General features: G+C 46.0%; 54 protein-coding genes (2 of these 54 only partly in view). 19 read left to right on the top strand and 35 right to left on the bottom strand.

All coding sequences use genetic code 11. The annotated features are described in order from the left end of the window. Both PK654_RS05225 and lrp read right to left on the bottom strand, forming a co-directional pair. Positions 1-2,740: the 5' portion of a DNA translocase FtsK gene (locus PK654_RS05225; protein WP_271698807.1), read on the bottom strand. Its footprint begins 47 nt before the window's first position; the window shows 2,740 of its 2,787 coding nt (coding positions 1-2,740); its start codon is at positions 2,738-2,740; its stop codon lies beyond the left edge, outside the window. Between the two features lie 156 nt (positions 2,741-2,896). Then, positions 2,897-3,391 carry a leucine-responsive transcriptional regulator Lrp gene (gene lrp / locus PK654_RS05220; protein ID WP_271698139.1) on the bottom strand — a complete coding sequence of 165 codons (495 nt, stop codon included), beginning with the start codon at positions 3,389-3,391 and terminating at the stop codon, positions 2,897-2,899. A 156-nt stretch (positions 3,392-3,547) separates the two neighbouring features. Between lrp and ald the strand changes: the two genes are divergently transcribed. Further along, the gene (ald, locus tag PK654_RS05215; RefSeq protein ID WP_271698138.1) at positions 3,548-4,672 is read left to right on the top strand and encodes an alanine dehydrogenase; all 1,125 of its coding nucleotides are present in this window, start codon (positions 3,548-3,550) and stop codon (positions 4,670-4,672) included. Positions 4,673-4,716: 44 nt separating this feature from the next. On the opposite strand, the gene PK654_RS05210 is transcribed toward ald, so the two are convergent. Both PK654_RS05210 and cysB read right to left on the bottom strand, forming a co-directional pair. Next, entirely contained in the window at positions 4,717-5,913 is a 1,197-nt protein-coding gene (locus tag PK654_RS05210) for a methyltransferase (protein WP_271698137.1), read from the bottom strand. 61 nt (positions 5,914-5,974) lie between these two features. Further along, positions 5,975-6,949 (bottom strand): HTH-type transcriptional regulator CysB, encoded by a 975-nt coding sequence (gene cysB, locus PK654_RS05205; protein WP_271698136.1) that lies wholly within the window; start codon positions 6,947-6,949, stop codon positions 5,975-5,977. A 386-nt stretch (positions 6,950-7,335) separates the two neighbouring features. Here cysB and PK654_RS05200 point away from each other — a divergent pair, with 386 nt between their 5' ends. Beyond that, complete coding sequence (locus PK654_RS05200; RefSeq protein ID WP_271698135.1) at positions 7,336-8,100, top strand: DNA repair protein; 765 nt, start codon at positions 7,336-7,338, stop codon at positions 8,098-8,100. A gap of 60 nt (positions 8,101-8,160) precedes the next feature. Continuing rightward, complete coding sequence (gene miaE / locus PK654_RS05195) at positions 8,161-8,931, top strand: tRNA isopentenyl-2-thiomethyl-A-37 hydroxylase MiaE (RefSeq protein ID WP_271698134.1); 771 nt, start codon at positions 8,161-8,163, stop codon at positions 8,929-8,931. Positions 8,932-8,995: 64 nt separating this feature from the next. Here the strand turns inward: miaE and pyrF are convergent, their stop codons facing one another. The 7 genes from pyrF to sohB all read right to left on the bottom strand — a co-directional run bounded on the left by pyrF (position 8,996) and on the right by sohB (position 15,486). Next, positions 8,996-9,694 (bottom strand): orotidine-5'-phosphate decarboxylase, encoded by a 699-nt coding sequence (gene pyrF / locus PK654_RS05190; protein WP_271698133.1) that lies wholly within the window; start codon positions 9,692-9,694, stop codon positions 8,996-8,998. Positions 9,695-9,767: 73 nt separating this feature from the next. Next, positions 9,768-10,937: a lipopolysaccharide assembly protein LapB gene (lapB, locus tag PK654_RS05185; protein WP_271698132.1), complete on the bottom strand. Its 1,170-nt coding sequence runs from the start codon at positions 10,935-10,937 to the stop codon at positions 9,768-9,770. 19 nt (positions 10,938-10,956) lie between these two features. Then, complete coding sequence (locus PK654_RS05180) at positions 10,957-11,232, bottom strand: LapA family protein (RefSeq protein WP_271698131.1); 276 nt, start codon at positions 11,230-11,232, stop codon at positions 10,957-10,959. Positions 11,233-11,373: 141 nt separating this feature from the next. Then, positions 11,374-11,655, bottom strand: coding sequence for an integration host factor subunit beta (gene ihfB / locus PK654_RS05175; RefSeq protein WP_271698130.1), 282 nt, complete (start codon positions 11,653-11,655; stop codon positions 11,374-11,376). Between the two features lie 72 nt (positions 11,656-11,727). Then, on the bottom strand, positions 11,728-13,398 hold the full coding sequence (rpsA, locus tag PK654_RS05170; protein ID WP_271698129.1) for a 30S ribosomal protein S1: 1,671 nt from the start codon (positions 13,396-13,398) through the stop codon (positions 11,728-11,730). A 98-nt stretch (positions 13,399-13,496) separates the two neighbouring features. Next, positions 13,497-14,177 (bottom strand): (d)CMP kinase, encoded by a 681-nt coding sequence (gene cmk / locus PK654_RS05165; protein WP_271698128.1) that lies wholly within the window; start codon positions 14,175-14,177, stop codon positions 13,497-13,499. 247 nt (positions 14,178-14,424) lie between these two features. Beyond that, positions 14,425-15,486 (bottom strand): protease SohB, encoded by a 1,062-nt coding sequence (gene sohB, locus PK654_RS05160; protein ID WP_271698127.1) that lies wholly within the window; start codon positions 15,484-15,486, stop codon positions 14,425-14,427. 91 nt (positions 15,487-15,577) lie between these two features. Between sohB and PK654_RS05155 the strand changes: the two genes are divergently transcribed. Continuing rightward, on the top strand, positions 15,578-16,318 hold the full coding sequence (locus tag PK654_RS05155; protein ID WP_271698126.1) for a YciK family oxidoreductase: 741 nt from the start codon (positions 15,578-15,580) through the stop codon (positions 16,316-16,318). Between the two features lie 69 nt (positions 16,319-16,387). On the opposite strand, the gene PK654_RS05150 is transcribed toward PK654_RS05155, so the two are convergent. Beyond that, positions 16,388-18,391: an NADPH-dependent 2,4-dienoyl-CoA reductase gene (locus PK654_RS05150; protein ID WP_271698125.1), complete on the bottom strand. Its 2,004-nt coding sequence runs from the start codon at positions 18,389-18,391 to the stop codon at positions 16,388-16,390. A gap of 182 nt (positions 18,392-18,573) precedes the next feature. On the opposite strand from PK654_RS05150, the gene sppA reads away from it, so the two are divergent. Then, on the top strand, positions 18,574-20,427 hold the full coding sequence (gene sppA, locus PK654_RS05145) for a signal peptide peptidase SppA (RefSeq protein ID WP_271698124.1): 1,854 nt from the start codon (positions 18,574-18,576) through the stop codon (positions 20,425-20,427). Between the two features lie 117 nt (positions 20,428-20,544). Then, positions 20,545-21,558: an asparaginase gene (gene ansA, locus PK654_RS05140; RefSeq protein WP_271698123.1), complete on the top strand. Its 1,014-nt coding sequence runs from the start codon at positions 20,545-20,547 to the stop codon at positions 21,556-21,558. A gap of 90 nt (positions 21,559-21,648) precedes the next feature. Here the strand turns inward: ansA and PK654_RS05135 are convergent, their stop codons facing one another. Next, positions 21,649-21,930 (bottom strand): YeaC family protein, encoded by a 282-nt coding sequence (locus tag PK654_RS05135; protein WP_271698122.1) that lies wholly within the window; start codon positions 21,928-21,930, stop codon positions 21,649-21,651. A 115-nt stretch (positions 21,931-22,045) separates the two neighbouring features. Here PK654_RS05135 and PK654_RS05130 point away from each other — a divergent pair, with 115 nt between their 5' ends. Then, positions 22,046-22,852 (top strand): DUF2989 domain-containing protein, encoded by an 807-nt coding sequence (locus PK654_RS05130; protein WP_271698121.1) that lies wholly within the window; start codon positions 22,046-22,048, stop codon positions 22,850-22,852. 160 nt (positions 22,853-23,012) lie between these two features. Here PK654_RS05130 and msrB read toward each other — a convergent pair whose 3' ends face one another. Further along, positions 23,013-23,420 (bottom strand): peptide-methionine (R)-S-oxide reductase MsrB, encoded by a 408-nt coding sequence (gene msrB, locus PK654_RS05125; RefSeq protein ID WP_271698120.1) that lies wholly within the window; start codon positions 23,418-23,420, stop codon positions 23,013-23,015. Positions 23,421-23,754: 334 nt separating this feature from the next. Here msrB and gap point away from each other — a divergent pair, with 334 nt between their 5' ends. From gap to PK654_RS05090, 7 genes are all read left to right on the top strand, one after another. Beyond that, positions 23,755-24,750 carry a type I glyceraldehyde-3-phosphate dehydrogenase gene (gene gap, locus PK654_RS05120; RefSeq protein ID WP_271698119.1) on the top strand — a complete coding sequence of 332 codons (996 nt, stop codon included), beginning with the start codon at positions 23,755-23,757 and terminating at the stop codon, positions 24,748-24,750. Between the two features lie 129 nt (positions 24,751-24,879). After that, positions 24,880-25,767: a D-hexose-6-phosphate mutarotase gene (locus PK654_RS05115; protein WP_271698118.1), complete on the top strand. Its 888-nt coding sequence runs from the start codon at positions 24,880-24,882 to the stop codon at positions 25,765-25,767. A 97-nt stretch (positions 25,768-25,864) separates the two neighbouring features. Then, on the top strand, positions 25,865-26,677 hold the full coding sequence (rlmA, locus tag PK654_RS05110) for a 23S rRNA (guanine(745)-N(1))-methyltransferase (RefSeq protein ID WP_271698117.1): 813 nt from the start codon (positions 25,865-25,867) through the stop codon (positions 26,675-26,677). Between the two features lie 135 nt (positions 26,678-26,812). Next, entirely contained in the window at positions 26,813-27,172 is a 360-nt protein-coding gene (locus PK654_RS05105; protein WP_443088724.1) for a hypothetical protein, read from the top strand. 152 nt (positions 27,173-27,324) lie between these two features. Continuing rightward, complete coding sequence (gene imuA / locus PK654_RS05100; protein WP_271698116.1) at positions 27,325-28,011, top strand: translesion DNA synthesis-associated protein ImuA; 687 nt, start codon at positions 27,325-27,327, stop codon at positions 28,009-28,011. After that, positions 28,008-29,447 carry a Y-family DNA polymerase gene (locus PK654_RS05095; RefSeq protein ID WP_271698115.1) on the top strand — a complete coding sequence of 480 codons (1,440 nt, stop codon included), beginning with the start codon at positions 28,008-28,010 and terminating at the stop codon, positions 29,445-29,447. Before imuA ends, PK654_RS05095 begins: the two co-directional genes overlap by 4 nt. Further along, on the top strand, positions 29,444-32,533 hold the full coding sequence (locus PK654_RS05090) for an error-prone DNA polymerase (protein WP_271698114.1): 3,090 nt from the start codon (positions 29,444-29,446) through the stop codon (positions 32,531-32,533). The genes PK654_RS05095 and PK654_RS05090 overlap by 4 nt, the downstream gene beginning before the upstream one ends. Before the next feature lie 87 nt (positions 32,534-32,620). Here PK654_RS05090 and PK654_RS05085 read toward each other — a convergent pair whose 3' ends face one another. Next, positions 32,621-33,568: a chemotaxis protein CheV gene (locus PK654_RS05085; protein ID WP_271698113.1), complete on the bottom strand. Its 948-nt coding sequence runs from the start codon at positions 33,566-33,568 to the stop codon at positions 32,621-32,623. A gap of 158 nt (positions 33,569-33,726) precedes the next feature. After that, positions 33,727-34,941, bottom strand: a complete 1,215-nt coding sequence (mlc, locus tag PK654_RS05080; RefSeq protein ID WP_271698112.1) for a sugar metabolism global transcriptional regulator Mlc — start codon at positions 34,939-34,941, stop codon at positions 33,727-33,729. A gap of 366 nt (positions 34,942-35,307) precedes the next feature. Here mlc and pyk point away from each other — a divergent pair, with 366 nt between their 5' ends. Then, positions 35,308-36,753, top strand: coding sequence for a pyruvate kinase (gene pyk / locus PK654_RS05075; protein ID WP_271698111.1), 1,446 nt, complete (start codon positions 35,308-35,310; stop codon positions 36,751-36,753). A gap of 60 nt (positions 36,754-36,813) precedes the next feature. On the opposite strand, the gene PK654_RS05070 is transcribed toward pyk, so the two are convergent. Together PK654_RS05070 and cydH are read right to left on the bottom strand one after the other, a co-directional pair. After that, the gene (locus PK654_RS05070; RefSeq protein WP_271698110.1) at positions 36,814-37,953 is read right to left on the bottom strand and encodes a patatin-like phospholipase family protein; all 1,140 of its coding nucleotides are present in this window, start codon (positions 37,951-37,953) and stop codon (positions 36,814-36,816) included. Positions 37,954-38,076: 123 nt separating this feature from the next. Then, positions 38,077-38,166, bottom strand: coding sequence for a cytochrome bd-I oxidase subunit CydH (cydH, locus tag PK654_RS05065; RefSeq protein ID WP_271698109.1), 90 nt, complete (start codon positions 38,164-38,166; stop codon positions 38,077-38,079). 688 nt (positions 38,167-38,854) lie between these two features. On the opposite strand from cydH, the gene PK654_RS05060 reads away from it, so the two are divergent. Next, the gene (locus PK654_RS05060; protein WP_271698108.1) at positions 38,855-40,339 is read left to right on the top strand and encodes a sodium-dependent transporter; all 1,485 of its coding nucleotides are present in this window, start codon (positions 38,855-38,857) and stop codon (positions 40,337-40,339) included. A gap of 3 nt (positions 40,340-40,342) precedes the next feature. Beyond that, a complete protein-coding gene (locus PK654_RS05055) occupies positions 40,343-40,435 on the top strand; it encodes a MetS family NSS transporter small subunit (protein WP_271698107.1) in 93 nt (30 codons plus the stop codon). Between the two features lie 133 nt (positions 40,436-40,568). On the opposite strand, the gene PK654_RS05050 is transcribed toward PK654_RS05055, so the two are convergent. Genes PK654_RS05050 through PK654_RS05040 form a run of 3 tightly spaced genes read right to left on the bottom strand, consistent with a single transcriptional unit; the run spans position 40,569 to position 44,056 of the window. Then, complete coding sequence (locus PK654_RS05050; RefSeq protein ID WP_271698106.1) at positions 40,569-41,813, bottom strand: ABC transporter substrate-binding protein; 1,245 nt, start codon at positions 41,811-41,813, stop codon at positions 40,569-40,571. A 37-nt stretch (positions 41,814-41,850) separates the two neighbouring features. Continuing rightward, the gene (locus PK654_RS05045; RefSeq protein ID WP_271698105.1) at positions 41,851-43,347 is read right to left on the bottom strand and encodes an ATP-binding protein; all 1,497 of its coding nucleotides are present in this window, start codon (positions 43,345-43,347) and stop codon (positions 41,851-41,853) included. Continuing rightward, entirely contained in the window at positions 43,337-44,056 is a 720-nt protein-coding gene (locus tag PK654_RS05040) for a response regulator (protein WP_271698104.1), read from the bottom strand. The genes PK654_RS05045 and PK654_RS05040 overlap by 11 nt, the downstream gene beginning before the upstream one ends. Before the next feature lie 410 nt (positions 44,057-44,466). On the opposite strand from PK654_RS05040, the gene ptsG reads away from it, so the two are divergent. After that, positions 44,467-45,855: a PTS glucose transporter subunit IIBC gene (ptsG, locus tag PK654_RS05035; protein ID WP_271698103.1), complete on the top strand. Its 1,389-nt coding sequence runs from the start codon at positions 44,467-44,469 to the stop codon at positions 45,853-45,855. A 234-nt stretch (positions 45,856-46,089) separates the two neighbouring features. On the opposite strand, the gene PK654_RS05030 is transcribed toward ptsG, so the two are convergent. The 13 genes from PK654_RS05030 to yceD form a co-directional block, all read right to left on the bottom strand. Beyond that, complete coding sequence (locus tag PK654_RS05030; RefSeq protein ID WP_271698102.1) at positions 46,090-46,860, bottom strand: TatD family hydrolase; 771 nt, start codon at positions 46,858-46,860, stop codon at positions 46,090-46,092. Continuing rightward, entirely contained in the window at positions 46,851-47,816 is a 966-nt protein-coding gene (gene holB, locus PK654_RS05025; RefSeq protein ID WP_271698101.1) for a DNA polymerase III subunit delta', read from the bottom strand. The genes PK654_RS05030 and holB overlap by 10 nt, the downstream gene beginning before the upstream one ends. A gap of 6 nt (positions 47,817-47,822) precedes the next feature. Continuing rightward, positions 47,823-48,458 carry a dTMP kinase gene (gene tmk / locus PK654_RS05020; protein ID WP_271698100.1) on the bottom strand — a complete coding sequence of 212 codons (636 nt, stop codon included), beginning with the start codon at positions 48,456-48,458 and terminating at the stop codon, positions 47,823-47,825. Next, complete coding sequence (gene mltG, locus PK654_RS05015; protein WP_271698099.1) at positions 48,458-49,471, bottom strand: endolytic transglycosylase MltG; 1,014 nt, start codon at positions 49,469-49,471, stop codon at positions 48,458-48,460. The genes tmk and mltG overlap by 1 nt, the downstream gene beginning before the upstream one ends. Continuing rightward, entirely contained in the window at positions 49,468-50,271 is an 804-nt protein-coding gene (pabC, locus tag PK654_RS05010; RefSeq protein ID WP_271698098.1) for an aminodeoxychorismate lyase, read from the bottom strand. Before pabC ends, mltG begins: the two co-directional genes overlap by 4 nt. Before the next feature lie 367 nt (positions 50,272-50,638). Further along, complete coding sequence (gene fabF, locus PK654_RS05005) at positions 50,639-51,886, bottom strand: beta-ketoacyl-ACP synthase II (RefSeq protein WP_271698097.1); 1,248 nt, start codon at positions 51,884-51,886, stop codon at positions 50,639-50,641. Positions 51,887-51,983: 97 nt separating this feature from the next. Continuing rightward, positions 51,984-52,217 (bottom strand): acyl carrier protein, encoded by a 234-nt coding sequence (gene acpP / locus PK654_RS05000; protein WP_004406112.1) that lies wholly within the window; start codon positions 52,215-52,217, stop codon positions 51,984-51,986. Between the two features lie 166 nt (positions 52,218-52,383). Next, positions 52,384-53,121, bottom strand: coding sequence for a 3-oxoacyl-ACP reductase FabG (gene fabG, locus PK654_RS04995; RefSeq protein ID WP_271697996.1), 738 nt, complete (start codon positions 53,119-53,121; stop codon positions 52,384-52,386). A 16-nt stretch (positions 53,122-53,137) separates the two neighbouring features. Beyond that, positions 53,138-54,061 carry an ACP S-malonyltransferase gene (gene fabD / locus PK654_RS04990; RefSeq protein ID WP_271697995.1) on the bottom strand — a complete coding sequence of 308 codons (924 nt, stop codon included), beginning with the start codon at positions 54,059-54,061 and terminating at the stop codon, positions 53,138-53,140. Positions 54,062-54,132: 71 nt separating this feature from the next. Next, entirely contained in the window at positions 54,133-55,089 is a 957-nt protein-coding gene (locus PK654_RS04985; protein WP_271697994.1) for a beta-ketoacyl-ACP synthase III, read from the bottom strand. Between the two features lie 5 nt (positions 55,090-55,094). Next, positions 55,095-56,120: a phosphate acyltransferase PlsX gene (gene plsX, locus PK654_RS04980; RefSeq protein ID WP_271697993.1), complete on the bottom strand. Its 1,026-nt coding sequence runs from the start codon at positions 56,118-56,120 to the stop codon at positions 55,095-55,097. A 9-nt stretch (positions 56,121-56,129) separates the two neighbouring features. Continuing rightward, positions 56,130-56,300, bottom strand: a complete 171-nt coding sequence (gene rpmF / locus PK654_RS04975; protein WP_271697992.1) for a 50S ribosomal protein L32 — start codon at positions 56,298-56,300, stop codon at positions 56,130-56,132. 33 nt (positions 56,301-56,333) lie between these two features. Further along, positions 56,334-56,858: a 23S rRNA accumulation protein YceD gene (yceD, locus tag PK654_RS04970; protein ID WP_271697991.1), complete on the bottom strand. Its 525-nt coding sequence runs from the start codon at positions 56,856-56,858 to the stop codon at positions 56,334-56,336. 152 nt (positions 56,859-57,010) lie between these two features. Here yceD and PK654_RS04965 point away from each other — a divergent pair, with 152 nt between their 5' ends. Further along, positions 57,011-57,592 carry a Maf family protein gene (locus PK654_RS04965; RefSeq protein WP_271697990.1) on the top strand — a complete coding sequence of 194 codons (582 nt, stop codon included), beginning with the start codon at positions 57,011-57,013 and terminating at the stop codon, positions 57,590-57,592. Positions 57,593-57,627: 35 nt separating this feature from the next. Here PK654_RS04965 and rluC read toward each other — a convergent pair whose 3' ends face one another. Beyond that, positions 57,628-57,671, bottom strand: the 3' end of a protein-coding gene (gene rluC, locus PK654_RS04960; protein ID WP_271697988.1) for a 23S rRNA pseudouridine(955/2504/2580) synthase RluC. Its footprint extends 901 nt past the window's final position; 44 of the gene's 945 nt are visible here — the last part of the coding sequence; its start codon lies off the right edge, out of view — the gene reads right to left on this strand; it ends in the stop codon at positions 57,628-57,630.

Raw genomic sequence — 57,671 nt, 5'->3', positions numbered from 1 at the left:
GCCCCGGGGCACTGACAATACCTTGTGCTTCCAGTTGTTCCACGATTCGCGCTGCACGGTTATATCCGATCTTAAACTTACGCTGAACACCAGAAACCGAACCGCGTCTGGTCTCGGTAACATGGGCAACCACCTGATCAAACAGTGGATCCATATCTTCATCGGCTTCCATGGACTCACCCGGAAGCAAGGTATCCGGAGACTGATCGCCACTGGTTATCTCTTCAATATAGTTCGGCTTACCACGTGCCTTCCAGTCATTAACCACGGAATGCACATCATCATCAGAAGCAAAAGCACCGTGAACCCTGATAGTGTGACTGGAGCCCGGCGGAAGATAGAGCATATCACCCATACCCAGCAGCGACTCAGCACCGCCCTGATCCAGAATGGTTCTGGAATCTGTCTTAGTTGAAACCGTAAAGGCAACACGGGTCGGGATATTGGCTTTAATCAGGCCGGTAATGACATCCACCGATGGTCTCTGAGTAGCAAGAATTAAGTGGATCCCTGCGGCACGCGCCTTCTGAGCCAAGCGGGCGATCAGTTCTTCAACTTTTTTACCCACCACCATCATCAGGTCAGCAAATTCATCTACCACGACAACAATATAAGGCAGTTTTTCCAGCAACGGCGGCTCGGCGTCCATACTGTCACCCGGTTGCCAGAGTGGATCATGGATAGGATGGCCGGCATCGGCTGCCATCTTAAGCTTTTCATTAAAACCTTTAACGTTACGAACCCCGAGAGCCGACATAAGTTTATATCTGCGCTCCATCTCCCCGACACACCAACGCAGTGCATTGGAAGCGTCTTTCATATCCGTTACCACTTCAGATAACAGATGCGGAATACCTTCGTAAATGGAAAGCTCCAGCATTTTAGGGTCGATCATAATAAAGCGGACATCTTCTGGTGTTGATTTATACAACATACTCAGAATCATGACGTTCACCCCGACCGACTTACCGGAGCCTGTGGTACCTGCCACCAGCACATGAGGCATCTTCGCCAGATCTGCAACAACCGCTTCGCCAGCGATATCCTGCCCCAGAACTACTGTGGTCGGTGAATTGGCCTGTATAAACTGCTCGCTGCTGACAACATCAGAGAGGTAAACCGTCTGTCTGCTCATATTTGGCAGTTCAAGACCAACATAAGGTTTACCCGGTATCACCTCTACCACACGTACTGCCATGGCAGAGAGTGAACGGGCTAAATCCATTGACAGGCTGGAGATACGGCTAACCTTAACACCCGGCGCTAAGTCCAGCTCAAAACGGGTAATCACCGGGCCGGGGAAAATATCTACCACTCTGGCGCTGATCTTATAATCGGCCAGTTTGGCCTCCACCAATCGGGCAATCTCTTCCAGCGCCTCACGGTCGATATGATTTTCTCGTTTCTCAGGATGATATAGCAGCTCCAAAGTCGGCATAGGTGAGGTAGGAACCGGTAAATCCTGCTCTTTCTTTATCAGGAACGGGTTTTCAGCCCCGGCCATATTGCTCTGCGCTTCCTGTACCATTTCCTGAAATGCAGTAACATCAGGATCTTGATCGCTTTCTGCTACAGCAACGGACTCTGGTGCGGTTTGCGGTTCAACATAAGCTTCCCCTTCAGGGCTTAACTCTTCGTGACTAACCTGATTATCGGTATCTAAGGCAGTCTGCTTATCAGAGCCATTATCCTGCTGTTCTAAAGTTACGCTATCAATATCACCAAGCTGCATATACGGCTCAGGCGAGATTGACTGGTCTTGTTCATCTTGTAGTCCGGTTAGCCGTTCTTGGCTCTGTGCTATGCGGCCGGAAGCCATATCGTCAGCACTGGCGGCCTGCTGCTCCAGCTCCTCTATGGTGGAAGAAAGCTGGCTTGTTCTGTCTGGTATATCAGTTTCTTCCGTCTCTGTCACACTATCTGCCGAACTGGCTGACACTGGCTGGCTCTGCTGAGGAGTATGAATGTTATAGCGGGAAGAAGCTGGCTGTTGTTTTTGCTCTTCTGTAGAGACGACTGGCAACGCTTCGTCATCAACAAGATCCGATGCGGATTCCGGTACAGCAAGGTTGGCCTGAAGTTTTTCCGCCGGCGTACCACGGACAGCGTTAACCAGCCAGGCTGCCAATGACAATGCACCGTTACCCAGCCATTCAACCACAGATAGCCATGAAATACCGGTTAATAAAGTTAAGCCGGCACACCAGAGGAACAGAAACACCAGTGTACTGCCAAGTACATTCAGCGACGGAAGAGCAAGGCTGGTGAGCACATCACCAATGACCCCTCCGGATGAGAAATACCATATGTCGTCAAAATTGATATCCGCCAGACCACAGCTGGTTAATATCACCACGGTCAGCCCGAGCAGGCGCGATCCCCACAGAACCAAATCGACGGCGTCATCTTCACTTCTTTTCTTAAACAGTGCCCATGTCATTACGCCGGCAATAACAGGAATGGAGAATGCCAGTGTTCCGAAAGTAAAAAACAGCGAATCTGCAAACAGAGCCCCTACCGTTCCGGCGGCATTTTTAACCTCACCACCCCACGAGGTCTGAGACCAAGAAGGATCAGCAGGATTAAAGCTGTACAGAGAGACCGCCAGAAAAATAGCGGTCAGCACACCAAGAATGAAGCAGCATTCCCTCAGGCGCTGAACGCCGTTCAGACGGGGCTTTTCATCCGGAGTACCGGTTTTGATGATGGTTTCTACTTTATTTTTGTTCTCTTTGAACATAAGAAATTCTGACATTATATAAACAGTCCGAGCGGCTAAAGCCGCTCGGTTTATAGTGAGATTTAATCACATCTGCTGCAAAAACCCAATGCAAAGAGAGCCTTAATTGAATACCTCTCTCAGGCTCAGGCACTAAGTCTTGACTTTCGTCGTCAATTATCGGGTTTTGATAACCAGATGGTTTGACTGCTTAACTTCTTCCATAACCACATAGGTACGTGTGTCGTTTACGCCGGGCAATCTGAGTAGAGTATCACCAAGAAGTTTTCGATACGCCCCCATATCCGATACACGAGTCTTCAGAAGATAGTCAAAATCACCAGAAACAAGATGACACTCCTGAATGTCGTCCAGCTTCTGAACCGCCTGATTAAACTGCTCAAATACATCCGGAGCACCACGGTTCAGAGTAATCTCTACAAATACCAACAGAGAAGCATCTAAGTACTGCGGGTTAAGCAGTGCTGTATAACCATTAATGTACCCCTGACGCTCTAAACGTCGAACCCTCTCCAAGCAAGGCGTAGGCGAAAGCCCTACTCGCTTAGACAGTTCAACATTAGAAATACGTCCGTCTTTCTGCAGCTCGTTTAAAATATTTCGATCTATGCGATCAAGTTCCTTGGACGGTTTTTTATAGTTGTCTGCCATTTTTTATTCCACCTTATTACTTCCTTGCAAAAAAATATACTACAACTTCTTAATATTCAGTATCAAATTTTAACATTTAGTCTATATACTAGAGTTATATTCGATAAAAATCCCTACACACTAGTCAATACAACCAATTATATTAAAGGAGTCAGGATGATCATTGGCGTACCAAAAGAAATCAAGAACCACGAATACCGCGTGGGCATGATACCAGCAAGTGTCAGAGAGCTCATCTCTCATGGTCACCAGGTCTATGTTGAAACAAATGCCGGTTCAGGCATTGGCTTCTCAGACGATGACTACCTTGCTGCAGGCGCATCCATTCTTCCTACTGCTGCCGACGTTTTCAGCAAAGCAGAGATGATTGTTAAGGTTAAAGAACCTCAAGCTGTCGAGCGTGCTATGTTACGCGAGGGGCAAATATTGTTCACCTATTTACATCTCGCACCAGATTTTCCACAGACCGAAGAGCTTATCAAGAGTAAAGCTGTCTGTATAGCATATGAGACTGTAACAGATTATATGGGTCATCTTCCACTATTAGCACCAATGTCTGAAGTTGCTGGCCGAATGTCTATTCAAGCAGGTGCACAAACTCTAGAGAAATCTCATGGTGGTCAGGGTCTGCTACTTGGCGGTGTACCGGGCGTTGAACCGGCAAAAGTTGTGGTTATCGGCGGCGGTGTTGTTGGTTCTAACGCAGCGAGAATGGCGGTTGGCCTGAGAGCTGATGTGACTATTCTTGACAGAAATATCGATACTCTGCGCTCACTGGACGAAGAGTTCCAGGGCCGTGCTAAAGTGGTTTACTCAACTAAAGATGCTCTTGATAAACATGTACTGGAAGCGGATCTGGTTATCGGTGCAGTACTGATTCCGGGGGCAGCAGCACCTAAACTGGTTACTAAAGAACATATTGCTAAGATGAAACCGGGCGCGGCAGTAGTGGATGTAGCTATCGATCAGGGCGGTTGTTTTGAAACTTCTCACGCCACGACTCACGCAGAACCAACTTATATTGTTGACGACGTTGTTCACTACTGCGTGGCTAATATGCCGGGTGCAGTTGCAAGAACATCAACTTACGCGCTGAACAACGCTACCCTGCCATACATTATTAAACTGGCTAACCAAGGCTACAGAGACGCACTTCTTGCTGATGAAGGCTTCCTTTCCGGTCTGAATGTTATTCACGGTAAAGTAACCTGCAAAGAGGTGGCTGAAAGCTTCGATCTGGAATACATCGAGCCTGAAAAAGCGATCGAAATGTTTAACTAATTCTGTTTAACAGGTTAGCAAAGGGCTGAATTTTCAGCCCTTTTTTATTGTTTGCAGCCATGAATAAGAATATTTCTTGGTGTTACCGCCCTCGGGCAGAACTCACCTATCTGTACCTGATACCCCTGTTGCTGCAAAAACAGCCCTTTATCCAGTGCCAGCCAGACCTCCAGCGGACGGCGAAACAACTGCTGAATCAGACTCAGGCGCTCCATAAACCAGAATCGCTCAAGCCCTTTTTCTTCCCAATAATCAAAATTAATCTCGTCAGGCAACCCGAATTGCTTCTGTTGCGCAGCCCATCGGCAAAGATAAACAAAACCATTAGACAGTTCTGACTTTTTGATACTTGGAATAGGCATATAACCTTCATGGTTCAGCTCTTCAGTTAGCATACTATCCAGCCCTAGCCTGAACACCATCTCCTGCTGACGGTGCCTGATAACCCGCTCTCCGCCGGTAACAGTCTCCTGTAAAGGTATTCTCAAAGCTTGTCTGGAGAGTTTCAGAGAGGAACTCTTTGCCGCCTCTGATAAAGGCAGATAATGAGAGTTTTCAGTAAGGTGATAACAACATGGCGAAATCGTAACAGCCCGGTTACCCGCTTCAGCTGCATTTTGAAGCAATTTTACATGTAGGTCGCCACAGGCATGCAGGGCAACAGCATGCTGCTGCGGATTAAACACAGCTCTGGCACTGTCACTCAATGCATCACCCTGTACAAAATGCATCTTCAGCTTGTTTTTATCTGCATCTGCCTGCCCGGACTGACAGAGACTCTCCTGCCACTCGAAACTTGTGACAGCTTGTTGCGACTGACTTGTCAGAATCCGCCCCAGATAGCCTTTTCCGGAGCACCACTCCAGCCATTCACTTCCTTTATGATTGGACAGGGCAAATGCGCCCATCGCTTGAATCTGAGATAGCTTTCTGCCGGGAATACCAGACGTCATACCGGCTGTTATGGTCAGTTCAAAGTGAGTAAGCGGCTCTATCTGACATAGGCTAAGCAGTTCAGTTGCATCAGGAAATACCGTCTGAATCGCTGTACTGAGTTTTTCATTATCACTTTTGTAAGCCTGAATCTGTTCTACAGACAGCCCTTTCAGCCATTGATACAGGGCACTATATTCTTGCTGCCATACGACATCAGGTTCTCTGCTTAAATGAAAAGGTTCCGCCATCCAGAGTGACGAATAACGATTCAGCAACTGATCAAGCCGCCAAAAATGGTTCAACATAATTACCCCCTACAACCTGCAGCGATTGTAGGGGGTATAAAAGAAGTTTTAAAGCGCTGAATTACCGGGTAGGAAGTACAATGTCCTTAAACATCTCTTCTATTTCAGCGTTGTTTCTTAAAGAGATAGCCTGTTCAACAACCGGGCGGGTAAGATGGGGAGCAAAGCGCTCCATAAAATCGAACATATAGCTACGCAGGAAAGTACCTCTTCTGAAACCGATACTAGTAGTGCTTGAACCAAAGATATGGCTGGCATCAATCACGACTAAATCCGAATCCTGCTGCTGGTCTACGGCCATGCTGGCAATAACACCGACGCCGATCCCCATACGGACATAGGTTTTAATCACATCGGCATCCGTGGCAGTAAACACAATTCTTGGTGTTAAACCTGCATCGTTAAAGGCGGTATCCAGTTCCGAGCGTCCGGTAAATCCGAATACGTAAGTCACTAATGGATATGAGGCTAAGTCTTCAATAGTCAGATGTTGCTTTTGCGCCAGCGGGTGATCTTTCATCACTACAATAGAACGGTTCCAGTGATAGCAAGGCAACATGATAGCGTCCTGATACAGATGCAGCGCTTCTGTGGCAATAGCGAAGTTTGCCGTTCCTTTAGCCACCGCTTCAGACATCTGAGTAGGTGTTCCCTGATGCATATGCAGGGAGACCTTAGGGAAACGTTCAGTAAAAGATTTAATCACCTCAGGAAGGGCGTAGCGGGCTTGCGTATGGGTTGTCGAGATATTCAGCGTCCCCATCTCAGGATGAGTATGCTCGGCAGCCACCGACTTAACCCCTTCTACCCGTGAAAGGATTTCCCGGGCAATGCGGATGATTTCCTCGCCGGCACCGGTCACCTGAGTAAGATGCTTACCACTACGTTCGAAAATCTGAATACCAAGCTCATCTTCCAACAGACGAACCTGCTTACTGATCCCCGGCTGAGAGGTGTATAAACTCTCGGCAGTCGCCGATACGTTCAGATTATGATTAACCACTTCAACAATGTACTTCAACTGCTGTAATTTCATCTTACTACCTGTAATCCTTCACCTGGAGGGACATTATCCGTAAATCACTGGGTAAAATTTATGGCTTCTCTGTAACAAATGAGAGCCGTGCCAGAGAAGTTACTATATATAATTAAACGTTATATTTAACAACTATAAGCAATAGTTATAACGCCTTATGGTAAAAAATGATAGTGAAAAGCGACTTCTCTCGGTATTTATTGAGAGAGTTGATCAACCTGATGCAGAGTAAAAGTTATATTTTTGTAAGCAACAGCTCATAATTTATCTCTGTGCATATTTTTTCTACAATATTAGAATCACATATAAGACAATAACTGTAGTCAGCTTTTAGAATCGTGTATGCTTAGCAGTAGCTTAGTTAATCTCAAGACAGAAAAAGATATATGAATATTGGTTTAATTATTGTTCTCGTTGCCGTACTACTGGTTCTCGTTATCGGATATAACGTGATGCTCCAGTATAATACAAAGCTTGAGATGTCGAGAAGACAGGAATCTTCCAGATATATAGCTATTATCGATGCTACCGAAGACCTGATTGGTAATGCCCACCATCTGCCATATAGTCAGGATCTATTGATCTGTCTGAACCAGAGAATTTTAGACTCTCTGGAAAGCATGCAGGAGCTGGATCCCAAGAGTAAACAACTTGCTCAACGTATTGAGAATATGAAAGCTCAAATTGCTCAGTTAAGAGAAAACTATTCCGGTGGCGAAAGCACAACCTTTAAGGTACCAAGCAGCGATAAGCAGGCCATTGTTATGCTTAAGCTGGTGAAGCGCCTGCGTGATACTATCCGCAGCGAACACAATAAAGGCCGCTTTAATACTCAGGCTTATGTGGCAGAAAATGCCCGTCTGGAAACTATTCAGATCCGGATTAATATAGAAAACGTTATTAAGCGAACCAAAGATGCTATGGTTCGTGGCCAGACAGGAACCGCCAGACAGTTGCTTAAGAAAGGTATCGACGCCTTAACTCCGAAAAATGATAGCTACTCAAATCAGGCACGTGAGAAGCTACAAATGATGCTGAGTGAACTTGAGTCTAATTCGAAGAGTAAAAGTGCTGAAGATCTGCTGGCTCAGGAAGAGAAAGAGCGCGACAGCGATATGGAAGCGCTATTTGGTGAAAAGAAAAAATGGTAGCCTGACTTACTGCTTTTTATTAAGGTCGCTTCTGCGGCCTTTTTTAATACTGAAAATAATATGAATAAAGACTCAACCATACAAAACTTACTAGAACCCATCCGGAACTTTCTGCAATGTGAAACGCCAGAGGAGTGGATTGAACAAGCGCGGAAAGCAGAAAACCTGAAAACCATTCTGCTTGACCATCTGATTTGTGAGTTAAAAGCGGGACAGTCTGCTATGTACTTAATTCGTAAATATGCTGTAGACGATGATAGTGCCGAAACTCTGCTGGAATGGTTTAGACCCTATGAAGACTTTGCATACCGCCGTATAGGCGATATCAACTCACTAAAAAACAAAAACAACTTATCAAAATCTATTGTTGGCAAATCCGGCTCGGAATACAGTCAGGATCTTATCGACAAAATGGTATTGCTGATCAAAGAGGAGTTGCATCACTTTTATCAGGTTCTGGAGATAATGGGTAGCAGAGGCATTAACTACGAAAATATCCGTGCCAGCCGTTATGCCAAGGGAATGTTGTCACATATGAGGACTTATGAGCCTGCAGCCTTAATCGATAAGCTCATTATCGGCGCCTATATTGAAGCAAGATCTTGTGAGCGGTTTGCTAAACTGGCACCACATCTGGATGATGATATCGGGCGATTCTATATCTCGCTACTACGCTCTGAAGCACGACATTACCAAGATTACCTATCACTGGCAGAGCAGATTGCTGAAAAAGATATTAGCGACAGAGTGACCTACTTTGGCGCCATAGAAGCAGAACTGATCTCCACCCCTGATAAGGACTTTAAGTTCCATAGCGGAGTTCCTGCGTAAACAGGCAGTTCTGACAGTTAAGAGAATAAGGCCGCTATCCAACGGCCTTATTCTCTCTCAAGGTCTAGCTTTGTAGTGAGCGGTTTATCGCAGACAGCACCTCTGCCGGGTTGTCTGCCTGAGTAATAGGCCTGCCGATAACCAGATAATCTGAACCCGCCTGAATCGCCTCTACCGGCGTCATAATACGCTTTTGATCGCCTTGAGCACTGCCAGCCGGACGAATCCCCGGAGTAACCAATTTAAATTCACTTCCCAGCGCCGATTTCAGCATTTGGGACTCCTGAGCGGAACAGACGACCCCGTCTAAGCCGCTGTTTTTCGTCAGCTCTGCCAGTCTCATTACCTGCTGTTGCGGCTCGCAGTCAATACCTATACCAGATAAGTCACTGCGTTCCATGCTGGTCAGAACCGTAACACCGATTAACAGTGGCCTGTCCGTCCCATAAGGTTCAAGAATCTCTCTGGATGCGGTCATCATCTTCTCTCCGCCGCCGGCATGTACATTGACCATCCATACGCCCATCTCTGCCGCAGCACGAACCGCTTTGGAGCATGTGTTTGGTATATCGTGAAACTTCAGGTCAAGAAAAACCGAAAAGCCCCTTCTATGCAGCGACTTCACAAACTCAGGACCGAAAAGAGTGAACATCTCTTTGCCTACTTTTAACCGGCATGATGTCGGGTCAACTTTATCAACAAAGGTTAGTGCGTCTTTCTGGTTATCGTAGTCCAGAGCCACTATTACTTTTTGATCCTGCATTTTCTCTCCTTATTTTTCGCTGAAAAAAACCTTCTTATAAAAAGAAGGTTTTATTGAAATTTATCTTGTTCAGTCACTCACCATCCAGTCCACGGATCGGCTTAATGGTTCCCCACCCTTTACAGGAAGGACAATGCCAGTAAAGAGCATGAGTTGAGAAGCCACATTTACGGCACCTGTGATGAGGTTTAATCTTAAGTTGTTCTCCCACCAGAGAACGCAGAGTATTAAGGCTCTCTTTGGCCCGCCCCTCTTCCGCCTCTGCCAAGTGATAGTCCATCAGGCGGTGGAAGCCCTTCATAGTCGGGTTTCTCACTAATTGTCTGGTCAACAGCATCTGTGCAGAAGCAACGCCTTCATGATGCGCCACAAGCTGAGCAAGCATCAGCTCAGCAGACACGCCTGCTTTCTTGTCGATACAGGCTCTTAAAAACTCAACCAACTGGTCTTCCTGACCAAGGTGATGATAGCAATCCGCCAGTGTAGGCAAAACTTCACCAATAAAATCAACATCCTGCTCTAACACCATCTGCATATATTTTATGGTGCTTTTATAATCTTCATTTTCCAGATAGAGCTTACCAAGGGAAATACTGGCACGGACACATTTCGGGTCTTCAGATAAAGCACGTTTAAAGTACAAAATAGCTTTGGATTTTTTCTCGTCTGCCTGTTCAAGCATGGCCAGCTCACACCAGAAATGAGCAATACTGGCCGACATTCGTTTCCTGCCCATTTTAACCAGCGCGGTAGCGTAGTGGATAGCTTTGCTCCACTCACGCGTTTGCTGATAGATGGACACTAACTGGGTCAGGGCCGCTTCACGGTGGGAAGGCTCATCAACCAGCTGTTCAAAGATCTTTTCTGCGCGATCAAGAAACCCGGAGACCATGTAGTCTTTAGCCAACTGCTGCAGAGCGATGTTCTTCTGATCTATGGTCAGCCCCTGACGGGATATCAGGTTCTGGTGAATACGAATGGCTCTGTCAACCTCTCCCCGAGAACGGAACAGGTTGCCTAGTGCTAAGTGTGTATCTATGGTTTCGTTATCGACCTGAAGCAGTTCGATAAAGTGATCGACTGCCTTATCTGACTGTTCAGATAACAGCAGGTTAAGACCTGTTACATATTGTCTTGAGATTTGGTGGGACTGTTCCTGCTTATCGTGGCGCGCACTACGATTGCCCATGTACCAGCCATAGGCAGCGGCAATCGGCAGTAGCAGGAAAAGTAGTTCTAACATCTAACAGGCCTGTTCTTTACTAAGCTTTACTCTCAACGGCCACTTGTTGGGATTCTGCTTTTTTTAACTGGCGATTTAAACGACGAATAGTCAGACGGGATTTAAGTTGAATACTACCAACAATCAACCACGCAAGGGCAAAACCGGAGACAAACACAACACCAAGCAAAGTAGAAAGGTGGAACTCTCCTTTGGCAAGAAGATAATTGAAGCTAACGATTTCCTGATTCTGAGCACCCAATGCCAGTGCGACCAAGAAAAGTGCGATGATAAGAATCGTTTTTATAATTTTCACTGCTCATTACTCCTGAATAATTCGCTAACCTCTGATTATGCAGTAAATCGCGCTGACAAACCATGGCTACAGCTTTATTCCGTTCATAAAAAAGCGGCATATCAACATATGCCGCTTTTGTATAACTCGAAACTAGGCTAATTAGTGAAAATCTACGCGTTCACGCAGCTCTTTACCCGGTTTGAAATGAGGAACATATTTTCCATCAAGTTCAACCTTTTCACCTGTTTTAGGATTACGTCCAACCCTAGGCTCGCGATAATGTAATGAGAAGCTACCAAAACCACGAATTTCAATTCGGTCTCCACCCTCTAAGGTAGATGCCATATGCTCTAAAATATCTTTTACAGCATCTTCGATCTCTTTTGCTGAAAGGTGAGTTTGCTCGGCACAGAGTCTTTCTATTAATTCAGACTTAGTCATATATACCCTCATCACTTACTATCGGAAAAGTCCCTATCGAATTAAAGGGAGCCAAAAGGCTCCCTTATGCGATTATTCGCCTTTAGCAGCCTTGAATGCGTCAGCCATAGCATTTGTGAACGCGCCTTCATCTTGCTTGTTCAGTGATGCCATTGCTTCTTGCTCTTCAGCTTCATCCTTCGCTTTAACAGAAAGGTTGATTACGCGGTTCTTACGGTCAACACCGGTGAACTTCGCTTCAACGCTATCGCCAACGCTCAGGATTAGAGATGCATCTTCAACACGGTCACGTGATACTTCAGAAGCACGGATGTAACCTTCAACGCCCTCTACAATTTCAATTGTAGCACCTTTTGCGTCTACTGCAGTTACAGTACCGTTAACTAGAGCACCTTTTTTGTTATCCGCTACGAATGCATTGAACGGGTCGTTTTCCATTTGCTTAACGCCAAGAGAAATACGCTCACGCTCTGCATCAACAGCAAGAACAACAGCTGAGATTTCATCGCCTTTCTTGTATTCACGTACTGCTTCTTCACCTGGAACGTTCCAAGAGATATCAGACAGGTGTACAAGACCGTCGATGCCACCTTCAAGACCGATAAAGATACCAAAGTCAGTGATAGACTTGATCTTACCAGTAACTTTGTCGCCTTTAGCTTGTGCTTCAGCGAATGACTGCCATGGGTTAGCTTTACACTGCTTAAGACCCAGAGAAATACGACGACGCTCTTCGTCGATTTCAAGAACCATAACTTCAGCTTCGTCGCCAACGTTAACCACTTTAGATGGGTGGATGTTCTTGTTAGTCCAGTCCATTTCTGAAACGTGTACAAGACCTTCAACGCCTTCTTCGATTTCAACGAAGCAGCCGTAGTCAGTCAGGTTAGTTACACGACCAGTCAGCTTGTGACCTTCTGGGTAACGCTTAGCGATTGCTACCCATGGATCTTCACCTAGCTGCTTAAGACCTAGTGATACGCGAGTGCGCTCACGATCGAACTTAAGAACTTTAACTAGAATCTCGTCACCTACGTTTACGATCTCAGATGGGTGCTTAACACGCTTCCAAGCCATATCTGTGATGTGAAGAAGACCGTCAACACCACCAAGGTCAACGAATGCACCGTAGTCAGTAAGGTTCTTAACGATACCTTTAACTTCGCTGCCTTCTTGCAGAGTTTCAAGAAGCTCATCACGCTCAACACTGTTTTCAGATTCGATAACAGCACGGCGAGAAACAACAACGTTGTTGCGCTTCTGGTCTAGCTTGATTACTTTGAACTCTAGCTCTTTGTTCTCTAGGTGAGTTGTGTCGCGGATTGGGCGAACGTCAACAAGTGAACCAGGTAGGAACGCACGGATACCGTTTAGTTCTACAGTGAAACCACCTTTAACTTTACCGTTGATGATACCAACAACAGTTTCAGCTTCTTCGTATGCTTTCTCAAGAACGATCCAAGCTTCGTGACGCTTAGCTTTCTCACGAGAAAGTTGAGTTTCACCAAAGCCGTCTTCTACTGCGTCTAGAGCTACGTCGATTGCAGAACCGATTTCAACTTCAAGTTCGCCGGCAGCGTTCTTGAATTGTTCAGCAGGGATAGCAGACTCAGACTTAAGGCCAGCGTCAACAAGAACAAAACCGTTCTCGATTGCAACAACAGTACCTTTAACAATAGTACCAGGGCGGAATTCTAGTTCGTTTAGAGACTCTTCAAAGAGTTGAGCGAAAGATTCAGTCATTAATTTGATCTTCAATATTAAACTTCCACGGGCATCCTACCGCGTGGGGTTGATAAAATAGCCAACTATCATCCTTGCAGCCGACCTCCCATTGCCTCTTATTGAGACAATTTAGATTCGATATATTTCATTGCTTCTTCTACCACTTCTTCAATAGAAAGTGATGTAGAATCAAGCACTAAAGCGCCTTCAGCAGGGCGTAACGGAGCAACCGCACGGTTGCGGTCTCGGTCATCGCGCTCCTGTATCTCGCGCAAAAGGTGGTCAAATTTAACACTTAACCCCTTGTCTTGCAACTGCTTAAGGCGTCGATTTGCCCTTTCTTCTGCACTTGCATCGAGGAAGATTTTTACCTCTGCATTAGGGAACACTACTGTACCCATATCACGTCCGTCTGCCACTAAACCGGCTTCTGTACTAAACGAACGCTGACGACGCAAAAGCGCCTCTCTTACTCTCGGAAATGCCGCTACTTTTGAAGCTGCATTGCCTGTTTCTTCTTTACGCAGTTCCGGAGAGACGTCCTCACCTTCCAGAATCACTTTTACCAGGTCACCTTCAGCAATAAACTGTACGTCCAGATGCGTTGCTAAAGGAACTAAATCATCTTCTGATTCGGTATCAACCCCGTGATGAATAGCAGCAAGTGCCAACACACGATAAATTGCACCGGAATCCAATAAATGAAAGCCTAACTGTTTTGCCAACAACATACATAGAGTGCCTTTACCAGCACCACTCGGTCCATCCACGGTTACAACGGGTGTATTCGAAGACATTTAATACTCCAACTTTGTTTTTATGCCGCTCCCGGTTAGCCCTGCACGATTCAGTTTCTGTTGCCTGAGTGTAGTCTAATTCTGACAGTTATCTAGCACTGTATTTGAGAGAACGGCGTATTTTTCGGCGGGCGTATTATAGAGGGAAATGCGTTCAGGTGCGAGTAAAAACAGGACAGGAAAAGAGGATAAAAAAATACCCGGCTGGCTTAATGCTCAACCGGGTATTTTTATAACTATAACGGTTTTACACCATTGGTCTCTGCCCGCGAGACATCCATTTCATCAGCAGATGATCGGCAGCATCACCACCAATTCTGGCCAGCTTATCACTGATCTTTTTCTTCTGAAGATAACGAACTGACAACACGGTTTTCTCTTTACAGGCCGCCACAACAATATCATCAGAAGTGGTAATTTCATCCACCAGACCAAGCTCTTTTGCTTTGCTACCAAACCAATGTTCACCCGTTGCGACTTTTTCCAGCTCCAGCTCTGGCCTGCGCTCACGGATAAAGTCTTTAAACAGCACGTGAGTCTCTTCCAGTTCCTGCTTAAATTTCTCACGCGCCTTGTCAGTATTTTCACCAAACATGGTCAAAGTACGCTTGTACTCACCTGCAGTTAACTGCTCATACTCAATATCGTGCTTTTTAAGCAGCTTATTAAAGTTCGGGATCTGAGCAATAACGCCGATAGAACCAACCACAGCAAAAGGGGCTGAAACAATCTTATCGGCAATACAAGCCATCATATAACCGCCACTGGCAGCAACTTTATCAACGGCAATAGTAAGGGGAATATTAGCCGCTTTAATACGATCCAGCTGTGAAGAAGCCAAGCCATAAGCGTGAACCATACCGCCGCCAGACTCCAGACGCAGCAGAACTTCATCACCTTCTCTGGCAACAGACAGGATAGCGGTGATCTCTTCACGAAGTGAGGCAACTTCTTTGGCATCGATGCTGCCGTTAAAATCCAGAACAAACAGATGTGGCTCGCGGGTCAGTTCTAAAGTGCCCTCTTTCGCCGCTTTCTTTACTTCTTTATTACGCTGCTTGGTTTTCTCTTTTTCGGATTTCTTTTCTGCTTTATCGCGCTCTTTAATAAATGTACCGTCATGCAGGTGATGCTCCATGACTTCAATGTTCTCTTTATGCTTTTCTGTCAGGTTCGTTATTTCCAATTCACCCTTTGAGCCACCCTGACGACCACCGACGGCCTTAGCTACCACCAGCACGGCAATAATTGCCACAACAAAGGTCGCAATCTTGGCCAAAAACAGGCCGTAATCCAACAAAAATTCCAATCTATTATCCCCAATGGTTTGAATTCGTGTATTGTAACTAACTTGTCACGATTACCAATAAAAAGTTAATAAAAATAGGAAACAAATCAAAGTGGATTATTCAGTCTCTTCAGATTCTTTAAAGGAAAAAGTCATCTTAGTTACCGGTGCCGGAGATGGTATAGGAAAGCAGGCTGCTTTGAGCTTTGCCCAACACGGCGCAACGGTGATTTTATTGGGACGCACAGTTAAAAAACTTGAGCAAACCTATGATGAGATCGAAGCTGCCGGCTACCCTCAGGCCGCAATTATCCCTCTGGATATGAAAGGTGCCAGCAAACAAAACTATATCGATATGGCAGATACCATTGAGCAGCAGTTTGGTAAGCTGGACGGTGTTCTGCATAATGCCAGCCTGCTTGGTGTTATCAGCCCGTTTGATCAAATTGGTGAAGACACCTTTGATGATGTGATGCAGGTAAATGTAAAAGCGCAGTTTCTGATGACTCAGGCGCTGCTTCCTGTACTGCACAAATCCGATGACGCCCGCATTGTATTCACCTCTTCCACTGTAGGCCATAGCGGCAGAGCTTTCTGGGGAGCTTACTCAATCTCTAAATTTGCTACCGAAGGTATGATGCAGATCCTTGCCGATGAGCTGACCGACAGCAAGATTAAAGTCAACGCGATTAACCCGGGCGCGACCCGCACTGGTATGCGAGCTAAAGCTTATCCGGCAGAGGATACTGATTTACTGAAAACACCACTGGATATTATGCCGCTCTACCTGTATCTGATGTCTCCGGAAGGCTCAGAGGTAAATGGCCAATGTATTGATGCCCAGCCAAAATAATTTACTTAACCTGATGTAAACAGAAAGGGAGCGACATTCGCTCCCTTTTATCTTCTGTATCTCGTCCAGTTATAGCTTTAACGCGGCTTCCATACCCTGACGAATCGCTCTCACTGCATCCAGTTCACCAGCTTTATCCGCTCCGCCGATAACGTGCAGCTTATCGCCTAACTCCTTCCAGTGACTCTCAAAAGGGCGCACCGATTCCTGACCGGCACAAATAACAATCTTATCCGCATCCAGAAGTTGCTCTGCGCCATTAATATTAATATGCAGCCCCTCTTCATCAATAGCGTTGTAACTAACTCCGCCCATCAGGTGCACGCCTCTTTTTTCCAGAGTACGTTTATGGATCCAGCCGGTTGTTTTTCCGGGTCCTTTCCCCACCCTGCTTTTTCTCCGTTGTAACACCCAAACGGTTTTCTCGCTGGTTGAATCCAGATGAGGGTATAAACCACCCGGATGAGTCAGTTCCGTATCAATGCCCCACTCATGCAGCCAGTCAAACAAACTCTGATGCTGAGGTTCCGTCAGCATAGTTGCAATGTCTATCCCTATACCACCAGCACCGACAATAGCTATCTTCTCGCCGACTGGTGTTTTCTCTTTGATAAGGGTTTGATAATCGATCACCTTTTCCGGATTAGAGACACCTTCAATATCCGGAATACGTGGCTCTACACCCGATGCCATAATAATCTCATCGTATCCTTTCAGATCATCATATTTAGCTTCACAGTTTAATTTCAGGTTTACCCCTGAGGTCTCAATCCGGTTAGCGAAATAACGGATGGTTTCACGAAACTCTTCTTTACCCGGGATCTGCATTGCCAGCCGGAACTGACCACCGATTCGGTCACTTTTTTCATACAAATCTACATAGTGGCCGCACTCTGCTGCCGTGGTTGCAGCGGATAACCCGGCAGGGCCGGCACCAATAACCGCCACTTTTTTCTTAGTTTGCGCTGGAACAATATTGATTTCTGTTTCGTAACACGCTCTCGGGTTGACCAGACAACTTGCCCGTTTGCCCTGAAAAATATTATCCAGGCAGGCCTGATTACAACCGATGCAGGTATTAATAAACTGCGGAGTCTCTTGTTCTGCTTTGTTAACAAACTCGGGATCAGCCAGAAACGGACGCGCCATAGAGACCATATCTGCATGGCCTGAAGCCAGAACTCTTTCTGCTTCTTCCGGTGTATTTATCCGGTTACAGGTGATTACCGGCACTTTAAGGTGTGGCTTCAGCTTTTCTGTCACCCAGGTAAAGGCCGCGCGGGGCACCTGAGTAGCTATAGTGGGGATCCTTGCCTCATGCCAGCCTATTCCGGAATTGATTAAGGTAACACCGGCATCTTCTAACGCTTTCGCCAGCTCGACAACATCATCAAATGTACTGCCATCTTCGACCAAATCCAGCATAGAGAGACGGAAAATGATCATAAAGTCATCGCCTACCGCTTTACGTATCGCCTTAACTATCTCCACAGGAAAACGCATACGCTTTTTGTAATTGCCGCCCCACTGGTCATAACGCATATTGGTCCGCCGGCAGATAAACTGGTTAATCAGATACCCTTCAGAGCCCATAATTTCTACGCCATCGTATCCGGCCAGTTGAGCGAGCGAAGCACTGTTAGCAAAAGCGTCTATGGTTTTTAGGATCTGGCGTTCCGACATCTCACTGGGAGCAAAGCGTGAAATCGGCGCTTTCATACCAGAGGCACTTTGAGAGAAAGGGTGCATGGCATAACGACCGGCATGCAGTATCTGCAAGGCAATCTTACTACCATGTTTATGCACGGCTTCTGTTACCACCTTATGAGCTTTAGCGTGTTTTGGTTTACTAAACTCCGCACTTAACGGGTGCAGGCGCCCTCTCAGGTTTGGTGAAAAACCACCAGTTACAATCAGCCCCACCCCGCCTTTTGCACGCTCTTCATAAAAGGCAGCCAGACGTTGCAGGCCTTCTTTATGTTCTTCAAGACCTGTATGCATAGAGCCCATCAAAACCCGGTTCTTTAACTGAGTAAAACCGAGATCAAGGGGTTGAAGTAGGTTTGGGTACATGGCAGAGCTCACTTTACTTTTATATTTATGGTCAGACCAGATTATTCACATCTAGATCAAAAATCAAACAAGCGTTTACATTTATGCAACATCGATCAATCTTGGGTGTCATTTACTGAAATATAAAGTAGGATGAGTTAAGAAAGGACACAGCGTCCCGAATGCTGGACCACGGAGAACACATGAAACGCATTTTCAAATTTATCGGCATGATCTTTAAAGGCTTTTGGAAGGTACTTAACTTTATCCGCCTTGCTATTTTTAATCTGTTTTTCTTTCTGATCCTTGCTGTTATTTTTCTTGGATACAATGAAACTCAGGAAGCCCCGGTTCCTCAGGTAAAAGAAGCTTCTGCATTAGTAATGAACCTATCGGGCCCTATTGTAGAGCAAAGAAGCTATCTCAACCCGATGGACTCTTTTACCGGCTCCCTGTTTGGCAAAGAACTGCCTAAAGAAAATGTTCTTTTCGATATTGTTAATACCATCCGCTACGCAGCGGAAGACAACAATATCTCCGGACTGGTTCTCAGCCTGAAAGAGATGCCGGAAACCAGCCTGACCAAACTTCGCTACGTCGCTAAAGCAATTAATGAGTTTAAAAGCACAGGTAAACCTGTCTATGCCGTCGGTGATTTCTACAATCAGAGTCAGTACTATCTGGCAAGCTACGCAGACAAGATTTATATGGCACCGGAAGGGGCGGTAATGTTGCGTGGCTACGGAAGCTACCCTCTCTACTATAAAACCCTGCTAGAAAATCTGGATGTAAATACTCATGTATTCAGAGTAGGTACTTACAAATCAGCAATCGAACCCTTTATCAGGGATAATATGTCTGACGAGGCAAAACAGTCCGCTTCAGCCTGGCTGACTCAACTGTGGGGCGCTTATATTGAAGACGTTGCTACTAACCGTCAGATAGATAAAAAAGCCATCAACCCATCAATGGATGAGTTTCTGGCTAAGTTGAAATCTGTTAACGGAGATCTTGCCCAACTTTCAAAACAGACAGGTCTTGTTGATGAACTGGCCAGCCGCCAGCAGATACGCAAACAACTTGCACAAGCGTTCGGTAAGGAAGGAAAAGACAGCTATAAAGCCATCAGTTACTACGATTACCGACAAACCCACAGCGACTCATTTGACTCCTCAGCCGATGATATTGCTGTTGTGGTGGCAAGTGGTGCAATCGTAGACGGTAAACAGTCAAGGGGCACTGTTGGTGGTGACTCCACTGCATCACTGCTGCGTGAAGCGCGAAACGACGACAAAGTAAAAGCCGTTGTTCTCAGGGTGGACAGCCCGGGAGGCAGCGTGTTTGCTTCAGAAGTGATTCGCAATGAAGTGGAAGCTATCAAAGCATCAGGTAAACCTGTCGTTGTTTCTATGTCGAGCGTAGCAGCATCCGGCGGCTACTGGATTTCAGTTAATGCCGACCAAATTATCGCCCAGCCGACTACGCTTACTGGTTCCATCGGCATTTTCAGTGTGATTACCACTTTTGAAAAAGGGCTGAACAACATCGGCGTATACAGTGATGGTGTTGGCACTACACCATTTTCCGGTATCGGCATAACAAGAGGAATTTCCGATAAAGCAGGGCAAGCCATTCAGCTTGGTATCGAAAATGGTTACCATAGATTTATCTCTCTAGTCAGTAATAATCGTGACCTGCCAATGGAACAAGTTGATAACGTTGCTCAGGGGCGTGTATGGACAGGCTATGACGCTATGAAGGCCGGCCTTGTTGATAATATGGGTGATTTTGACAATGCTATTGAGAAAGCAGCAGAACTGGCAGGCATGGAAAACTACAATATTTACTGGGTAGAAGAGCAATTAACCCCGACAGAACAGTTTTTCCAGGAACTCTCTGAGAAAATCATGATCGCAACAGGTTTTGATATTCACAGCCTGCTCCCTGAAGCGCTTCAGCCACTATCAAAACAACTTGAAGCGGATGGTCAGTTACTCAGTACTTTTAATGATCCTAAAGGTTACTATTCCGCATGCCTGACTTGTCAGGTTAAGTAAAAAATATTCCTCACAATTTGAACTTCACAGCTGAAAAATAGGAACCAGACACCTATTTTTCAGCTGCTCATTTACGTTATAATCACGCCTTCTTTCCATCTGAAGATCTCCATCATCATGATTAAAAAACACATCTACATCGCCTACACAGGCGGCACTATTGGCATGCAAAAGTCAGCAAACGGTTACGTTCCTGTAGCCAACTACATGGAAAAAGAATTAGCATGGATGCCAGAGTTTCACAGACCCGAAATGCCCGAATACACCATCCACGAATACAGTCCCTTGATTGATTCGTCAGATATGTCCCCTTCCGACTGGCAGCAGATAGCCGATGATATTAAAGCCAACTACGATAAATATGACGGCTTCGTTATTCTGCACGGGACAGACACCATGGCCTACACAGCTTCAGCACTCTCTTTTATGCTGGAGAACCTTGGTAAGCCAGTCATTATTACCGGCTCGCAGATCCCGCTGGCGGAAATGCGTTCAGACGGTCAGGCTAACCTGCTGAATGCTCTACACATTGCAGCTAATTATCCTATTAATGAAGTGACGCTGTTTTTTAATAATCAGCTGTTACGCGGGAACCGCAGCACTAAGTCACATGCCGACGGGTTTAACGCCTTTACTTCACCGAATGAGCCACCGCTACTGGAAGCCAGAATCAACATTCAGGTGAACAACCACGCTAAGTTGAGCGAAAAGTCCGAAGGTGACTTTTATGTGCATGATATTACCCCGCAGCCTATCGGCGTAATTACTATGTATCCGGGTATCTCCCACGAGGTTATCCGCAACACTTTAAGACAGCCGGTAAATGCCATGATACTGCTCACCTTTGGTGTGGGTAATGCCCCGCAAAACCCGGAACTACTAGGTCATCTGAAAGAAGCATCTGAACGAGGTGTTATCGTGGTGAACCTGACACAATGTCTGGCCGGTAAGGTCAATATGGGTGGTTACGCTACCGGTTGTGCCCTTGCCGATGCAGGCGTTATTAGTGGTTACGATATGACGCCGGAAGCCGCACTAGCTAAGCTACACTATTTACTGAGTAAAGATCTTAGTTATGAAGAAGTAAAAACCGAAATGCAGAAGGTGCTGCGTGGTGAGATGAGTTTATAGCCTTATTTCTATCAAAGTATGTCAATACGGCTCTGTTTGATACAGAGCCGTTTTTATATCCGGAGTTTCAAAATACGAATCTTCCAGAGGCTATTCATTTACCTTCACACGTACAATATCGTCACTGCCCTGCTTAAATACCTTTTTCAGTTCAGACTTTGACTTAAAGCTGATTTCACCACCGGCAGCGACCGTCATATGTTCCGCTTCTGTATTATGCTTAGACTGATACAACATAACAGCCTGCATGCAGCTGTCTCTCTGCTCCTGAGACAAGGCCGTTCCGTCGGGCCATTTGCCTGTTTCAACGGCGTATAGTAGTCTCTCGTATGCTTCTGGAGTAATTGCTCTTACAAGTTGTTCTGTATTCACTGTGACAAGTCCTATTCTCTAACACTGCTTTTACATAAAGCTATAGAGCATTTAACGTTAGTCAACATTATGTCACTTAAATAGCGCATTTGGTCACACGTATAAGTTAAAAACAATGAATAAGATTACCCTTACAATTTGCCTGCCTCTTGTCTTGTCCGGTTGTCTGGAAGGCAATATGAACACCAAAGAGCTGTGTGCCAGTTCATCAGCTCTTCGATGTGAACATCTGAATATGCGTGACGGTCAGTGCCGGGTTCCGAGAACCGATCTGATATGGCATAGGAAAGAGGTACTGGAATCTCCGACTGATGAGAATAAAATCAAAGAGTTTAACTATGTCCGTGCCTATCAGAAGTGTTTAGATCTGGCCGCCCAGATCGAACCCACTAAGATAGGAGATAAAAAAGAGCGTCGTTTTACTGCCCTGATGCACACCTACGATGAGCAGAAACGAATCCTTGCCGATCTGAAAAAATCTACCTCACCTGAGGCACTTTATTTCCTCTGGACTCAGGGCGATCAATCCGCCTTACGTCAGTTCCTTAAGCTTGAAGACTCGAAAAAAGTTCAAACGCCTGAGCTTCAGTATGCTTTAGCCACTTACTACGCTACCAGAGACAGAGAAAAGAGCATCCGCCTGCTAAATAACGCACTAAGGCTTAGTGACGGAGAAGATCTTAATATCAATATTATTGAGTCCCTCGCCAGCACTAACCATTTTCTGAAGAGAAAAGAGCACGCTTATATCTGGGTTTTAGTTGGCAAGGAGTTCGATCTCCCTGTTGCATCGGAAAGAAACCTGATGGTTCTGTATAACTTCTCTGATGAGAAGAAAGAGAAGTTGCAAAAAACGGCAGAAAGAATCGTCGACGCCATCAAGGATGGTAAATATCGCAGTGCCCTTCTTCCCAGATACTAGGGTCTGATTTTATTAATGATTTTTTGAATAAACTAAAAATTAAGGCTCAGCCAGCATTACGTTGGTTGAGCCTTTTCTCTTTATAGTGCCCTACTTATAATTGCTCTTTTGCGTAATTTCCCGCCTGTTCTGAAAAAAAAATACAAAAGAACAAACGATGTTAGCGTTGCTGATCTTCTTTGTTGAAAATTAACGACACAGAATTGACACAAAAGCGCTCTCCTGTTGTCGGTGGTCCATCAGGAAAAACGTGACCAAGATGGCTATCGCACCTTGCACAACGGATCTCAATTCTCGTCATTCCGTGACTGTGATCTTTCAGATAACGTATCGCATTGTCATCAATTGAGGCATCAAAACTTGGCCAGCCACAACCGGAATCATATTTGTTTTCCGAATGGAACAGAGGCGCACTACAGCAGGTACACAGATATTGTCCTGTCTGTTTATTGTGCAGTAACTTGCCTGAATATGGCGCCTCTGTCCCCTGCTGCCGGCAAACCAAAAACTCCTCTTCTGTCAATTGGTTACGCCACTCAGTATCGGTTTTTTCTATTTGATTTTTCATTCCTTTTTCTCCCTTTTTTATTCTTATATTTAATATTATGACCGGATTTAATCAGAAAAACTTGCTAAATTCTGTTTTTGTAGCACATACTTTTACACTTAAACTATTTACATCAATAACCGTGTTATTGGTGATTTTTTTGGTCAGTAGAAGACAGTTTCTTTCAGTAAGAGCACAATTTTTAATCGCTTGTCAGCCATTCTTGAAAAAAGCGCACTATTTTTTTGACTTTAAACAAGTAAAGACCGATTATCTGTTGCAGACAATTACTGGATTCTGTAATTTTACTACCAGTTTATCTTTCATCAGAAATTAAAGTTGTGGAGCAACAATAATGACTATCAAAGTAGGTATTAACGGTTTTGGCCGTATCGGTCGTTTCGTATTCCGTGCAGCAGTAGAGCGCAATGACATCGAAGTTGTAGGTATTAACGACCTAATCGACGTAGAATACATGGCATACATGCTTAAGTACGATTCAACTCACGGTCGTTTCAACGGTACTGTTGAAGTTGAAGGCGGTAACCTGATTGTTAACGGCAAAACTGTACGTGTAACTGCTGAGCGTAACCCAACTGACCTTAAGTGGGACGAAATCGGTGTTGACGTTGTTGCTGAAGCAACTGGTATCTTCCTGACTGACGAAACTGCACGTCAGCACATCACTGCTGGTGCGAAGAAAGTTGTTCTTACAGGTCCTTCTAAAGACGCTACTCCAATGATCGTTATGGGTGTTAACCAAGACACTTACGCTGGTCAGGATATCGTTTCTAACGCTTCTTGTACTACTAACTGCCTGGCTCCAATCGCTAAAGTTCTTAACGACAAGTTCGGCATCGAGTCTGGTCTTATGACTACTGTTCACGCAACTACAGCTACTCAGAAGACTGTTGATGGTCCTTCTGCTAAAGACTGGCGTGGTGGCCGTGGTGCTTCTCAGAACATCATCCCATCTTCAACTGGTGCTGCTAAAGCAGTAGGCGTTGTTCTTCCAGAACTAAACGGCAAACTAACTGGTATGGCTTTCCGCGTACCAACTGCTAACGTTTCTGTTGTTGACCTGACTGTTAACCTGAAAGAAGGCGCATCTTACGAAGCTATCTGTGCAGCAATGAAAGAAGCTTCTGAAGGCGAGCTGAAAGGTGTTCTAGGTTACACTGAAGATGCAGTAGTTTCTCAAGACTTCATCGGTGAAGTTCAAACTTCTGTATTCGATGCTAAAGCTGGTATCGCTCTAACTGATAACTTCGTTAAAGTTGTATCTTGGTACGACAACGAAATCGGTTACTCAAACAAAGTTCTTGACCTGATTGCTCACATCTCTAAGTAAGCATTAGCGAAAGACTTTCTTTGAAAGTGAAAAAAAGGCGGCCATTGTGTCGCCTTTTTTGTTTTTAAACTCTGGCTTTGAAATAAAGAGTTTTTAATGTCACGAGTTTCAGCATTAAGGAACGGTTCCATGGAAAATTATCACCCTGTTATTAACCCGCTTTCAGACTGTGTCTCGGTTATTCAGCGTGGAGAGCTGAAAGTTATTCAGATCGCACACCCGAAAGCCAGTGCTGAGATCTCTCTGCACGGTGCTCACCTTCTCTCATTTAAGCCACAAGGCCAACAGGAACTTATCTGGCTGAGTGAAAAGGCCGAATTCAGTAAAGAGAAAGCCATCCGTGGCGGTATTCCGGTCTGCTGGCCGTGGTTCGGCCGTATTGCTACACCAGCACACGGTTTTGCCCGTACCAGCGAGTGGTATCTGGCGGAGCATCGCGAATCTGAGCAGGGTGTAATTATTTGCCTTGGCTTAGAAAACAGCCAGGAAACACGCGCAATCTGGCCTTTTGCTTTTCAGGCTCGTCTTTATATCGAAGTTTCTGACTCTCTGAAAGTAACGCTGGATATTTGCAACACCGATGATAAACCGTGGCGCTTCTCCGGCGCTCTGCACAGCTATCTGAATATTGCCGATATTACTCAGTCAGAAACAACCGGCATGGGGCTCGAGTATATCGATAGCCTGCAGGAGGCAAAGGTTTGTCAGGGAGAGCAAACGCTGAAACTGACCGATACCGTTGACCGGGTTTATACTCAGCCGGAAGAGGTTATTGAAATTTCAGATCCTCAGAACAAACGGGTTATTACCGTTAAAAATAGTGGTGCTAACTCAGCAGTTATCTGGAACCCGTGGCTTGAGGGTGCTTCTGCGATGGCAGATATGCAAGACAATGGTTATCAGACTATGCTCTGTGTCGAATCGACCTATCACGCCAACAGTCTGGAGACAGGCAAAGAACTGCAACCCGATGAGAGTTACCAGCTTGTCACTGAAATAGCCGCGAAAGCTCTTTAATACTCAGAAGGCTCATAAAATTATGAGCCTTTTTCTCGCATCTGCTGCGTACAAGCTCTACAATTCCGGATAATTATTTTTTACCACTGCACACTTTATGTCTTATCAATGCCCATTATGTTCACAACCGCTTAATCGCTCTGATAATAGCTTTAAATGCCCCGCCAACCATCAGTTTGACGTGGCAAAAGAGGGCTATGTCAACCTTATACCCGCAAACAAAAAGCGCTCTAAGAACCCGGGTGATAATGCAGAGATGATGCAGGCAAGAAGACGATTCCTGAACTCAGGAGCTTATCAGCCTTTAAGAGAGCGGGTAAGCGAGCTTTGCACGGAGCAACTGAACAAAACTCAGGGACGTATGCTGGATATTGGTTGTGGTGAAGGCTATTACACCAGTCAGATTGAATCTGATCTAAGCCTGCCAGACTCTCAGGTTTATGGTCTTGATATCTCTAAAGTGGCTATCCGTTATGCTGCGAAACGCTACCCCAACTGTCACTTCTCTGTGGCATCAAGCCAGCGCCTGCCATTTGCCGGTAACAGCTTAGATCTGATCCTGAGGATCTACGCTCCCTGTGAACATAGTGAGCTGGCTCGCTGTCTTGATGATCAGGGCGTGTTAATTACAGTGACTCCGGCAGCCCGTCACCTATATCAGCTACGGGAACTTATTTATCAGGATGTCCGGCTTCACTCAGAACAGCCGGAACAGATAGAGGGATTTACCCTGACTCATAGCGAAAAACTCAGCTATCCCATGTCCCTGAGCGGCAATGAAGCCCTTGATCTGTTGCAGATGACCCCTTTTGCATGGAAAACAACGGAAGAGATAAAAACGGGTTTATCTCAGTCTGAACGGTTTAGCTGTGAAGCAGACTTTATCATCAGCCTGTATAAAAAATCCTGACAGCAGTTTATTTTTGTCATTCATGGCCTGCTTCTTGCTTTAATTCTGTACAGTTCGCGAAGCGGCAATTATTTCTAAACCTTTTGCCGCTTCTGCCGATAGTTTAAAGGTAAGCAGAAATCATTGGGGCAGATTATGACGCCAGTAGGAATGAATCAAGCTTCAGCACTGAATACCACTCAGGCAGCCGCAGCAAAAGGCCAACCTAAAACAAGTGATATTCAGCAGCAGGCACCAACAGCACTGAAAGTTGAATCAGACAAGGTAACCCTCTCTGAAGAAGGAAAAGCCTTGCTGGCCGCTTTGTCACAGATTGATGAAGAGGCAAAAGCTGCAGAGGCGGAAAAACCGAGTAAGGTTGAATCTTTTACTCACGGGGCATTAGGCATGGATCGTCCCGATGAACTGGAAGAAGAGGAAGACTCCAGCTATTCTGCCGGCCAATATGTGAAAGGCGCCCTTTCTGCCGGAGCGATTCTTCTGGCGATAATCTGATTAATCTCCTTCACAAATCCTGAATTTGACCACAAAAGCGGCTAACCATTGCCGCTTTTGTGTTTCTGATGCTTCTCTTTCTGACAGGTAAACTCCTTGATCCTTTTTTTTGATCAAATATACTGTATATATGTACAGTATATTCGGGTGTAATGATGAATCCTGTTATCGATATGCTTCAGCATAAACGGCTGATATGGCAAGGCGCTCAGACAAACAACCCTTCTGACAGTATAAGCTCTGGTTATCCTCAGCTGGATAACCAGCTTGGGGGAGGCTTTCCCCTGCATGGTGTAATTGAAATCATATCGGCTTCAGGTATAGGCGAACTCAGGCTGTTAACGCCCTATATCCTTGCTCAGGGAGAGAACAGGCTGACTGTGTTTATCAACCCATCCGGTTATCTCTGTGCCGATTACTTCACTCAGCAAGGGATAGATCTGAGCCGGATGCTGATGCTATTTCCGAAAACCGCTCAGGAGGCACTCTGGGCCGCCGAGCAGTGCCTGAAAAGTGGCTGTTGCGGCTCTGTCAGCTTATGGCACTCTGAGCTGGAAATTCATCAGGCAAAAAGGCTGCAGGTCGCCAGTGAAACCGGGCAGTGCCTTAACTTTCTGTTTAAAACCGCCTCTCAGTCCGGTATTACCCTGCCCATATCACTTAGCCTGACCCTTAATGCAGGCAGTGAAGGGCTGCATATATCAATTCACAAGCGTAAAGGTGGCTGGCTGAAAAGCTCTCTCACTCTTGATGTGCACAAGGCGTGGCCTCACCTTGTCCGTTATCAGCCAGAATCGGCTTCAGTTGTTCCCCTGCAGCGACACAGAGGCAGAGCATGACACTCTGGCTCTATCTCCATTTTCCTGCCCTGCAGCTGGACAGCTTATTTGCTGACTCCGCCGATCTTCCTATCTGCATTTTGCATAAGAATCAGGTGGTGCAGCTTACTCCTGAAGCGCACAAGAAAGGCATCAAACCGGGTATGGGGCTTGGCAGTGCTGCCGCACTCTGCCACCAGCTACAGGTTTTTCCATACGATGACAAGGCCGAACAAGAGAAATTAAAAGAGATCGCGCACTGGCTCTATCTGGTCACTTCAGATATTTCTCTTCAGCCCCCGTCAGGTATTCTGCTGAAAGTGAGTAATATGCTGACCCTGTATGATGGTCTGCAGAGCTACTGGCAAGCCCTTTCTGCGCACCTTAAACAACTGAATATCCGCTTTCAGTATGCCACTGCACTCTCCCCCCTTGCTGCCAGGCTACTCGCCCGGCAGGCAGTCAATCAGATTTCAGAAAATCCTGACCAGATTAAACAGGCACTAAAGCGGCAGCCATTGACTGCCACAGAACTTTCACAAAAGACCATTCAGGGACTTCAGCGGGTTGGTGTTCAGAGCTTACAACAGCTGCTGTCTCTGGAGCTGGCTGATGTTGCCCGCCGCTTCGATATCGATCTGGTTAACTATGCCGGCCGCCTGACCGGGCAATTTAAACACCCTGTCGATTTCTATTATCCGCCGGAGCATTTTAAACGTTCTCTGGAACTGTTGTTTGAGATAGAGAATTTACAATGGCTTAAAAAGCCGCTGCGACAACTTTTCCGTCAGCTTGAACAATTTCTCAAACTACGGGATAAGCTTGCCTGCGAACTTTGCCTCACCCTGCATCAGCGGGATGGCCTTACTCAATCGGTTCTGTTCAGTTCGGCGCAGGGGGACTATCTGGCGGATAAATGGGCAAGACTAAGTCAGCTTACGCTGGAGTCGGTCACTCTCGACGCTCCCGTTACCGGTATTACCCTTACGGCAGAACGCATCCTTCCACAGCAACCAGACAGTCAGGATCTTTTTGCCGGACGTCAGGGAAACCTCTCTCCTGCTGAGCTTATTTCACTGCTTCAGGCTAAGCTGGGCAAGCAGCAGGTCAACGGAATCACCCTTACCGACGACCCCAGACCGGAAAAATCCACTCAGCTATGTTCTCCTCAGCTATTCTCTTCTCAACAAGGCTCTCCCTTACAGGAAAGCACTTCTGGCAATGATGAGCCTTCAGCAGCCTCTTCTCTCCTGCGGCCCAGTATTCTTCTGCCACAACCGGCGCCATTGAATGAAAAAGTCTCCATTATTCAGGGGCCGGAAAGGCTGGCAACAGGATGGTGGGATTGCGATGAGGTTATCCGGGACTACTTCGTTGCTAAAAGTTCTCAGGGGCGCTGGTTATGGGTTTTCCGTAACCGCCATAAACAGTGGTTTATTCACGGACTGTTTGCATGAAAAGCACAAAACGCCCTGCTTACGCAGAGTTATTCTGCCAGAGTAATTTCTCTTTTCTGACCGGCGCTTCTCATGCTGAAGAGCTGATGATTCAGGCTGATTTTCTGCGTTATTCTGCTCTGGCGATCACGGATGAATGCTCATTAGCAGGGGTGGTACGGGCACATAGCGCGGTCAAAAATCACAACCTGTCGGTTAAATTGATCGTCGGCAGTATGTTCTGGCTTAACTCTGAGTGTCAGGTCATCCTTCTCTGTCCTGATAAGGCAGCCTATACAGAACTTTGCCGTATTATCACCAACGCAAGAAGGCGGGCAGATAAAGGCCATTATAACCTTTCCGAATGGGATCTTATGTCCATGAAGCACTGTCTGCTTATCTGGATTCCCCGTCAGAAACATGCCGATTTTCACTGGGGAGACTGGCTGAGCAAGCAGCATAAAGGCAGACTGTGGATCGGAGTACAGCGTCATCTTCAAAGTACAGATAAAGCTTATATCGCGTATTGCGAGTCTCTTTCGCAGCGGTTCTCCCTTGCTATTACCGCTTGTGGCGGTGTTCTGATGCACTCCGCCACCCGGCTTCCCCTTCAGCACACCCTGACTGCGATACGGGAAAACAGCACAGTCAGTAAAATAAAAAGACAACTGCTTACCAACACAGAGAGAAGCTTAAGACCCAGAGAAAAGCTGGCAAAAATATTTAAACCAGAGTGGCTGGCAGAAGCCGCCCATATCGCCACTCTATGTGAATTTAACCTCAGGGAACTCAGCTACGTCTATCCGGCGGAATTGGTACCTGATGGTTACACCGCAATGAGTTATCTGAGGGAACTGGTTGATCAAGGCAAAAAACGTCGCTTTCCGGCCGGTGTTCCGGCAGATATCCAACAGACCATAGATAAGGAGCTGGAGCTGATTGAGCAGCTTAAATATCCTTTCTATTTCCTCACCATTCATGACATGGTTATGTTTGCCAAAAGCCGCAATATTCTCTATCAGGGGCGGGGTTCTGCGGCCAATTCCGTTATCTGCTACTGCTTAGAGATCACAGCCGTTGACCCGAGACAGATCTCAGTGCTGTTCGAGCGCTTTATCAGCAAAGAACGCGATGAGCCGCCGGATATTGACGTCGACTTTGAACACGAACGCCGTGAAGAAGTTATCCAGTATATTTATACAAAATATGGTCGTGAACGGGCAGCATTAGCAGCAACCGTGATCAGCTATCGCTTTAAAAGTGCCTTGCGGGACGTGGGAAAAGCACTGGGCATTGCAGAAACCCAGCTGGATTTTTTTATTAAAAACATCAACCGAAGAGACAGAACAGCCGGCTGGCAAGCACAACTGGCCGAACTGGGTATCGCCCCTGAGTCAGATAAAGGCCAACAGCTGATCCAGTTAGTCAACGAGGTGATCGGTTTTCCCCGCCACCTCTCCCAGCATGTGGGCGGCTTTGTTATTGCGTCAGGCCCATTGTATGAGCTGGTGCCGGTAGAGAACGCCTCTATGCCGGACAGAACCGTTATTCAGTGGGATAAAGATGATCTTGAAAGCCTGAAGCTACTTAAGGTAGATGTACTGGCACTGGGCATGCTCAGTGCCATCCGTAAATGTTTTGACCTGATTGAGAAATATGAAGGGAAAAAACTGACTATCGCCGATATAACCCGTAAACAGGACGATCAGGCGGTCTACGCTATGTTGCAAAAAGCCGATACTGTCGGAGTTTTCCAGATCGAGTCACGGGCGCAAATGAGTATGCTGCCCCGCTTAAAGCCCCGCTGTTATTACGATTTGGTTATCCAGATCGCCATTGTCCGTCCCGGCCCGATTCAGGGCGATATGGTGCACCCGTTCCTGAAGCGACGTGATGGTATTGAAGAGGTCAGCTACCCTTCTGAAGAGGTAAAAGAGGTACTGTCCCGCACCATGGGCGTTCCTATCTTTCAGGAGCAGGTGATCAAGCTGGCCATGGTGGCTGCCGGCTTCTCCGGCGGAGAGGCTGACAAGCTCCGCCGTGCCATGGCAGCGTGGAAAAAGAACGGCGACCTGTTTAAGTTTAAGTCCAAGCTGATCAACGGCATGCTGTCCAGAGGTTATGAAGCGGAATTTGCCGAACGTATATTCGATCAGATCTGTGGCTTTGGTGAGTACGGTTTTCCTGAAAGTCATTCCGCCTCTTTTGCCGTTCTGGCTTACTGCTCGGCATGGCTGAAATACTACTATCCTGAGATATTCTATACCTCGCTGTTAAACAGCCTGCCCATGGGCTTTTACAGTCCTTCACAACTGATTCAGGATGCCAGAAGACATAAGGTAACCATACTGCCTCTGTCGGTGAATCAATCAGAATACCAACATACTATTGTGCAACAGAATAGCGGTTATGCTATCCGCCTTGGACTCAGGCTAATAAAAGGGCTGTCAAGAAAAGGAGCGGATCAGTTACTGGTTAACCGGCCGGTTAAAGGCTTCACCAGCAGCCAGTCACTAAAACATATCGGGATGAATAAAAAAGATATCGAGGCCATCGCTTCAGCTAATGCCCTGCACTGCCTTACCGGTGACCGCTACCAAGCCCGCTGGCAGGTGATGGATTCTGTCGGCGATCTGCCGCTTTTCCGCACACTCCCTTCAGAGCAGAGCCATTTTCCTTTCAGGGAGAGTGAACTGGATACTCTGGTTGAAGATTACGCAGCAACGGGGCTCTCTCTTAGTCAGCACCCTATCACTCTGCTGGACAAGGCCGGACAACTGGGCTCCTTTACCCGGCAAACGGCATTGCTGAGCAAACCTCATAAGTCTCTGGTGACGGTTATCGGCGTGGTTACCGGGCGCCAGTCACCGGGAACCGCAGCAGGCGTCACCTTTTTTACCCTAGAAGACGATACAGGCAATGTTAATGTAGTGGTATGGTCGAAAACCGCCCGGGCACAAAAGCACTCTTATCTGACGGCTAAAATACTTAAAGTGGACGGTATCCTTGAACATGACGGGCAGGTCACTCATGTTATCGCAGGCCGGTTAACGGACTTGACCGACCTTGTTCAGAATCTGAATAGCTCATCCAGAGACTTTCATTAACTTGAATACTATCGATACGCTAAAGCTTCTCAGGCACAAAAAAGCGAGCCTCAAAAGCTCGCTTTTCTATCGGAAACAAAGGGGAAATTACTGCCCTGACAGAATCTCACGCATACGCTGCTGGGCAACATCCACCAGCAAGTCAGGTTGAAACTTGGAGATAAAGCGGTTACAGCCCACTTTCTCAACCATAGCTTCGTTAAAACTTCCGCTCAGGGAGGTATTCAGGGTAACAAACAGGTTACTCATACGCGGATCATTTCGCACTTCATAGGTGAGGCGATAACCGTCCATCTCAGGCATTTCCGCATCGGTAATCATCATCATGATCTTGTCTGTGACCACTTCACCATTGTCACACCAGCTTTTAAGCAGGTTAAGGGCTTCCAGACCATCGCTACACTCAATGATATTGATACCAAGTTGTTCTAACGTTCCTCTGATCTGACCACGGGCCGTAGAGGAGTCATCCACAATAAGCACACTGCGGCCAATCATCTCCTGAGCAAGATTTTCATCTAAAACACCTTCGGAAATAGAGATATCGTAATCGATGATCTGCGCCAGCACCTTTTCAACGTCGATAATTTCTACTATCTGTTTCTGGCCTTCGTCTTCAACCTGAGTGATGGCAGTCAGGTAATTGGCTTTACCAGCGGTTGCCGGTGGCGGCTCGATTTCCGTCCATGCCGTGTTGACTATGTTTTTCACCTGTCCAACCAAAAAGCCCTGAACGCTACGGTTATATTCCGTAATAATCAGGTTAGTCTCTTCGTCCTGATGCATAGGGCGAAAACCGATGGCGGCTCTGAGATCAATCACAGGAACTGACTCACCACGCAGAGAAGCAACACCGATAACATTGTGATGTGCGCCCGGCATCTTGGTCAGTTGCGGAACCTTGAGTACCTCTTTGACTTTAAATACGTTTATCGCAAACAGTTGCCGACTATTTAGTTTAAACATCAACAACTCCAGTCGGTTTTCACCTACCAGATTGGTTCTTTGGTCGACGGTACTTAATACTCCGGACATACGGTTTCTCGCTGAGATTGACTGTAAAACTTAATTTAAAAACAAATAGATAGAATAAGCAAATGATAAACAGCTGAACTATACTACTGCCCATATAGCTTCATTATCGCTTAATATCACCATTTAAGATATATCATCATCAAGAAATGAGACACTATCTAGCCTTCGACAACCTTCATTAATAGTTGCCCGTCATACATGGCCTGCTTAATCAGCGCAGCACCCGGCATGGTCGCCTGCTTATAAAAACGGCTCTCTACAATTTCCAGCCTCTGATGATAAACAGGAATACACTGCTGCTTCACACAGCGCTCAATAGCAGGATACAGCACAGATTTGGCACGGTTAATAACACCGCCGATTAATACTTTTTCCGGGTTAAACAGGTTAATCACAATGGCAATAGCCGTGCCGAGATAGTGGCCTAAATTTTCTATAACTTCTACAGCCAGAGGATCGCCCTCTGCTGCTGCTGAACAGATATTTTCAATGGAGATCTGGTCTGCATCGATTGATGAAGCTTCGCCTGCTTCAATGCGCTTTGCGACTTCTTCGCGGATAGCCTGTGAACTTGCGACGGTTTCAAGGCATCCGCGGTTACCGCAGTGGCAAGGTTTACCCTGAGGATCTATCTGGATATGCCCCAGTTCACCGATATTTCCATGTCGTCCCTGTAACACCCGTCCGTCCAGCACAATACCTGCGCCTACGCCATGGTGTATAGAGATAAGCACTGAGCTCTCTACATCGCGGGCATTACCAAACAACTTCTCTGCCAGCGCCCATGCACGGGTATCGTTGGCAATAAAAACAGGTAATCCGGTCGCTTTATGGATCTCAGGGCCGAGAGGCAGATTTTTTACGTTGTAGTGAGGCATCTGCATCACAATACCCTGCTCTGAGTTAACTAACCCGGGCAGAGTCACTGCAATACTGGTAACCCTGTCTAACTGATCAGAATAGGTCTCGAAAAACTCATCAATTTCGTGCAGAAGACGAGCCAGAACATCATCCTGCTCTATTTCATGGATATCTATTTTGGTATCAACCAGTACAGATCCGCCATGTTCATGAAGTGAAATCACCAGATAACCACGGCCGAGACGAGCCGAGAGGAACTGCCAGCCTTCATTATCTGTCTGTAGCCCCACAGCCGGACGTCCGCGACTGGTCGCTTCCTGAACCGTTGTTTCATGGATCAGGTGCGCATCGATCAGCTCACGAGTAATTTTCGTGATACTTGCAGGAGCTAACTCGCTGAGCTTTGACAGATCAATACGAGAGATAGGCCCGTTTAAATCAATTAATTTATACACACGACCAGCATTGACCTGCTTAATATGGTCAATATGGCCAGGCTGAGCCATATACATCTAACACTCCAAAGAAACTGTATTAAGATAATTTTTTTACTTTGCGAAGTAATTGTGAAGTCATTTGATAAATCGCCGTGACATCCATCACGTACAATTATGTGTTCAGGTTCAAAGGCTCAAAAATGATGGATTTTGCTGCATTTTTTATTGATCTGAAACAGTTTTTTTCTAATAAAAAAAATCTATGCATCACAACGGTGCGAGCAAAACCTGAATCGTAAATAACCAGCGCCATTAATAGTATTGAGCCGAGTCCTGCATCTTACGGGTATACCCAAGTAACCTCAAGATGCATTTTGAAGTCACTTGGATATATTAGGTATATACTCAAATAGTAATTTAATGCGCCACGGGAAGGGGAATATGAGCAAAAGGTTAAGAAGAACAAAAATAGTAACCACTTTAGGACCGGCTACAGATAAAGAGGGGATTCTGGAAGACATCATTCAGGCGGGCGTAAATGTAGTAAGGATGAACTTCTCACACGGTAGCGCAGAAGACCATATCCATAGGGCACAGCAGGTACGGGCGATTTCAGCCAAACTGGGTAGGCATGTTGCCATCTTAGGTGATCTGCAGGGGCCGAAAATCCGGGTCTCCACCTTTGCTCAGGACAAGGTGACACTGGAAGTGGGAGATAAATTTACTCTGGACAGCGATCTTCCCGCTGGTATGGGAGATAAAGACGCCGTCGGACTAGATTACAAAGAGCTGCCACAGGATGTCAGCAACGGAGACGTATTGCTACTGGATGACGGTCGCGTACAGTTGCAGGTAGTCTCTGTAAAAGGAAATAAAGTACATACCGAAGTCACCATTGGTGGGGTGCTGTCAAACAACAAAGGTATAAATAAAAAAGGCGGAGGCCTGTCAGCCGATGCCCTGACCGATAAAGATAAGCAGGACATCATTACCGCAGCAAAAATCAAAGTAGACTATCTGGCTGTCTCCTTTCCCCGTAATGGAGAAGATATGAAATATGCCCGCAGGCTGGCGAGGGATGCCGGTCTGGAGGCTAAGCTTGTCGCCAAGGTAGAAAGGGCAGAAACTGTTGCCAATGAAGAGAATATGGATGACATGATTCTCGCCTCAGATGCCATTATGGTTGCCCGCGGCGATCTTGGGGTAGAAATAGGTGACCCGGAGCTGATTGCAGTACAGAAAAAACTGATCGGACGCACCCGTCACCTCAACAGAATCGCCATTACCGCTACGCAGATGATGGAGTCCATGATCACTAACCCTATGCCTACCCGTGCAGAAGTTATGGACGTGGCTAATGCGGTTCTTGACGGTACTGATGCTGTGATGCTTTCTGGTGAAACAGCGGTTGGTGCCTACCCTGTAGAAACGGTTAAATCTATGGCCAGCGTCTGCCTTGGTGCAGAAAAAATGCCGGCACTCAACGCTTCCAGTTACAGACTGGATACCAAATTTGAGTCAACGGAAGAGACTATTGCCATGGCGACCATGTACGCTGCCAATCACCATACCGGAGTAAAAGGCATTGTCGCTTTGACAGAGTCAGGCAAAACACCGTTAATGATGTCCCGCCTGAGTTCAGGCTTGCCTATATTCTCTCTCTCCAGAAACGAAAGTACCCTGAATCGCCTGTCTCTGTATCGCGGTGTAACACCGGTATTTTTCGATGATCATGCTGATCCCGAACTGGCTCCCGCACAGGCCGCAATTAAAACTCTGAAAGAGAAAGGTTTAGTAGATATTGGTGATAAGGTGATTATTACTCAGGGCGATATTATGGATATCGTAGGCTCGACTAACTGTATGCGAATTGTACAAGTAGACTAACATCTCAGCCTGAAGCTCTGTTGTGCTCTTTACGGTACAATAGAGCTTTTAACTGTTCCGTTACGCCTGTTTATTCTTAAGTTTTCTACTTTTTGCATGAGCCTTAATAAAGCTGTACCCGGCTTCCAGACCCAACTGATAATCGTAAAGCAGATCTTCTTTCTTACTTAACAAGGCTGATGATTTAAGCGGTTCAGAGGGCGCTATCTGAATGACAAAGCAGTCATCGGGAGGATTAAGCATAAACTGCTGAGTCAGGGCAAAGGTCTGATAATGTACCATCAGATAATCTGCCAGACCCGAATCAAACTTATCTCCCAACAGATGACTAAGGCGATATACATCATCGGCACCAAACAACCAGCGTCCGCCATTTAATAAATCCAGATGCTTATGGGTGATCTTTTTCTCTCTGGATTTATCAATCCTGTCCTGCCAGAAGCCACTCCACTCCTCTTTCCACTTCACTAAGGTCTGGCTCCAGCGATCCTGCATAAGAGAGAGTGGTTCCCTTAGCCACTCCACAGGCTCTTCCGCTTCCTGCGGGTTTTCAAGATCCTGAACCATATCAGTACGGATAACCACAATATTCCTGCTTCCCTGCCGCCACGCCTCCTGTACCGGTATAGCTGCAGTTACCCCGCCGTCGATATAGTTTTTATCTCCGATGGTGACTTCCCCGTCATATAGGCCGGGAATAGCGCAAGTCGCTCTCATGGTGTCATACCAAGCCTCACCCAGAATAGGCAGGTATTCGTCATGAATATGGCTAACCTCGGTAACACAGGCAAATGCCCCTCTGCTGCCCAATATCTTACGGCCTAAATCCAGATCGACTTTATAGGGGTAAGAGCTGATCCTATCCAGAGCCCAGTCGATATCCATACTCTGCTTCTGACGAATGTAACCGAACAGATTGAAGAACTCCGGAGAAGTAGTAAGGTCAACCAGAAATGAACGTCCAAGTCCGTTTTGCCGGCAGAGATAAGCACAAATATTCAGGGCTCCGGCAGATGTGCCGTAAAATGAATCGAAAGGGTCAAAGTTAGATAAGATAAACGCATCCAGAACACCTGAAGTAAAAATGCCGCACTGCCCCCCTCCCTGCGCAACCAAAGCAGTCGATCCTTCTACATACTGAGCGTACCTGATGAAATCGATGGTAGATTGGGTACCGCTTATAACGCCCTTGTTGGACATCTCTCCCTACCCTACTTTGCAATAAAACCCATAAATAAAATATAAACCTTCAGGGATAAAAAGGGTTAACTTTATCCCTGAAAGTCAGATCTGATCAGGTTTTTGCCTTTAATTAACAATGAACTAGTTCAATACCGCCGCAACACCACAAAAAATAAGAACAAAAAATGTTGCTGTTACAATGGTTAATGCCAGTTTAAGATCGTATTGCATAACGCCTCCTTAGTTACAGCATAAGTTACAACATATTCTTAACAAACATCCGTTTCAGCCTCAAGAATAGAGCATTCCAGATAGCAATTTATGCTACTGGCGTCACACATAAATAGCCATATCAAACTCACTCATGATAATTAATCACTCTGAAATCAGTGAAATATTCTGTTTAACACCCAGAGCGAATTTCCGCCTAAACAGCAATAGCCCACAACATAATCAGGTTTTTTGTCTGTTTTTCAGTCACTCTTACTGACAAGACAAAAAGATTTAATGACCATTTAGTTTCATAATTTAGAAATATTAAACTGCCATTAAAGAGTTAGCTGAATTATACATCTACAAAACCGCCCTATTTAACACAAATGATTCATTTTATTATCATTTACCAAACAACTACTTTCTATTGCACTGGCCGGAATAAAATTGTAACCTCACTGCCATGCATAGCTGATTATTTCAGTTTTTGCGAACACACATCGTAATATATAGAATAATACTCTGGGTTTTACCTGAGAAAACAGAACATAAAACTACTATTTATTGAAATGAGAACTTGATCAACCTGTAGCCCAACAGTTTTTAGACAGTTCAATTTCAACACAGATGTTAATTAAACATTAAACGTATCTGATTAACTCAAGTAAAAGCTTCATACCTCAGAGATAAGTTGTAAGGAGTAACTATGAAGCGTGAACAATGGGGATCCCGAGCAGGGTTTATACTTGCCGCAGTTGGGTCCGCAATCGGCCTTGGAAACATCTGGCGTTTTCCGTATATGGCTTATGAGAATGGTGGTGGCGCCTTTTTTATCCCTTACCTTTTCGCCATGATCACCGCTGGTATCCCATTTATGATTCTCGAATTCAGTATGGGACAGAAAAACCGTGGTTCAGCACCTATCACACTGGGACGTATTAATCCTAAGTTTGAGTGGCTTGGCTGGTTCCAGATCGGTGTAGCGGCAACTATCGCCGTTTACTATGTTGCTGTTATCGGCTGGGCGATTTCATACTTCGGTATGTCATTTACTCAAGCCTGGGGTACAGACACAAATGCCTTCTTCTTCAGTGAATACCTTGCTCTTGGTGACAATGCACCAACGAAACTTGGCAGCATTCAGTGGGGAATTGCAGGTGCTATGCTTATCGCATGGGCGATTACTTATATGGCCATTGCCGGTGGTGTTAAAGCAGGTATCGAGCGTGCATCGAAAATTATGATGCCGATTCTGTTCCTGATGGTTCTGTTCCTGATTGGTCGTATGATCTTCCTTCCGGGTGCCCTTGATGGTGTGAACTACCTGTTTGCCCCTGATTTCAGTAAGATTTGGGACGTGAAAGTATGGGCTGCCGCTTATGGTCAGATCTTCTTCACCCTTAGCCTTGGTTTTGCCATTATGCTGGCTTACTCAAGCTACCTGCCTGAGAAATCCGATATCACAAACAACGCCTTTATGACGGTATTGATTAACTGTGGCTTCTCGATTCTGGCCGGTATTATGATCTTCTCAGTACTTGGCTATATGGCTACTGAACAGGGCAAACCTCTGACTGAAGTGGTTACTGCCGGTGTTGGTCTGGCGTTTGTTACTCTGCCTGCAGCTATTAACCTGCTGCCTGCGCCATACATTCTTGGCCCGCTATTCTTCCTGGCACTGGTTGTTGCCGGCTTAAGCTCTCACATCTCGATTATGGAAGCGGTGACCTCTGCCATTATTGATAAGCTGAACATGGGACGTAAGAAAGCAGCGACTATTGTATGTGGTGCTGGTGTTGTTATCTCAATGGCATTTGCAACCAACGGTGGCCTGCTGCTACTTGACCTTGTTGACCACTTCGTTAACAACGTAGGTATCCTGACTAGCTGTCTGATTGAAATTGTCATCATGGCGTGGCTGGTGAAACTGTCTGATATCCGTGAATATGTGAACAAAGTATCTGACTTCACTATCGGTGTCTGGTTCGAAGTATGCTTGCGCTTTATCTCTCCGATTATTCTGGCAATCATTGTTGCAACTAAGTTCATGCATCTTATTGTGGAAGGATACGGTGGTTACGCCTCTTTCGAACTGATGACGCTTGGATGGGGTCTGATTGCTGTACTACTAATCGCTGGTGTTGTAATCAACCTTAAGAGCCAGCCTCAAAAACCACTAGCGGAGGTATAAATTATGACTACTGGTGCAATTATTATGATGATTATCGGTCTTGGGGTAACCTGGGGCGGAGCAGCTATCTGCATTAAGCGTGCAATGGATAAGTAATTCATCGTGAATCAGGTTAAGCCGTTAACCTGATAAGAAAGATAAAAAATCCGATATCAGTTACTGGTATCGGATTTTTTGTTGTTATGTTTTAGCTTAACAATTATGACTCGGCTACAAGGCAACTCTGCTATTACTTAGCCGCCTTTATCGCCTTGGCCAGACTCTGACTGGCGGCAACCGGATCAGGGTTTTCACTATTAAAGTACTCACTCACTACACTTAATACCGCGTCCCGGACAAAGCTGGTAGTGGACATATCGGCCGATAAACTAGGTAATAGGTTTTCCGTGCCCTCTGAACGTTTAAATACTCTCATGGCTTCCTGAGAGCAGAGATCAAAACGCTCTAATGAAACATCGGTTCTGGCAGGCAAAGAGCCTTTGTTGTAGTTAAAGGCTTCCTGAAACGGCTTAGACATAAGGGTACGGGCCAATGCCTCTTTGCCTGCCGGCCGATCTGATTTGTAAGATTTGTAAAATACAAAGCTATCTATGTTGTAGCTGAACTTGCCGCCGGTTCCCGGAGCCGGTACGCACCAGTAATCTTTACCCGGTGTTTTTCCTGCCGCGGTAATCTCACCTTTTACCCAGTCACCCATAATCTGCATCGCTGCCTGACCAGAGATCAACATACTGGTTGCGGTATTCCAGTTTCTGCCGAAAGCCTTATCGTCAATATAATCCCGCAGACGGATAAACTGTTTAAACACCTCAACCATTTTCTCACCGGATAAGGTAGCCAGATCCAGATCAACAAACGCTTTTCGGTAGTCGTTAGCGCCCAGAACGGCTAAAGCCACAGCTTCAAACAAGGTGGCATCCTGCCATGGCTGCCCGCCGTGAGCCAGAGGAAGATAGCCAGCCGCCTTAATGGCATCTGCTGCACTGAAAAACTCTTCCAGTGTCTTGGGCACAGAAACGCCTACTTTATTAAAGATATCAGGGTTAGCCCATAGCCAGTTCACCCTGTGCAGGTTAACGGGTACAGCAACGTATTTCCCTTTGTACTTCATAATGTCAGAAACGGTATTAGGCAACACAGCATCCCACTTCTCCTGCTGCGCTACCTGCTCAACACTGGTTAAAAAGCCAAGCTGTGCCCACTCCTGAATATCATGGCCCTTTATTTGAGCCGCTGTCGGCGGGTTGCCGGATACGGCTCTGGCTTTTAGCACCATCATGGCGCTTTGACCTCCCCCGCCGGCTACAGCAAAATCTTTCCAGCTATAGCCTTCACTCTCCATCATCTCCTTGAGCAAATCCGCTGATCTCGACTCTCCTCCTGATGTCCACCAGTGGAGGACTTCCAGCTCGCTTGCATTCGCAAGTCCGGTTGCCAGAACAACTCCTGTCAGCGATATAAATTTCTTAAACATGTAACATTTCCTCAAGAGCCGGCCTCTGTTTACAGGCCTAGCTTAATGACGCTTTAGGAAGACTGATGGTCACCATCAGCCCGCCTTCAATCTGATTTTTTATGGTGAGATCACCACCATGGGCATGAGCGATGCTTTTTGCGATCCCCATTCCTAGTCCATGCCCCTCTTCATCCTTTGCCAGTCGGAAATAGGGCTTAAACACCTCATCCATCATATTCTCCGGGATGCCCGGCCCCTGATCACGAACAACAATATCAAGTGAATCTGTAGTTCCGGATAGTGTCACCCTGACTCTGTCGCCATACTTAACACCATTATTGATGATGTTTGACAGGCAACGCTTCAGCGCCAGCGGTTTACAGAGGAAAGTAACCGACTCAGGAGAATCAATGGTCACTTTACGCTCCTGACTATTATGATGCTCGGCAATGGCAGCGATCATCTCCAGCAAATCCATCTCTTCAAGGTTCTCATGGATATCAGTATCTTTGACCGTCTGCAACGCCCCTTTCACCATTAGCTCCAGTTCATCAAGGTCACGGTTAAATTTAATACCCCGCTGCTCGTCCTCAATCAGTTCAGAGCGAATCCGCAACCGGGTAATAGGCGTTTTAAGATCATGGGAGATAGCACTAAACAAACGCTCCCTATCCTCTATATGACGGCCAAGACGCATCTGCATACGGTTAAAGGCGCGGGTAGCCGTGACCAGCTCAGAAGCCCCCTCTTCCGTCAACGGCGGCTGATCAATATCCATACTCAGGGCGTTTGCCGCCTGTGCCAGTCTTTTAAGGGGTTTCACCTGCCTGCGAATCATAAAGTAGGTCAGGGTCATTAGCAGCGCGGTAATAAACAGGATAAAGAACACCTGTTGATTGGAGAGTACCTCATCCTGAAGCATCACATAAGGCGACGGCAGCAAGGCGGCTATATAAAGCCACTCTGACGGTGCCAGTTCTATCTGTACCACCAGTATCGGCGGATTAAGAGGCTCAAGGCTAAGAGTGTAATGAGCCCATGATTTAGGCAGATCACTTAACAGGGTGTCGTTGGTCAGTACATGCAGGTTTTCAGGCCGAGACAACTGAACCTTGATATTGTTCTGACCCGGTAGCTTCTGTATCAAAATTGAGCTGAAAACCTCTACTGCGGTTTTACGCATCTCATTATCAGGCACAGGGTCAATATTAATCTCTTCCTCATTAAAGGAGACAAAAAAGCGGGTTCCGCCCATATTGCGTAGCTGATCAAGCACAATATGGCGGTACTGTTGCGGAAGAGACTGAAAAAAGTTAGCCGTGGAAGCAAAATTATTCGCCATGCTGATAGAGGTGGATTTAAGCCCTTCCAGTTCACGATACTTAGACTGGGTATACCAGATGGCCGTCGCTATCAGCTGGGCAAAAATAACCGACAGCAGCGTCAGCCAAAGGGTACGGGAGACCAGAGAACGGGGAATCACCTTAGCCACCTTTGCATAGATATCACTATAAACACTACCTTCACCGGTGTGTGCAGAGTTAATTTTCATAGATCACATCTGCCGCCAGAATATAACCATCACCGCGCATGGTTTTTATCAGTTTCGGCTTTTTACCACTGTCGCCAAGCTGGTTTCTCAGCCTGCTTAGCTGAACATCCAGACCACGCTCTGTAGGCAGAGCATTTCTTCCTTTCATTACCTGAGAGATAGAATCACGATCCAGTATCTGATTAGGGTGATCAAGAAACAGCATTAACAGGGTGAAATCTTTACCAGATAACTCTATCTCATTACCGGTATCCAGATCTGTCAGAGTATGGGTCAGCACATGCAACGACCAGTGAGAGAATTTGATTGTCTGAGGTTTCTGCTTTGGCACCTCAACCACACGGGTACGGCGCAACATAGCTTTAATTCTGGCGGTAAGCTGACGTGGGCTAAAGGGCTTTGCCACATAATCATCAGCACCGATTTCCAGACCGACTATTTGATCCGTCTCATCAGATACCGCCGTCAGCATAATAATAGGCACATTTGAAGATTTGCGAATGTACTGGCATAGCGTAAAACCGTCTTCGCCGGGCAACATAACATCCAGCAGGATCAAATCCGGTTCACCTTCCAGCAGGTGACGTTTCATCTCCTCACCTTCTGAAGCAAGAATCACAGTGTAACCGGCACGGGTTAAATACTCATCAAGCAACTCACGAATTTCCTGATCATCATCGACTACCAGAATTCGTTTATTTGTGAACATATCGGTACTCCTCAAAATGAGCGCATATAGATAAATAATATACCCAAGTAATCTAAAATGATGTCATAAACCCGGGTAAATATAGCTGACTAGTAAATAATAACCTAAATTTACCACAACCTTACGCAGTCATTGCGCTATGTTACCTTTTGTTACATTGGGCGTGACCACTGACTCGAAATGTATTTTGTAAAAGGCCTATTATATTCCCTGTCGACAAAACGCTATTTTTCAAACAAGAACCAAGTGATTGTTAATATATATAACAGTAACAATTTTCTATTAGTTCTCGTAGTAAAAGCATTATTTATTCTGAGTAGTTACGGCTAATTATTTTCTACATTTTTAAAAGTAACTAACAGGAAAATAAAAAATCAAATATAGATTCTAAAAAGTATAACGGGGGTTATATGAACTTTTTTAGCACCATGCAGAAAATGGGGCGCAGCCTCATGCTACCTGTAGCTTGTATGCCGGCAGCTGGTATCCTTCTGGGTATCGGTGGTAACGCAGAAGTAGCAAAATTCTTACCTGAAATCGTTGCACAGATCATGACCGAGGCCGGTCTGGGTGTGTTTGCAAACATGTCGTTGCTATTCGCTATCGGTGTAGCACTTGGCTTTACTAAAAACGACGGTGTTGCAGCACTGGCAGCAACTCTGGGTTACCTGACAATGACACGCGTACTTGGCGTTGTTGCTGAAGGTACAGATACCGGTGTATTCGGTGGTGTTATCATGGGTCTGGTTGCCGCTGAGCTGTTCAACCGTTACCACGCGATTAAACTGCCTACTTACCTTGGTTTCTTCGGCGGTAAACGTTTTGTTCCTATCATCACTTCCCTTGCGGCGTGTGTGGTAGCAGCAATTCTGGCTATCGTATGGCAACCAATCGGTGCAGGTATCGCATCATTCTCACACTGGGCTGCTTATCAGTCTCCTGAAGTTGCATTTGGTATCTACGGTATCGTTGAGCGTTCACTAATTCCATTCGGTCTGCACCACATCTGGAACGCACCGTTCTTCTATGAAGTAGGTGAATTTACAACTGCGGCTGGTGAAGTTGTTCGCGGTGAAATCCCACGTTATCTTGCTGGTGACCCGACTGCTGGTAACCTTGCTGGTGGCTACATGTTCAAGATGTTTGGTCTTCCTGCTGCATGTCTTGCAATGTACGTAACAGCGAAAAGTGACAAGCAAAAAGTTGTAGCGTCAATCCTTGGTTCTGCTGCACTGACTTCATTCCTGACAGGTATTACAGAGCCGATTGAGTTCGCATTCCTGTTCGTTGCACCACTACTGTATGTTGTACACGCTCTGCTGGCGGGTTCTGCATTCGTTGTAATGATTGTTCTGGGTATTAAGCACGGTACAACGTTCAGCCACGGTCTGTTTGACTTTACTCTGCTATTCGGTCAGTCAACTAACGGCTGGATGCTTCCACTGGTTGGTCTTGCATACGCAGCGGTTTACTTCTTCGTATTCGTATTCCTGATTAAGGCGATGAACCTTCAGACTCCGGGTCGTGAAGATGAGAGCGAAAGCAAAGTACAAGCTGATACAAGTACTGATGAACTGGCTTCAAACATCACTGCAGCATTCGGTGGTAAAGCGAACATCAAAGACCTTGAAGCATGTATCACTCGTCTTCGTGTAACAGTTAACGATTCATCTAAAGTTGACACTGACAAACTTAAGCAACTTGGTGCGGCTGGTGTATTCGTTAACGGTGACAACTTCCAGGCAGTATTTGGTACTCACTCTGAAATCATCAAAGGTCAGATTGAAGCACTTGCATAATTTTCACTAGCTTAATCTACAATAGCTAAAAGCCGGTTTCCCTAAGCCGGCTTATTAGAAAGTCCGGCTTAGTCCGGACTTTTTTATTTTGAAAATCTGTTTCTTATTCTTATCTTTCTAAAGCTCTGACTAAATAACTGCTTCTAATTGTGCTACAGATTTTGCCATCGGGCAGATATTAAAAAGCCACAGTATTTAACTGTGGTTTTGATACAGGGTTTAATCTTAAATAAACTATCTGTTTAAAAATAGTTGTCTAAAGTTATCCGTAGTCTTTTTAGCGACTTCCGTTAATGAAATTCCTTTTAGCTGCGCAATATATTGTGCAACTTCAACCACATAAGCTGGCTGATTCTGTTTGCCTCTGTGGGGAACCGGAGCCAGATACGGCGAATCCGTTTCAATCAGTAGCCTGTCTAACGGCAACTCTTTCACTACTGCTTTTAGTTCTGTCGCCTGACGGAAAGTAACAATGCCGGATACAGAGATATAGAATCCAAGCTCCATCGCTTTTTGGGCAAATGGCATATCTTCTGTAAAACAGTGAATAACCCCACCACACTTCTCTGCATGGCCGTTATTTAAGATAGCCAGTGTATCTTCTCTTGCATCGCGGGTATGAATAATCAATGGCTTGTTTAGCTCTACAGCCAGATCCACCTGCTGTTCAAACCTCTGACGCTGCAATGGCGCAGTTTCAGGCTGGTAATGGTAATCCAGACCGGTCTCACCAATGGCGACCACTTTTTTGTGGCCTGCGTACTCGCGCAGAAGTTGCTCTGAAAACGGACTTTCAACATCCAGAGGATGAACACCACATGAAGCATGCACTTCATCATACTGCTCAATCAGTTTTATCATGGCCGGAAATGCATCAAGGGTCACTCCGACAGAGAGTAACTCTGTTACTCTGGCTTGCTTAGCTTTCTGAATAACATCGGCCACACTATCATGCAGAGCGTCGTAATCAAGTTTGTCTAAATGACAGTGGGAATCTACAAACATATTTCCTCTTGTAGTTGTATCAACCAATTTATAAATAATAATTCGCTGTTCAGGCCGGAGAACTGTGCCAGCTGTTTTCTCAGCTCGGCCAGTGTAGTTCCTGCGTTATAAGCAGCCTGATAGGATATAACCTGAGCAAGGGATTCTGCCGCCGGGCTCAAGCCTTGCTCACCAATATTAAAGTGTACCTTCTGCACGTCAGCAAGAAGCAGCGCCAACCAGCCAAGACGGATTAGTACATCGTCTTTTACATGTTTCCAGACAGCACCGTAGTCACAGCTACTGTTTTGCAGCAATAACAGCAAACTGTTTTCCAGTTCCTGAGCGGTTTTATACTCACCATTATCAAAAAAGTGCAGTGCCGTCAGGGGAGCGCCCTGACTTAACCGGATACCGTGATAACTGACCTCACCCTGAGCCTGTTGACTAAGCCACTGGTAAGTTTCGTTCAGATTAGGCTCTGCTATATGCCACTTCTGGCAGCGACTGATAATAGTCGGTAATAGCTTATTCTTGTTACGGCTCAGCAGCAGAAATACACACTGTTCTGCCGGAGACTCCAGCGTCTTTAGCAAGGCATTAGAGGCCGATTCATTCATGGCTTCCGCCGGGCTGATAATAATTACCCGTTTACCCCCTAACTGAGAAGACTCCTGAGCCCACCTGTTACACTGACGTATCTGTTCAACGGTAATGTTCTTGCCTTCTTTCTCCGGAGTTATCCAATGAATATCAGGATGATTTTCTGATTTAGTCAGATCACATGAGTGACAAAATCCGCAGGGATCCGACGTTGAGTTTCGGCATACCAAAGTATTAGCAAAAAAAGTTGCCAGCGTATGCAATCCCGTGCCCTGAGCAGAGCTACAAAGCATAGCGCCTGAGACCGCATGGCCTTCACTTAACGCCTGCCATTTCTTCCATACCGGAGTTAACCACGGATACAATTGCTGCATAGCTGTTTACCCGTTAGATTCCAGCCATTGGGACAGGGCTAAATTAATACTTGCCGTCACACCATCAATGTCCTGACTGGCGTCAATCACTAAAACAGAATCATCCTGCTCAGCCAGTTCCAGATAACGTGCTCTGGAGCGGTCAAAAAAGCTGATATCCATTTTCTCGATACGATCCAGCTCACCACGTCCTCTTGCCCGCTCTAGCCCTAACCGTGGGTCAAGATCCAGATACAGGGTCAGATCCGGCTTAAAGTTACCAAGGGTTGCCTGTTTAAGGTTGCTCATTACTGTGGCATCTATTTGGCGGCCTCCCCCCTGATAAGCCTGAGATGACATATCATGGCGATCGCCCACTACCCATTTACCTTCTGCAAGAGCCGGTTTAATGACATTTTCTACCAACTGAACTCTGGCAGCATAGATCAGCAGTAACTCGGTCATATCCTGCAGAACTTCGCCTTCATGCTCCTCTTTAACCAGAGCTCGCATCTTCTCTGCCAGTACGGTTCCGCCCGGTTCACGGGTATTAACTATTTCTTCTACACCGTGTTGATTAAGCATGGATTTTATTGCTAAAATAGCAGTACTTTTACCTGCCCCTTCCAGCCCTTCCACTACTATAAATTTTGCCTTATTCATCATTTCTTTCTTAACTGTCTTAAATACTGTTTAACGGCACGATTGTGCTCTTTCAGGCTCTTGGAAAACACATGACCGCCTTTACCACTTGCGACAAAGTAAAGGTAACTGGTTTTTTCCGGGTTGAGCGCTGCCTCAATGGACGATTTACCAACCATAGCAATTGGTGTCGGCGGTAAGCCTTTAATCACATAAGTGTTGTATGCTGTCGGCGTTTGCAGATCCTTTTTACGGATATTGCCGTTATATTTATCACCCATTCCGTAAATTACGGTTGGATCGGTCTGAAGTCGCATACCACGGTGTAAGCGGTTATTAAATACCGATGAAACCGTCGCTCTTTCTGACTCCAGCGCAGTCTCCTTTTCGATAATCGAAGCCAGTATCAGTGCTTCGTAAGGAGACTTCAGCTTAAGCTTATCCTGCTTAGAAGCCCAACTTACATCCAAGGCTGATTTCAGATCTTTGTTTGCCCGCTTAAGAATCTCAAGGTCTGAAGTACCGGCGGTATAGTGATACGTTTCTGCCAGAAACAAACCTTCCAGCTTCTGTTTTTCAATGCCCAGCTTGTCAGCAATTTCTGCTTCGGACATCTGATCCGTCTTATGGCTAAGGTGGTCAGCGTTTTTCAGTATCTCGCGCCACTCATCAAAACGGCTACCTTCCACAAAAGTGATGGCAAACTGATGCTCTTTGCCCTTAGCAACAAATAGCAGGGTTTCAGCCAGCGTCATCTCCGGCTGAATCATAAAGGTGCCCGCTTTAATATGGGTTAGTTCAGGCTGAAAACGCCTTAACAAAGGAGAAAACTCACTGGCTTCAATCCAGCCTGAGTTCTCTAGTTGTTTTAAAACCGAAGTAAAGCTGCTGCCGTTTTTAATAGTCAGAATACTCGCTTCTGTCAGTTTAAGCGTCTGCCCTGCATAAGCTTGTGTCTGCTGCTTGGTATACAAAAAACCACCGGCTGCAATGAACGCAGCAACCAATAGCAAAAAAGTTAACTTTTTAATCACGAACTGTACTTCCTCTGAAAATCTCGTGTTAGTGATCCAATCTGAAAGGCTTTATCTGCAATTTTGCAGACTGGCGCAACCGTCAGTATTGAGTTGGTTATAAAGACTTCATCAGCTTTATAAACGTGCTCAGCTTCATACTGAGCAATTTTTAATTCTATTCCGCAGCTTTCGGCAAGCTGAAGCACTCTTCGCCGCGCCACGCCTGCTACACCACAATCAGACAGGTCAGGCGTATATAGCACACCATCTTTTACCCAGAAAAGGTTCGCCATGGTGGTTTCAATCACCTTATGCTGAATATCAAAAACCAGCGCATCCTGATAACCCAGCTTATCCGCCTCTGACTTAATTAATACCTGCTCCAGACGATTATTATGCTTATGTCCGGCCAGCATAGGGTTATGACCCAGACGGCGCTGACAAATGCCTAACGCTACTCCCCTACTTTGCCAGTCAGGGTAATGTTGCGGGTAGGCAAAGTGGCTAATAGTAATTTGTGGCGTGCATATTCCAAGCGGGCTGTAGCCCCTGCCGCAGGCTCCCCTGCTGATATGCAGCTTTAAGCCAGCTTGCTGTTCCGTTAGTGCTGCTTTCTCCAGCCACAACAGTACCTGCTGCCAGTCAGGCTGAGTAATCTCCAGCAGATCCAGACAAGCCTGCAACCGTTCCTTGTGAAACTGCCAGAACTCCGGCTTACCATTTCGTGTCAATATGGTGGTAAAGCAACCATCACCATACTGAAATGAACGGTCAGAAACAGACACTTGTGTGGCGGGTTCTCCGTTAACCCAAAACATCTCTCACCTCAATCATCTTATCGACGCAAGTCAGCGTTACCTTTTCAAGCTTGCAAAAAATGAAGCGTAATCATACCAGACATTAAGGTCTGTTGATCTTTCAGGTACGAAAATATAAGCAATAGCTCAGCCAAAATAACGTGACCTTAATGGAAGTCACTCTAACAAACATCGAATACAAACACGCGTAAACCCATCCATGGGGCTCCGCCGTGCCCTCCCTGGCACGGAGGGTTTGCTTATCGCTGTTTCCTTTGCGACAAACTCTTGATGAATAATGCTGTAGCGCAAATAAAAACGACCTGATGCAAAACATCAGGCCGTTATCTACTTTATGGGTATGACTTTAAGTCTTACCTTTCCGCAGTTACTCGCTTACTTTCTTAAAGATCAGCGAACCATTGGTTCCGCCAAATCCAAACGAGTTACAAAGGGCATATTCCATATCCACTTTACGGGCAGTGTGAGGAACAAGGTCTATATCACAACCTTCATCCGGATTGTCCAGATTGATTGTCGGCGGAACCATTTGGTCTACCAGACTCATAGCGGTGATAATCGCTTCAACAGAGCCCGCTGCACCCAGAAGGTGACCAGTCATAGACTTGGTTGAAGAAACCAGCACCTGCTTAGAACCTTCTTCACCCAGAGCGCGCTTAATGCCTCTCAGCTCAGCAACGTCACCAGCCGGTGTAGAAGTACCGTGTGCGTTAACATAACCGATCTGCTCACCAGTAACACCAGCATCACGCATAGCCGCTTCCATTGCCAGAGCACCACCTGAACCGTCTTCACTTGGTGCTGTCATATGGTAAGCATCACCACTCATACCGAAGCCAACCAGCTCACAGTAGATTTTGGCACCACGGGCTTTGGCGTGTTCGTACTCTTCCAGTACCATCACACCGGCACCATCACCCAGAACAAAGCCATCTCTGTCTTTATCCCAAGGGCGAGACGCTTTTTGCGGCTCATCGTTACGGGTAGAAAGCGCTTTAGCGGCAGCAAAACCGCCCATACCAAGAGGTGTAGATGCTTTTTCCGCACCACCGGCGACCATAGCGTCTGCATCACCATAAGCGATCATACGGGCAGCGTGACCGATATTGTGCAGACCAGTAGTACAAGCCGTAGAGATAGCGATATTCGGACCGCGCAGGCCTTTCATAATAGAAAGGTGACCGGCAATCATGTTCACAATGGTAGACGGAACAAAGAAAGGACTGATCTTACGTGGACCTTTGTTCACCAACGCACTATGGCCTGTTTCAATTAAGCCTAAACCGCCAATACCAGAGCCAATAGCAACACCAACGCGGGCTGCGTTCTCTTCTGTTACAGGCAAACCAGAGTCATCCAGTGCCTGCATACCAGCTGCGATGCCGTACTGGATAAACAGATCCATTTTCCGGGCATCTTTCTTAGACATATACGCTTCACAGTCAAAGTCTTTAACCAGACCTGCAAAACGAGTAGTGAATTCGGATGTATCAAAGTGCTCGATATCAACGATACCACTTTGACCTGCTAACAGGGCTTTCCACGAGGATTCTACATTGTTGCCTACCGGTGACAACATACCCATGCCAGTGATTACAACACGACGCTTGGACACGACTCTATTCTCCGGGATTGAATTATTGATAGTGTGAGGATAAAAGGATATTTGGTAAAACTCAGGCGGTCAAGGATGACCGCCTGGGAGAGAACTATTACTGAGCGCTGTTTACGTAGTCGATAGCAGCTTGAACAGTAGTGATTTTCTCAGCTTCTTCATCTGGAATCTCAGTGTCGAATTCTTCTTCTAGAGCCATTACAAGCTCAACAGTGTCTAGAGAATCAGCACCTAGATCGTCAACGAAAGAAGCTTCGTTTTTAACTTCTGCTTCGTCTACACCTAGTTGTTCAACAATGATTTTCTTTACGCGTTCTTCGATGTTGCTCATTTTATTTTTCCTTTACAGACTTCGCAATATGCGATGTTTTTCCGTAGTTTATTCAAACTTTTAAAAGTTGCAAGACTGACCTTGCTGGTCAAACCACAATTTTCACGATTTTAACCGAAATTACTACAATTTTTGACTTAAATCATGCATAAAAACTGCATAAAATTTAAACCATGTACATTCCGCCATTCACATGAAGCGTTTCGCCGGTAATATAAGCGGCTTCTGGAGAAGCTAAAAATGCTACTGCTGATGCTATCTCGCGAGGATCACCCAAGCGACCAGCCGGCACCTGAGACAATGTTACAGCACGCTGCTCATCGTTCAGTGCTTTCGTCATATCAGTTTCAATAAACCCTGGCGCAACCGTATTCACGGTAACACCGCGAGACGCTACTTCTCTTGCCATTGATTTAGTGAAGCCGATTACACCTGCTTTTGCTGCCGCATAGTTAGTCTGACCAGCGTTGCCCATAGTACCAACCACTGAACCGACATTGATGATGCGGCCGTTACGTTTTTTCATCATTCCGCGTAACACAGCTTTAGACAGACGGAAAATTGATGTCAGGTTAGTATCCATGATATCTGTCCACTCGTCATCTTTCATACGCATCAACAAGTTATCGCGGGTAATACCTGCATTATTAACCAGAATATCCAAACCGCCAAATTCATCAGCGATATTTTTTAATACTGTTTGAATCGAGTCAGAGTCAGTCACGTTCAGCGCCATTCCCTTGCCGTTATCACCAAGATACTCACTAATAGCTTCAGCACCTTTGTCACTGGTAGCAGTGCCGACTACTGTCGCACCACGTTCTACCAGCAATTCAGCAATTGCGCGGCCGATGCCACGGCTGGCACCGGTTACCAGTGCAATCTTGCCTTCTAGATTTTTCATTCTATTCTCTCTAACCTTATTTCGCTGCATCCAGTGACGCGGCATCATTTACTGCTGCTGCCGTCATAGATTTTACGATTCGTTTTGTCAGACCGGTCAGAACTTTACCCGGGCCTAACTCATACAATTTCTCAACACCCTGCTCGTTCATCTTCTGAACGCCCTCAGTCCAGCGAACCGGACTGTGCAGTTGTCTTACCAGCGCATCTTTAATCTTGGCTGGATCGCTCTCCGGTGCTACATCAACGTTGTTGATAACAGCAACCGAAGGAGCATTAAATTCAATCTCTTTCAGCGCTTCAGCCAGCTTATCCGCAGCAGGCTTCATTAGTGCACAGTGTGAAGGTACTGATACCGGCAGAGGCAGAGCGCGCTTAGCGCCCGCTTCTTTACATAACGCACCAGCACGTTCAACAGCGGCCTTGTTACCGGCAATAACCACCTGACCAGGTGAGTTAAAGTTTACCGGAGAAACTACTTCGCCTTGTGCTGCTTCCTCACAAGCTTTAGCAATAGACTCATCGTCCAGACCGATAATGGCATACATAGCACCAACGCCAGCCGGTACTGCTTCCTGCATCAGTTGGCCACGAAGCTCAACCAGCTTGATCGCTTGTTTAAAGTCAATCACACCAGCGCAAACCAGTGCTGAGTACTCACCCAGACTGTGACCTGCCAATAGTTCTGGCTGATCCATCTCAAGCTCCTGCCAGACACGCCAGATAGCAACAGATGATGCAAGCAGCGCAGGCTGAGTACGGAAAGTCTGGTTAAGGTCTTCTGCCGGTCCTTGCTGAACCAGTGCCCACAGATCATAACCAAGGGCTTCAGACGCCTCAGCAAAAGTCTGTTTTACGACCTCAAATTTTTCGCCAAGTTCCGCAAGCATACCAACTGCCTGTGAACCCTGACCCGGAAATACAATAGCAAACTTGCTCATAGTTTATTTTCCTTTAAGCAATGCAATAACAGCAGGATGCACCAGCAGGTCCATCCTGATTAAAAATTAGATTAAAACTTGATTAGAGCTGAGCCCCAGGTAAAACCACCACCGAAGGCTTCCAGCAGTGCTGTCTGACCGCGCTGAATGCGTCCATCACGAACGGCCTCATCAAGGGCGGTAGGCACAGTAGCCGCTGAGGTATTGCCGTGGCGATCCAGAGTAACAACCACCTGCTCCATCGGCAGTGACAGCTTCTTAGCTGTTGCTGAAATAATACGGTAGTTGGCCTGATGAGGAACCAGCCAGTCCAGCTCGGACTTATCCATACCGTTCGCTTTTAGGGTCTCTTTAACCAGACGCGAAAGCTGAGTTACCGCTACTTTAAATACTTCATTTCCTGCCATATGCAGCCAGGTATTGATATCTTCGTTGCTGCGGCGCTCCGGATAACGAAGACTTAGCAGTTCACCGAAGTGTCCGTCTGCATAAATATGCGTCGACATAATGCCCGGCTCTTCGCTCTGACCGACAACAACGGCACCGGCTCCGTCACCAAACAGAATGATGGTTGAGCGGTCTTGCGGATCACAGGTCTTTGACAATGCATCAGAACCAATGACCAGAACATTTTTACACATGCCTGATTTGATATGCTGATCTGCAACAGACAAGGCATAAACAAAGCCTGAACAGGCTGCAGCTAAATCAAACGCTGCACAGTTTTTAATATCAAGGTTAGCCTGAACCTGACAAGCAGCAGAAGGAAACGCATGTGAACCAGAAGTGGTGGCAACAATAATTAAATCGATGTCATCCTGATCGATACCTGACATTTCGATAGCGTTACGGGCGGCATGAGTCGCCATATCAGATACTGATTCATCATCGGCAGAGATACGACGCTCTTTAATGCCGGTACGGGTAACGATCCACTCATCACTGGTGTCTACCATTTTCTCCAGATCCGCGTTTGAACGGATTTGAGATGGCAGGTAGCTGCCTGTTCCTAAAATTTTGCTAAACATGAAGACTAATAATGCCTCTCGAGTAAAACCGCCTCTAAGCGATCGCTAATACGGCTTGGTACTTGTCGTTTGACTTCGTGTACTGCCTCACCAATAGCATTGATAATAGCAGCTACATCAGCACTTCCGTGACTTTTTATTACGATGCCGCGCAATCCTAACAAACTTGCGCCGTTATACTGGTCGGGGTTCAGAGTTTTTAGCTCATTAAATAACTCTGAGAATAATTTTCTTGCAATCCAACCTTTTAGGCTGGATGCCATCATATGTGCCTTTAGCTTGCCTAAAAACAGATGGGCTACGCCCTCAGATGTCTTCAGGCAGACATTACCGACAAAACCGTCACATACCACTACATCGGCAACATCATGGAAAAGTTGATCACCTTCTATATAGCCGGTGAAATTAATGGATTTTGTCTGGCTAAGCATCTCTGCACACCGCTTTACTAAATCATTTCCTTTGATCTCTTCTTCACCAATATTAAGAATGGCGACTCTCGGAGCGCTAGTCAGATGTTCCTGTGCCAAAGCACTGCCCATGACAGCAAACTGGAAAAGGGTATCTGCATCAACTGAGACGTTGGCGCCTAAGTCCAGCATCCAGGTCTTTTTGCTTTGTGCTGTAGGCAGGGCAGAAACTAACGCTGGCCTTTCAATGCCGGGAAGAAGCTTTAAACGAAAACGGGACAGCGCCATCAAGGCACCGGTATTGCCACCACTCAGACAGGCATCAGCTTCACCTGAAGCGACCAGATCAAGAGCAACACGCATGGAAGTTCCGTCACTGTTGCGCAGTGCAAGAGAAGGTTTTTCGCTATTGGCTATCACACGTTCTGTGTGCCGGATAATTAAACGGGAACCGGGCAGTTGTCCCAGCTTATATAATTGAGATGTGATCAGTTGTTGATCACCTGTGAGAATCACTTTCAGCTCAGGGAAATGCGACAATGCCTGCACGGCGGCAGGCACTGTTACGCGGGGACCGAAATCCCCGCCCATTGCATCAAGTGCAACGGTAATAGTTTGCAAAGGTTAACCTTACTTGTTGATAACCTTTTTGCCACGGTAGTAACCGTCAGCAGTCACGTTGTGACGTAGGTGAGTTTCACCTGAAGTTGCGTCTACAGATACAGCTGCTGTAGTTAGCGCATCGTGTGAACGACGCATGCCACGCATTGAACGTGATTTCTTGCTCTTTTGTACGGCCATTGACCCTACTCCTTTGTCCTAACTTTAAACGAATTAACGTTTTAAGTTCTTTAAAACTTCGAAGGGATTCGGTTTCTCTTCCTCTTGTTCTTCAGGAAGATCGCCAAATACCAAGTTGTTTGAGTTAACGCTACAATCTGCTTCGTCGTGCATTGCTACCTGAGGCAATCCTAAAATGAACTCGTCTTCAACTAGTTGAATGAGGTCTACTTCACCGTACTCGTTCAGATCTACCAAATCGTACTCTTCCGGTGCGTCCTCTTCACTTTTCTCACTATAGTAAGGAGTATAAGTGAATTGAACCTCGCACTCATGTGCGAAAACTTCATTACAACGCTGACACTCTAAATCGACTTCGACGTTAGCTTTACCAGAGATAACGACTAATCGCTGTTCATCAAGCTCAAATGACAATGAGACTTCTGCATCGCGTTTTACGCCTTCGACTGATTCCAGTAAACGCTTGAAAAGACTGATTTGAATGATGCCATTGTAATCAAGTCGTTTCTGAGCGGCTTTAGCCGGATCAACCGTACGCGGTATTTTTACCTTTTGCATAGGGCGCGAATATTATCTTTCAAATCGCTCTGAGTCAAAGGAAAAGAGAAAAAAAATGCGCTTTCTTTTATCACCTTATCCGATACTGTTCTTTGAGGCAGGGATTAGGTGTAATATGCCAGCCAATTCTAAATTTATACAATCAAATCCTTATGAATCAGCCTGACATTATACTCGCTTCAACCTCACAGTACCGGAAGTCTATTCTGGATAAACTGCAGATACCATTTGAACTTGCCAGCCCGGACTGCGACGAGACTCCGCTGCCAGATGAAACACCTCAGCAACTGGTTACAAGGCTGGCTCTGACTAAGGCTAAAAGCTGTCATATTGATAAACCGGCATTGGTTATCGGTTCTGATCAGGTTTGTGTTATCAACGATAAAATCGTAGGTAAACCTCATAGCAGAGAAAATGCTATTAAACAGTTGATGGCTGCGAGCGGCAAAACCATCTGCTTTTATACCGGCATCGCTCTGTACAACACAGAAACAGATAAAGCTCAGGTTGAGCTGGATACCTTTAAGGTACATTTCCGCCAGCTTACACAAGCTCAAATTGAATCCTATGTAGATAAAGAACAGCCATTAAACTGTGCCGGCAGTTTTATGAGTGAAGGTTTGGGCATTGCCCTGTTTGAAAAGCTGGAAGGGGATGATCCGAATACTCTTATCGGCCTGCCGTTAATAAAGTTGATCGCCATGCTTGAAAGTCAGGGCTCGGTAGTTTTATAGGCTACGGGAATCGCTCCGTAGCCTGATTCGGGTATTTACTGATTACGCAGCTTATTTAGCACAGCTTTAAGTTTATCTT

Source organism: Vibrio sp. SCSIO 43137, assembly GCF_028201475.1.
In the GTDB taxonomy this organism is placed as follows: Bacteria; Pseudomonadota; Gammaproteobacteria; order Enterobacterales; family Vibrionaceae; genus Vibrio.
This window is presented reverse-complemented; position numbering and strand designations above follow the sequence as displayed.

What these genes read in the sequence shown, in the direction of transcription:
- lrp (WP_271698139.1), bottom strand. Translation starts at nt 3,391, where the DNA reads ATGGCAGACAACTATAAAAAACCGTCCAAGGAACTTGATCGCATAGAT.
- ald (WP_271698138.1), top strand. Translation starts at nt 3,548, where the DNA reads ATGATCATTGGCGTACCAAAAGAAATCAAGAACCACGAATACCGCGTG.
- PK654_RS05210 (WP_271698137.1), bottom strand. Translation starts at nt 5,913, where the DNA reads ATGTTGAACCATTTTTGGCGGCTTGATCAGTTGCTGAATCGTTATTCG.
- cysB (WP_271698136.1), bottom strand. Translation starts at nt 6,949, where the DNA reads ATGAAATTACAGCAGTTGAAGTACATTGTTGAAGTGGTTAATCATAAT.
- PK654_RS05200 (WP_271698135.1), top strand. Translation starts at nt 7,336, where the DNA reads ATGAATATTGGTTTAATTATTGTTCTCGTTGCCGTACTACTGGTTCTC.
- miaE (WP_271698134.1), top strand. Translation starts at nt 8,161, where the DNA reads ATGAATAAAGACTCAACCATACAAAACTTACTAGAACCCATCCGGAAC.
- pyrF (WP_271698133.1), bottom strand. Translation starts at nt 9,694, where the DNA reads ATGCAGGATCAAAAAGTAATAGTGGCTCTGGACTACGATAACCAGAAA.
- lapB (WP_271698132.1), bottom strand. Translation starts at nt 10,937, where the DNA reads ATGTTAGAACTACTTTTCCTGCTACTGCCGATTGCCGCTGCCTATGGC.
- ihfB (WP_271698130.1), bottom strand. Translation starts at nt 11,655, where the DNA reads ATGACTAAGTCTGAATTAATAGAAAGACTCTGTGCCGAGCAAACTCAC.
- rpsA (WP_271698129.1), bottom strand. Translation starts at nt 13,398, where the DNA reads ATGACTGAATCTTTCGCTCAACTCTTTGAAGAGTCTCTAAACGAACTA.
- cmk (WP_271698128.1), bottom strand. Translation starts at nt 14,177, where the DNA reads ATGTCTTCGAATACACCCGTTGTAACCGTGGATGGACCGAGTGGTGCT.
- PK654_RS05150 (WP_271698125.1), bottom strand. Translation starts at nt 18,391, where the DNA reads ATGTACCCAAACCTACTTCAACCCCTTGATCTCGGTTTTACTCAGTTA.
- sppA (WP_271698124.1), top strand. Translation starts at nt 18,574, where the DNA reads ATGAAACGCATTTTCAAATTTATCGGCATGATCTTTAAAGGCTTTTGG.
- ansA (WP_271698123.1), top strand. Translation starts at nt 20,545, where the DNA reads ATGATTAAAAAACACATCTACATCGCCTACACAGGCGGCACTATTGGC.
- PK654_RS05130 (WP_271698121.1), top strand. Translation starts at nt 22,046, where the DNA reads ATGAATAAGATTACCCTTACAATTTGCCTGCCTCTTGTCTTGTCCGGT.
- msrB (WP_271698120.1), bottom strand. Translation starts at nt 23,420, where the DNA reads ATGAAAAATCAAATAGAAAAAACCGATACTGAGTGGCGTAACCAATTG.
- gap (WP_271698119.1), top strand. Translation starts at nt 23,755, where the DNA reads ATGACTATCAAAGTAGGTATTAACGGTTTTGGCCGTATCGGTCGTTTC.
- PK654_RS05115 (WP_271698118.1), top strand. Translation starts at nt 24,880, where the DNA reads ATGGAAAATTATCACCCTGTTATTAACCCGCTTTCAGACTGTGTCTCG.
- rlmA (WP_271698117.1), top strand. Translation starts at nt 25,865, where the DNA reads ATGTCTTATCAATGCCCATTATGTTCACAACCGCTTAATCGCTCTGAT.
- PK654_RS05105 (WP_443088724.1), top strand. Translation starts at nt 26,813, where the DNA reads ATGACGCCAGTAGGAATGAATCAAGCTTCAGCACTGAATACCACTCAG.
- imuA (WP_271698116.1), top strand. Translation starts at nt 27,325, where the DNA reads ATGATGAATCCTGTTATCGATATGCTTCAGCATAAACGGCTGATATGG.
- PK654_RS05095 (WP_271698115.1), top strand. Translation starts at nt 28,008, where the DNA reads ATGACACTCTGGCTCTATCTCCATTTTCCTGCCCTGCAGCTGGACAGC.
- PK654_RS05090 (WP_271698114.1), top strand. Translation starts at nt 29,444, where the DNA reads ATGAAAAGCACAAAACGCCCTGCTTACGCAGAGTTATTCTGCCAGAGT.
- PK654_RS05085 (WP_271698113.1), bottom strand. Translation starts at nt 33,568, where the DNA reads ATGTCCGGAGTATTAAGTACCGTCGACCAAAGAACCAATCTGGTAGGT.
- mlc (WP_271698112.1), bottom strand. Translation starts at nt 34,941, where the DNA reads ATGTATATGGCTCAGCCTGGCCATATTGACCATATTAAGCAGGTCAAT.
- pyk (WP_271698111.1), top strand. Translation starts at nt 35,308, where the DNA reads ATGAGCAAAAGGTTAAGAAGAACAAAAATAGTAACCACTTTAGGACCG.
- PK654_RS05070 (WP_271698110.1), bottom strand. Translation starts at nt 37,953, where the DNA reads ATGTCCAACAAGGGCGTTATAAGCGGTACCCAATCTACCATCGATTTC.
- cydH (WP_271698109.1), bottom strand. Translation starts at nt 38,166, where the DNA reads ATGCAATACGATCTTAAACTGGCATTAACCATTGTAACAGCAACATTT.
- PK654_RS05060 (WP_271698108.1), top strand. Translation starts at nt 38,855, where the DNA reads ATGAAGCGTGAACAATGGGGATCCCGAGCAGGGTTTATACTTGCCGCA.
- PK654_RS05055 (WP_271698107.1), top strand. Translation starts at nt 40,343, where the DNA reads ATGACTACTGGTGCAATTATTATGATGATTATCGGTCTTGGGGTAACC.
- PK654_RS05050 (WP_271698106.1), bottom strand. Translation starts at nt 41,813, where the DNA reads ATGTTTAAGAAATTTATATCGCTGACAGGAGTTGTTCTGGCAACCGGA.
- PK654_RS05045 (WP_271698105.1), bottom strand. Translation starts at nt 43,347, where the DNA reads ATGAAAATTAACTCTGCACACACCGGTGAAGGTAGTGTTTATAGTGAT.
- PK654_RS05040 (WP_271698104.1), bottom strand. Translation starts at nt 44,056, where the DNA reads ATGTTCACAAATAAACGAATTCTGGTAGTCGATGATGATCAGGAAATT.
- ptsG (WP_271698103.1), top strand. Translation starts at nt 44,467, where the DNA reads ATGAACTTTTTTAGCACCATGCAGAAAATGGGGCGCAGCCTCATGCTA.
- PK654_RS05030 (WP_271698102.1), bottom strand. Translation starts at nt 46,860, where the DNA reads ATGTTTGTAGATTCCCACTGTCATTTAGACAAACTTGATTACGACGCT.
- holB (WP_271698101.1), bottom strand. Translation starts at nt 47,816, where the DNA reads ATGCAGCAATTGTATCCGTGGTTAACTCCGGTATGGAAGAAATGGCAG.
- tmk (WP_271698100.1), bottom strand. Translation starts at nt 48,458, where the DNA reads ATGAATAAGGCAAAATTTATAGTAGTGGAAGGGCTGGAAGGGGCAGGT.
- pabC (WP_271698098.1), bottom strand. Translation starts at nt 50,271, where the DNA reads ATGTTTTGGGTTAACGGAGAACCCGCCACACAAGTGTCTGTTTCTGAC.
- acpP (WP_004406112.1), bottom strand. Translation starts at nt 52,217, where the DNA reads ATGAGCAACATCGAAGAACGCGTAAAGAAAATCATTGTTGAACAACTA.
- fabG (WP_271697996.1), bottom strand. Translation starts at nt 53,121, where the DNA reads ATGAAAAATCTAGAAGGCAAGATTGCACTGGTAACCGGTGCCAGCCGT.
- fabD (WP_271697995.1), bottom strand. Translation starts at nt 54,061, where the DNA reads ATGAGCAAGTTTGCTATTGTATTTCCGGGTCAGGGTTCACAGGCAGTT.
- PK654_RS04985 (WP_271697994.1), bottom strand. Translation starts at nt 55,089, where the DNA reads ATGTTTAGCAAAATTTTAGGAACAGGCAGCTACCTGCCATCTCAAATC.
- rpmF (WP_271697992.1), bottom strand. Translation starts at nt 56,300, where the DNA reads ATGGCCGTACAAAAGAGCAAGAAATCACGTTCAATGCGTGGCATGCGT.
- yceD (WP_271697991.1), bottom strand. Translation starts at nt 56,858, where the DNA reads ATGCAAAAGGTAAAAATACCGCGTACGGTTGATCCGGCTAAAGCCGCT.
- PK654_RS04965 (WP_271697990.1), top strand. Translation starts at nt 57,011, where the DNA reads ATGAATCAGCCTGACATTATACTCGCTTCAACCTCACAGTACCGGAAG.